This is a genomic window from Evansella halocellulosilytica, assembly GCF_002335745.1.
Lineage (GTDB): Bacteria > Bacillota > Bacilli > Bacillales > Salisediminibacteriaceae > Bacillus_CA > Bacillus_CA halocellulosilytica.
On the sequence record NZ_NIST01000001.1, the window covers coordinates 1,633,053 to 1,690,723 of the forward strand.

The following is a 57,671-nucleotide window of genomic DNA, read 5'->3' on the forward strand; positions in this document are numbered from 1 at the left end:
GAGAAATAGAAAGTGGAGAAGAAATGACGGGTGAATTGATCTTTGAAGCGCACGATTATGAAGAGTTATATATAAGAGTAAATTCAGGTTTAGTAGCCTCAGGAGCAGTTCACAACAATGCCGTATGGAAGTTTGATGTTAGCGAAGCGGAATAAAGCATAAAAACTGGGAATTACGGTTTCAAGTAAAAGGTTTAAGCTTGAAACCGAATTCCCACTTGATTCAAGCAAATTTCATTGTTTGTTTGAATGAGGTGGAGTTATGAGGAAGACAGATTATAGCAGCAAGGAGTGACGTAAAATGAAAAAGACGATGAAGATCACACTAGCAACATTATTAGCTGCAGGGCTATTAGCAGCATGTGGTGATAACTCAGATGATGAAGTGACAGACATTGATACACCAGAAGACAACGAGGAAGACTTTCAAGTTGAAGAGGATGAAACTGATGGTGTACAGGAAGAAAGTGAAGATGAAGAAGAAAAAGAAACAGAAACAGGTTCCAACGATAGTGACTCCGTTGTGAGTAGCTCGTTTGAAGATCAGGAAGATTTAAGAATTGGAGATACAGCGCAAATTTCAAGTAATTTAGGAGAATATGAAATAACGATAAACTCATTAGAGAAAAAAGATGAAGTAGATGGAGAAGCTTCAATGTTTGATTATTTTATATTAGCCGAAGTAACGATTAAGAATATAAGTGCAGAAGAAATAAAAGTGGAAAACCCTGTTGGTATCTTGGAATTGAATCATGATATAGAAGGGTCTGGTTCGGGAGACTACTCTGAACATTTTGATAGTGTTGAGGAAATGCAGGGGAGTTTAGCTCCTGATGAAGAGATTACAGGTGAAGTGCTGTTTGAAGCTAGAGATTCTGAAGAAATGTATATAATGGTAAATTCAGGACTAATTGCATCTGGCGGAGTTCATAACAATGCAATATGGACATTTGATGTAAGCGAAGCGGAATAAAGCATAGAAAACTGGGAATTACGGTTTCAAGTAAAAGCTTTAAGCTTGAAACCGAATTCCCACTTGATTCAAGCAAATTTCATAGTTTGTTTGAATGAGGTGGAGTTATGAGGGAGACAGATTTTAGCAGCAAGGAGTGACGTAAAATGAAAAAGGTGATGAAGATCACAATAGCAACATTTTTAGCAGCAGGACTATTAGTAGCATGTGGCGATACCTCAGATGATGAAGTGACAGACATTGATACACCAGAAGATAACGAAGAAGAACTACAAGATGAGGATAATGATACTGATGGTGTAGAGGAAGAAGATGATGCTGAAGAAGAAGCAACGGGTTCTAACGAAAGTGATGCAGTAGGTAGCGGATCGTTTGAAGATCAAGAGGACCTAAGAATAAGAGATACAGGTCAAGTTTCTAGTAATATTGGAGAGTATTCCTTAACTGTAAACGAAGTAGCAATTGAAGAAGAAATTGATGGGCAATCTCCACAATTAGAAAAGTTTTTTTTGGTAGATGTAACTCTAGAAAATATAGGGGATAGTAGCCTTGATGTTGAGGAGATTATTGGAAACTTTGAAATATCTAGTAATTTAGATGGTTCCGGAGCTACAAATGTTTCTAATCATTTTGATAATTTTGCACTTCAAGGTGATCAATTGGAACCGGGAGAGAGTATATCCAATGAATTAGTTTTTGATTGGAGAGGTACTGAAGAGTACTATATAAGAATTATTGAGGGCCTTATTTCTTCTGGTGGTGTCCATAACCAAGTGATTTGGACATTCGATGAAAGTGAAGCAGAATAACGATTAAATAAGAGGAATTACGGTTTCAAGTAAAAGCTTTTAGCTTGAAACCGAATTCCCGCTTGATTCAAGCAAATGAATAGGTTTGTTTGAATGAGGTGGAGTTATGAGGAAGACAGATTTATTTTAGCAGCAAGGAGTGACGTAAAATGAAAAAGACAATGAAGATCACACTAGCAACATTATTGGCTGCAGGGCTATTAGTAGCATGTGGTGATAACTCAGATAATGAAGTGACAGACATTGATACACCAGAAGATAACGAAGAAGAACTTGAAGATGAAGAAAATGATACTGATGATCTAGAGGAAGATAGTGAACCTGAAGAAGAAACGGATTCCAACGATGGTGACTCAGGAGGTAGTGGATCATACGAGGATCAGGAGAATTTAGGGATTGGTGATACTGGTCAGGTCGCCACTACAATTGGTGAATATGAAGTTACTTTAAATTCAATTGAAATTCATGAAGAAATTGATGGGGAAGTATCTATGTTCGATTCATTAATTGTTGCAGAGTTAACACTTAAAAACATAGGTACCAACACCATCGATGCAGAAGAATCAGTGGAAGCACTGGATCTAACAAATAACTTGGATGCATCAGGTTCAGGTGATTATGCTTCCCACTATGAAAGTATTGAAGGCTTTGAAGGGGAAGTAGAACCAGGTGAAGAGGTAACAGCTTATGCAGTTTACCATGCTTATGAAGGTGATAAACAGTATTTGAGAATAAGAAGTGGACTTCTTTCTTCTGGTGCAGTTGATAACAATGTTATATGGACATTCGATGAAAGTGAAGCAGAATAACGATTAAATGAGAGGAATTACGGTTTCAAGTAAAAGGTTTAAACTTGAAACCGAATTCCTACTTGATTCAAGCAAATTTCATAGTTTGTTTGAATGAGGTGGGAGTTATAGGGAAGACAGACTTTAACAGCAAGGAGTGACGTAAAAATGAAAAAGGCGATGAAGATCACACTAGCAACATTTTTAGCTGCAGGGCTATTAGCGGCATGTGGCGATAACTCAGATGATGAAGTGACAGACATTGATACACCAGAAGACAACGAAGAAGAACTACAAGATGAAGATAATGATACTGATGATCTAGAGGAAGATAGTGAGGAAGAAAATGAAACTGAAGAAGAAACAGATTCCAACGATGGTGCCTCAGAAGGTAGCGGATCTTATGAAGATCAGGAAGATTTAAGTATTGGAGATACGGCTTTTTTAGGGAGTACTACTGGAGATTTTGAAATGACTTTAAACAATGTTGAAATCATGGATGAGCTAGATGGAGAACCTTCAGCTTTAGATGTACTAGTGCTCATAGACATGACTATTACCAATACAGGAAGTCAATCTTTCAATTCATATGATACTGCTAACATTTTGAGATTATCGAATACAGAAGATGGGGGAGGATCCTCTCAATTCGAACATGATAAAGTAGATCTGTTTAATGGGGATATTGAACCGGGGGAGACAATGGAAGGACAACTGATTTTTGATGCTAGTGATTCTGATTCATACTATTTGAAAGTAAATTCAGGATTAATAGCTGCAGGAGCAGTTTATAATGAAGCGACTTGGACATTTGACGAAAGTGAAGCAGAGTAACAATTAATATTGTAGGAATTACGGTTTCAAGTAAAAGATTTATGCTTGAAACCGAATTCCCACTTGATTCAAGCAAGTGTATAAGTTTGTTTGAATGAGGTGGAGTTATGAGGAAGGCAGTTTTTAGCAGCAAGGAGTGACGTAAAATGAAAAAGACGATGAAGATCACACTAGCAACATTATTAGCTGCAGGGCTATTAGCAGCATGTGGTGATAACTCAGATGATGAAGTGACAGACGTTGATACACCAGAAGACAACGAAGAAGAACTTCAAGTTGATGACAATGAAACTGATGGTGTAGAGGAAGATAGTGAGGAAAAGAGTGAAACTGACGAAGAAACGGATTCCAACGATGGTGACTCAGTAGGAAGTGGCTCGTTTGAAGATCAGGAAGATTTAAGTATTGGCGATACAGCAGAGATCTCCACTAATACTGGAGAATATGAAATTACAATAAATTCTGTAACAAAAGAAGAAGAGGTGGATGGTCAGACTGCTCAATTAAGCTTTTTTATTCTAGCGGATGTGACAGTAAACAATTTGAGTAACGATACATTAAATGCAGAAGATGCAATAGATATTTTAGAGCTCACATATGATCTCGATGCATCTGGTACTGGTGGAGATTTTTCACACTTATTTGATAGTATAGAAGGTCTATCAGGCGAATTAAATAATGGAGAAGAATTATCAGGAGAGATAATCTTTGAATCAGATGATGATGATGAAATGTATATTCGAGTAAATTCAGGTTTAGTAGCTTCAGGAGCAGTTCACAACAATGCCGTATGGAAGTTTGATATTAGCGAAGCGGAATAGACATATAGGTGAACTTGCACATTTTATTTTTCGCATCGGTGGAAATAAATCAAACAATGAAAAATCCAGCTAGCAAATTTACATGCTTGAATTATATTGAAAAGGAATAATAGAGGATCCTATGTTCTTCTAATGGAAGGGGCGGTGCGATGTGATAAGGAAGTGGATGAAAAAAGAGGACGGAAGTCTAACATTGGAAGCAGCGCTTGTCATGCCAGTCTTTCTTTTATTTACAGTCTTTCTTGCGACGATGATTCGCATTTCAGTTGCTGATATGGCTCTTAAACAAGCTGTCAGTGAAACGACGGAGGTAGTTGCGACACATGCTTATCCAGCAGCATTAATTGAAGCAGAAGCGTCAGGAGCGATTGATAGACTAATAAAAAACTACACAGATGAACAATTTTCGATAACGGAAGCACAACAGTTACTAGGCTTTGTCTTTGACACGTTTAACATCGATATTCATTCGTATATTGATGGGCTATTGGCAGGTCCTGCTGAGCAGATGGTCAAAACGAAATTTGAAGAGGCGAATCCAGATACGTTCTTTAGTATCGATCGGATAAATGTCGAAATTGTTGAACGGCCGATGAGCCTGACGGGTTCTGATCCTATTGTTGGACTTGCTGCCACATATGAGTTAGGGATTCAAGCTCCTTTTGTTAACAGAACAATTACTCTTGAACAAAGAGCTTATGAGCGATTGTGGACAGGATCAAATTAGAGAGGGTGATGGAATGAGTTTACAATTAAATGATTATCTTTTATTTATTTTTCTTGCGGCAGCATGCTTTACTGACATTAAGCATCGGAAGCTGCCAAATTGGTTGACCTTAACAGGAATGGCTGTCGGTCTTAGCTACCATTTGATAACGAGTGGTATAGAAGGTATTTTCTTTTCTGGGCTCGGTCTAATCGTCGGCGGTGGGATCTTTTTTGTTCTATATTTATTCAAAGCTCTTGGAGCGGGTGATGTTAAATTATTCGCTGGAATCGGTGCACTTGTAGGAGTTGAACTTGTTCTTTATTTCATGATGTATTCCATTGTTTTTGCAGGGATTATTGCCATTATCATTTTACTTTTTACGAGAACGTTCCTGCGTAAAATAACGACTGCCTTTTTTTCGATTATCGGCAGTATCATGTCAAAAGATTTAAGTGAAATTGAAAATTTTAAAGCGAATAAAAGTACTCAATTCCCATTTATGTACGCAGTTATTCCGGCTGTCATTATCTCATATTCATTTTTTACGACATTGTAACAATCATTGAAGGAGGAAGGTCGAATGAGCCAAACGATTTATAATATGACTTATGAAAAGGTACAAAAGAGCGGCCATTTTTTGTCGTTTACGCACATTGAAGATAAACGGTTGAATGAGTCAGAGGTCGCACATCTTGAGATGAGAATGATGGAATCAAATCAGATTCCACATTTGCTGTCTCTTAGTTCAGAAGAGATGGATTTTAATATACGCCTTCAATATGATATTACCTCAAAGAAGACATTAAAGGATCTACTATTAAACCAATCTATTTCATCTTTTGAGTTTTATCAGTTGTTCATTAAAATAATAACGGTGCTTGAGCAAAGTAAATTGTACATGTTAAATGAAGACAAGTATATGATCAACCAAGACTTTCTTTATCTCGGTAAAGACTTAAACGAACTGTATCTTATTTATTTACCAGTTAACTCGTTGGATAAAAAAGTTACGACTGTTGAAGAAATAAAAATCTTGATTGAACAAGCAGCAAAGAAAACTCAAGGTTTACAAGGTAGTGAATTAAAAAATATTAAGCAATATCTTCAAAATCCATCTTTTAGTTTAATAGGATTAAAAGAATTATTGATGGAGTTACAAAACTTGCGTCATCGACCAGAGGCAAGTTATTCGCCATATGCTTATAGTGATGAAGGTGATCTAAATGAACAAGTCGCCGGACATTCGCCACAGGGAATGAATCACATGCCTGGACAACAACCAGCTCCAAAAGAAGAGAAACCGAATGAGAATAAAGAGAATACAAAAAAATCGCAAGATAAGAAAAAGAAGAAGAGCCGTATTGCACAAATACCACCATTAACACAACGGCAAAAAGTCTATGTGTTTGCAGGTGGATTACTTACATTAACGGCTGTTTGGAAAATGTATGAGTGGATTCCAATTGGCTGGATGTTTTTGACAGGTCTAGCGTTAACAGGAATTATACTCGTTTCTATGGTTTATTTTATGTTCCTCCATTCCAAAGTAGTTGAGAATGTTCGAGCAAATCAAGAGGTTGCTGCGACGTCTGAATCAACGATAGATCGTAATAAACATCGTAATCAGGACAATCATCAGGCATTAGCTGCTAAGCCACCTGTTAGAGAACCTCATTCACATGCGATGAACGGATGGCAGCAAGAAGAATATGCACAGCCACAACAACGAGTAACGTATCAAAATGAAGAAAGTTTCGAAAAAAGCAGGGTTATGTCGGTTAATATAGAAGAAAGTAAGGAAGACGTAGATGATACAACCTTTCTCGCGGAAGAAGAGGATACGGTTTTCCTTGGAGATGATGAAGATGAAGCTGTCGAAAGCAAAGCGATACCATTGCCTCGCTTTGAGTTCGAGAAAGATGGTGAGCGTAAACAAGTAACGATTAATAAAAGTCACTTTCTCGTCGGACGCAATCCATCAAGCGTTGATTATGTGGAGGAAAGTGTCGGCGTATCAAGAGCTCACCTCGAATTTATTAAGATCGATGATCAATATGGCATAAAAGACCTCGGATCAAAAAATGGTACAAAGTTAAATGAGCAGCCATTAGTCCCATATAAGATCTACTCCCTTGATCCTGGCGATACAATCACATTAGGGAAAATCGAATATACGTTTCATTGGGAGTAATTTAATATGAGGGAAAATCGAAAATGGCAAATAGGATTATCTACAGATGAGGGTCCTGTCAAAAAGAGGAATGAAGATGATTATGTAATTCAATTGTCTCACTCGAGCCGTGATGAGGATGTAGGTTTGTTTGCGATTGCAGATGGAATGGGTGGCTATGAGAAAGGAGATGAAGCAAGCCGAAAAGCTGTCACAATCTTAAGTGACTGGTGGGAAAAGCGAATTAAAAAGATGGTTTTAAAAGGAGCTTCGTATCCGGAGCTTGCTCAACAATTAGAAAGAATATTCCAAGAGATTAATGTAGAATTAAAGGGAATTGGTGATAAAGCAGGAACGACACTTTCTGTATTGTTGTTGAGTAGAGGGAAATACATGGTAATTCATGTAGGTGACAGCCGTATTTATAAATTAAAAGGGGCAAGCTTTGGCTTTGAAGATTTCCTTCGAAATAGAGGGTACACCGGAAAAAACACCTATTTAGAGGAACAGCAGACAGAAGATTTATATACGGAGATGGAAATGCTGCAGTTAACGCCTGACCACTCTTGGGTGGAAACACAAGTCAGAAAAGGTTTAATGACAAAAGAAGAGGCGAGAACACATCGTAAAAGAAATGTTCTCACGCAATGTCTCGGCGTTGTTGAAAAGATTACTCCTTTTATCGATATCGGTGAATATGAAGCGAGTGATATATTCTTACTGTGCAGCGATGGGTTTCATAGCATGTTTTCGAATCAGGAAATAAGTGAGTCGATTCAAGGAATTGGCCAAGAATCTCAAGATTTTCAAGAGATGACAGACTACCTTGTCAATTTGAGCAATTTTTCGGGAACGAGAGATAACATTACAGTCATGCTTGTTAGGGATCTATTTCATTTAAAAGAAGTAGATCATCAAAAGGATCATCCGTTATTATCATTCCTCAAGCGGTGGAGTAAAGTATATGAGTAAGCAAGTCCGTATATTTGAAGCAGGAGACCATTTATTTGATAAATATGAAGTCATTCAGGTCATTGGCTCCGGCGGCATGTCGACTGTCTATTTAGTCAAAGAGCTTGCAAACCCAGAACAAAAATGGGCTGTTAAAGTAGCGAAGATGGAAAGAAAAATCTCCCAGAGGCTGGTTTCCGAAGCAAAACTGTTAAGTGAACTTGATCATCCGATGCTTCCAAAAATTGCAGATTTCTTCTCATCAGATCATGATGAATACTTCTTTCTTGTTCAAGAATTTGTTAATGGGCAAACAGTCTATGATAAATTTGAAAAACAAGATGGGTTGATGAACGAAGCTGATGTGATTGAACTTGGTCTTCAATTATGTGAAGTTTTTCGATATTTACATACGCAAAGTCCGCCCGTCATATACAGGGACTTAAAGCCGTCGAACGTCATGATTTCGGACCGTAACGAAGTTAAACTAATTGACTTCGGAATAGCGAGAAGACACCATTCTGGTAAAGAAAAAGACACGTTAAGAATTGGTACAGTTGGCTTTGCAGCTCCAGAACAATTTGAAAAAAAGCAATCAGATGAACGGACAGATATCTTTTCATTAGGCGCTTTTATGTATTACTTACTTACAGGCGGTAAATATGTATACATTTCGCAAAAGCCGGTGCAAAGGTTCAGAAAGGGACTGTCTCGATCATTAAAGAAAAGTCTGAAACATATGGTGAGGTTAGCTCCTGACAAAAGGTTTCAGTCGATTATAGAAGTAGAACAATTATTACAAAAGGCTAAACGGGAATCTGAACGTCGACAGCAACGTTTTTTTCATAGTACGAAGTGGCTTATAACAAAGTATATTCTTTCAATAATGATGCTGATTAGTGTTTTAATATATATCATTCTTGACTACTTATAGATAGGGGAGATTTGATGAATTGTAAGAAGTGCGGAAATGAATTGCAAGAAGGAGATAAGTTCTGCCAGCATTGTGGAGAACCTGTTCAAGAAAGCGATGTACCCGGACAACCGGATGAAGAAACAGCTGCTTCTTTGACGTATGGTGATGAGATTGAGGTGTCTGAGCAAGCTGCAGAAGAGACAGAGAAGTCTCAAACGAAACAAAAAGCAAATGAATATGTAGATAAAACAAAGGAAATTTCTTTAAACTATTGGACGTTTATTGTAGAAAATGTGAAAGCCCCAGCTAAACGCGGACTGGAGAATAGAGCGAATGACTATGTTTTTGGATACATTAATATCGCAGTATTTGCATTATTTTTTGCTCTTGGAACGTATTTTCAATCACGGGCAGCGATGTCAGGGTTATCGGCATTTCTAGGCGGAGGAGAAGTAAGCTTCTTTGAAACATTTTTCACGATTTTCCTTTATTCTGCCGCTTCATCTTTGATTGGAGTCGTCTTTATTTTTGCCGTCCTAAAGTTTATTATGAAGTCGGAAAATACATCGTTCCATGACGTGTTAGCTCGGTTTGGTGCTTTGTATACGTTACCGGTTGCGCTGTCCTTATTATTTTTCCTCATATCAATACCAGGCTTGTCAATGGTATTGTCACTCGTTATTTTACTCATGGTAGCTGGATTGCAAATTGCCTTAATCGTTACGTTATATTCATTCAGCCAGCAATTAGAAACGACCTTTGATCCACTGTATGGGCTGTTTCTCGTTTATATCGGGTATGCTGTTTTTGTAGCATTCACAGCAGACATTGTCGTTCAATACTTCCTAAGTGGATTACTTCCTTTTTAATATGAAAGTTTAAAGCAGGCCGCGAAAACGGTCTGCTTTTTAAGTAAGACGGTACTCATCTATATGAATTCCCCAAAAAGACATATGGCAATGGTAAAATGATCAATAACAAGATACTTTGGGGGGATACGAGTGATGAGACTTGAGCAATCATTAGATAAAATATGGTACCTTTCTAAAATCGGGTTCTTTGATTTTCTTCCTACAGGAGAAATTGAAAAATTCGATGCACTGATCGATCATAAAGTGATTAAAAAGAATACGATTATTCAAACTCCGGAAATGTCGGAGCAAAAGCTATATTTTATAAAAAAAGGTGCAGTGAGAATTTATGATATTCAGGAAGATGGGAGAATGTTTACTCTAAGTTTGCTCGGTCCGTATAGTACGTATGGTTACTTAAGTTCTTTTTCATTAGGAACAGAAAATGTGTATATCGAAACGCTATCTGATATTTATCTCTGCTCGTTAACAGAGGAGAATTTTAAGCTATTAACGAAATCTTATCCAAAAATTGTGTTTAACGCGATGGAGATTTTAACGAAAAGGTTAAAAGATAGAGAAAAAATGCTCCAAATGATCGCAACAGGAAGTGTGAAGCAACAGATTATTCATTTACTCATTTCAATGGCTGATACATACGGAAAAAAAGACCAAGCCTTTGTTGATATTCCAATCCCATTGTCACATCAAGAAATTGCAAATATGCTAGGCGTCACGAGGGAATCAGTCTCAACAAATATGCGTCGACTTAAATCTGAAGGATTGGTTCGAAACACAGGTAGAAAAACAATTGAAGTGAACCAGCAAGTGATCAATTGTTATGACAGGGAAATTTGAGGTGCGTGAAGTAGATTACAGAACATGAACGTGTGCCGTTGTATAATCGTCTCACATTATATATTCAATAATATGGTAAGAGGAGGGGCAACGTGTCTTATAAGCTAAAGGATACGAACGTTCAGGAGCTTGATACCGAATGGGTTCATTTAATGAAAGAAGCGATGGACAGCGGCCTTAGTGTAGAAAAAGTACGTGAATTTTTAAGTCATTCGAGTAAAAACAAAAGCAAAATCATCCAAATCATTAGTAAATAAGACAACGTTTATAAAAAGATAACAAATCTGTAATTACTTTATTGATGGTGTTTCACCATTTTATTTTTTGTTATAAAGTGGTGAAAAATGGGTTATTCCTGTTGGTGCAGTGTGTAAAGCGGACACTGAATTCGTTAAAGTGTTCAAAAAGCATGATGACGGCAGTGGAGCGGCCATCAGATCCATTAATAGTCAAATCATCCAGCCAATTTGCCCGTTTTAGGAGTCACAACGGATCGATGTCCTCCCAAGTCGGAAAAGTGTACCATTTCAAAGAAATAACGAATTCGATGTCCGCTCAAAGCTCCGATTGCCAGCACGATGCTATTTCCGAAATTGATTCCTGTCGTCCTTTACACTTCTTCCATGATAAAACTGAATGTCTTCGTTCGATTCATTTTCTTTTGCTGTCAACTGACTCACTGAAATTTTATAAATAGCCATTTTACTTCCCATTGATGAAGTGTATTTTTCAACATGGCTTTTCGATAAAGCGGAATCATAATAATCGGGTACATATTTATCTAACATCACTTGCATCGATTTAGTAGCTTCGTCAATGTCTTGGACAAGTTCGACCTTGCCAAAGGCGACCACACTCATATAGGCTGTGTCGGTATGAGCTGGAATCGGCGAAACTAACGTACCGAACTCTTCACTAATCGTAAAACAGACATGATTATTTTCATCGATCATCTCAATTTTCCTTCCCTCTGAAGCACCGTGAAAATAAAAGCTATTGTTCATCCATACGTAATTTAATGGGATGACATAAGGCTGCTTTTTCGCAGATAAGCCTAAAAAACCTGTTTTTGCTTGAGCTAAAAACTGATTAATTTTCGCTTCATCCTTGCATTCTCTTTTCGCGTATCGAATCATAATAATCATCACTCCTCCATTTTTTAGAAAATTGTTATAATGATTGTACGACGACATTGACCTCATCTAAAGGTACAGTTTTAAAGTAATTATTGAGGTCAGAAGGAGGAAGGATGAAGGATGATTGAGTTAACACCGTTATTACATCGCGAAAGTAAAACACCTCTTTATGCTCAACTATATTATTACATTAAAAAGGAAATTGAAACGGGAAACGTACCTTCGGGTGAGCTTTTACCTTCCATAAGACGGCTGTCGCTCCATCTGCAAATTAGTAAAAACACAGTGGAAGGGGCTTATCAACAGTTATTAGCTGAAGGGTATATTGAAAGTATACCGCGAGTCGGACTAAAAGTTTTAAAATTAGAAGAGCCGTTTGCATCAAATACAGACAAGCGCATTTCGTCGTATGATAAGGTAACCGAACGGGAAAAACGGAAACCAGATCCTAAGTTGTCGGGAACAAAAATATATGACTTTGTCTATGGTGATGTCGATGTTGAGCACTTCCCTAAACAGTGGTGGAAAAAATATATGCAAGAAGCGTTTGAAGACGAGACAGGTGACGTTTTCATGTATGGAGATCCGTTAGGGGATTTCGGGTTACGGGAAGAACTTTCTTCTTATTTGCTCCAATCTAGAGGGGTTCATTGTCACCCTGAACAAATTGTGATAACTCCTGGAACTCAGCATGCGATTAGCCTTCTCTGTCAATTACTTTCCTTGTACGGTCTGCCAGTTGCAATTGAAGAACCAGGGTATGATGGAGTTAGATCGGTTTTTATCAATCAAGGCTGTTCAATTGAACCGATCCCGTTAGAAAAAGACGGAATTGATTTGTCAATCTTGCATTCTAGTAAAGCAAATCTTGTATATGTCACCCCTTCTCATCAACTTCCACAAGGGATGATCTTACCGATTCAGAAAAGACTGGAGCTGCTTCAATGGGCAGAAAAAAATCGCGGGTATATTTTAGAAGATGATTATGACAGTGAATTCCGATATCAAGGGCAACCGATCTCTGCTTTAAAAGCGTTGGATAAAAAAGAGAATGTCATTTATTTAGGAACGTTTTCAAAGTGCTTTTTACCAGCGGCACGTGTAAGCTATTTAGTTTTGCCTCCAAAACTTGCTGAAACATATAAAAAGAAGTTTCACAATTATAATCAAGCTTCCTCTCCGATTATCCAAAAAGCTCTTTATTTGTTTATGAAAAGCGGTGATTTCGAAAGGCATATTCGGAGAATGAAGAAGGTGTATCAAGCGAAGCATCAGACGTTAATGAAATCTTTAAAGGAATCTTTTAACGACGAAATTGAAGTGATCGGTGAACGCTCAGGATTACATGTGTTAATGAAAGTAAAAGGAAAAAGTGAGCAACAGTTAATTGCCAAAGCGATGCATCATCAAGTGAAAGTCTACTCATTATCAAAGTTCTGCTATAGTTCTGTAACGGATTGTGCGATGATTATGCTCGGTTTTGGAAAGCTTTCTGAAGAGGAAATTGCTGAAGGTGTTCGTCGGCTTCATAAAGCATGGATGAACGAATCAATTAGCGAAAAAGGAAGCAGAGAATGATGAATAAACATTTCGTTGATAACTGGTATAAGGTTGAACAAATCAACTCGACGACATTTGTCATCCATGAACCGCGATATTGGCAAAAAAACAACCAGTACTTAATAATCGGCTCAGAGGCTGCCTTATTGTTTGATTCAGGATCTGGAAGAAGAAAAATGGCTCCGTTAATAGAGAAACTGACTAATAAGCCCGTTATTTTATTTAATTCTCATGCCCATTATGACCATATAGGGAATAACAATGAATTTTCAAACATAGCGATGACCAATCTTGCAATTAACAAACAGCAAACTAAAGGTAATTTTTTTTCTCCGCAATGGAGCATTCGGCTATCACCGAAACGTTATTCCTTTCGAATTTCACACTGGTATGAGATACATGAATCGATCGACTTAGGTGACAGAAAGCTCACGATTCTGCCGTTGCCAGGTCACTCAAAAGATCATGTTGGATTGATGGACGAGAAGAATGGCTATATGTTTGTAGCTGATACACTTTATCACGCTCCGCTCATTGCAAACTTACCGACGGCGAATATCGTTGACTATTACACGAGTGCCAAACTATTAGATGATATTTATGAGAATCACCAAATATTTGGAAATCATTACGCACATTCTCCATCAATTGGCCGGCAAGAGATACATGATTTGATCACGGTATGTGAACAAGCGACGGGCTATTCTCGTAGGTGGAAAGATTACGTAACTCCGTTTATCACATTTTCATATGGAACAATCAAAATGTATGTAAGTCACTCATCCTTAAATAAAGTTGATCAGGCTAGGAAAAAACAGTCTCATTAAAGCAAAAGAAGAATCCGCTTATCGTGATTGATAATCGGATTCTTTTTTATATTATAGTCTTTATAAACCGCTCGTTTTACGGACCGATAGTTATTATATTCTTTGTAAACCACAGGCTCTGCCAGTGTGAAAATAAACCTTTAAAGGTTGTATTCGTGAGATTTCTTTAAAAGTAACGAAATAGTTGGAAGGTATACTGCTTGCTTTCACCCCAGGGCACAAGTGCGACATCCGCTCTTACTTCACTTTGTTCGTATTCACGGTGTCTTCTTTGCCACGGACGAACGGTTGAGCTACTTCGATCAAGCTCGAAGGGATCTCAACTCGTCCGTTTTTCCGTAGGAAAGAGCTTTACTTCTTCGAAAATACACCGATTTGTCTCGACGGATAATTGGCAGAGCCATACTAGTAGAGGAAGAGACAGTCCCAGTACCTTCCACCTTTTGATGACAACTTTATTTGCGTCATGTCATTTATTATCTTAAATGATGGATACGAAATGAACATAAATATCTTTGATAACAAAAGCCCATTCCCATTTAAATGAGATAAAAATGAGCTGAGATACAACTTCCCACAACGTTTTTTCTGCTATTAGTATGTCATTTAACTATCATCATGTACTCGAAAGAGCGCTAGGCGGTGACTCAGGCGGGAAAAGCAATCGTCGAAAATCCCCTAGGTGCATACAGTGTGGCACCTAGGAAGTTGAGGCATTGCCCGCCGCAAAGAAGACACTACGAATGCAAACGAAGTGCAGCACGAGTAGATGTCGCACTTGTGCTTTGGAGTGAAAGCGTCCGCCTTATAGCGATTTCGAATTCTATATGATTATGAAAAGGGATGTCCTCAAAATTCTTTTGGCACGGACCAAATGAATAAGGTCCCTTAAGGGACTCTGGTGGTAAAGTGCCCTTATAGGGCGAAATTAAAACCGCTCGTTTTACGGACCGATAGTTATTTGTACCCTTCATTTTGTCGTCATCACATTTTATTGTTCATAATACAAAGATAATTAAAAGGATTAGTACCAATGAATAATAGTCCTATTGTATCATTTGAACACCTATTGTATGATTCTTTATGACTATGAAGGATATGACTAATAAAATACATTGCACAATTGACAGATGATTAACAGCATAGAACAAGAAATATAAACTAATGATTTTTAATGTCATTCTTTAAAAGTAAATGAGAGAAATGAGGGAACATGATGAAAGGGTTTTTGAAACGTATAAAGCTTGGTACAAAGTTAAATTTGTTAGTGATATCGATTATACTCGGTCTTTCGTTTGTAATGGGAGTTCTATTACATAACCAAATTACATCGGGGATAAAAGGAGCGGCCATTGAAAAGGCCGAATCTGACCTTGAGCTAGGATACAATTATGTCGATGCTCGTTATCCAGGAGCTTGGCATGTTCAAGATGGAATGTTGTTTAAAGGTGATGTTCAAATAAATGAAAACTTTGATCTCGTTGATGAAATTGGCGAGATGACCGGAGGAACAGTCACGATTTTCTTAGGCGATACTAGAGTAACAACAAATGTCATGGAAGGTGGGGAGAGAGCTGTTGGAACGACTGCTTCAGAATATGTTGTTCAAACGGTTTTAGAGAACCAAGACATTTATGTTGGTGAAGCTGAAGTCGCTGGAAGTATGTATCAAACAGCGTATCAGCCGGTCGAAGACGAACATGGAGAAGTAATTGGCATGTGGTATGTTGGTGCATCTCAACACTTTGTTGACTCTACTATTAGCCAGGCACTTATTAGTTTCATCGTTACTCTGATCGTTATGATTCTACTTGCTATCGTTATTTTACTTCTTTATACAAAGAGAATGACTCGACGCTTAGCTGCTGTTAAAGATTCACTCGAATTAGCAGGTCAAGGAGATTTTACATCCACGATTGATGATGATGCTGATGATGAAATTGGTCAATTGAGTGTAAGCTTCAATAATATGAAAGTGAATTTAAAATCATTAATTCAAAACGTCGTAGACACTTCCGAACAAGTTGCTGCATCTGCGGAGCAATTAACAGCAAGTGCAGAGGAGACGAGTAAAGCAACAGACAGCATTGCCGGATCCATTCAAGAAGTGGCGGTAGGATCAGATAAACAAGTTGAAAATGTCCGTTATGTTACGGGTACTGTTAATGAAATTTCGACTGGTATGGAACAGATTGCAAACAGCATCGATTTAGTGAATGAATCATCCATGACGACAAGTGAAAAATCAGAAGAAGGTGCTAATGTAATTGATAAAGTCGTGACGCAAATGCAGTTAATTAATGAAAAGACAACTTCAACTTCAAAAAGTGTTGAACAGTTAGGTTCAAAGTCTGATGAGATCGGTAAAATTATCGGCCTGATTACAGATGTTGCTGAACAAACAAACTTATTAGCTTTAAATGCAGCAATCGAAGCAGCTAGAGCAGGGGAGCATGGTAAAGGGTTCGCAGTTGTAGCCGATGAAGTTAGAAAGTTGGCAGAACAATCGAGTGATTCAGCTGGACAAATTCGTTCCTTGATTGATGATATTCAAAATGGTATTAAAACGTCCGTGTCTTCGATGAGTGAAGGAAGAAAATCAGTAGAAGAAGGAATTGTTTTCGTTGATAATGCTGGGGAAACATTTGCAGATATTTCAAATGCGATTAATGGTGTTTCAACTCAAGTTCAAGAAGTTTCAGCAGCCGTTCAACAAATTACGTCGAGCACAGAAGAGATGCTAAGCTCAGTAAAAGAGTCTGGTAAAGTCGCAGAGAGTTCAGCTAGTAGTACACAAAGTGTTGCAGCATCAGCTGAAGAACAAAATGCGGCGATGCAGGAAATTTCAGCATCTGCAGAAACTCTAAGCCAATTGGCAGAAGACTTACAGAGGTCAGTAAGAAACTTTACATTATAAAAAGGATGTTCGCTGTCCAATATCTCATTGAAATATTGGGCAGTTCCTTTTACCCTTCATGAACAAGGAGTGATGGACGTTGGAAACTTCTCAATATCTAGATATGTTTATTGAAGAAAGTCAGGAGCACTTGCAGGCAATTAATGAGCATCTATTAAGCTTTGAAAAAGATCATGAAAATTTAACACTTGTGGATGAAATTTTTCGCTCCGCTCATACATTAAAAGGAATGTCAGCGACAATGGGATTCGAAGATTTAGCTAGCTTGACACACCAAATGGAAAATGTATTAGATGCTGTCCGAAATAAAAAAATCTCAGTAACAGAAGACATTATTGATATCGTTTTTGATGCTGTCGATCACCTCGAAAAAATGGTGACATCCATTACCGAAGGTGGCGACGGAAAACTAGATGTTTCACATGTTGTGGCTCAGCTTGAAAAGGTGGAAAAGGGAACGACAATCGATCAGAATAACTCCGAGCAAACAATGGATAAAATGAGTACGGTGGTTCCTGCTCATACCTTTGATGAATATCAAAAAACCGTTATCTCACAAGCAGTTGATCAAGGGTATGGAGTATATGAAATTGCTATTCAATTAGATGATCAATGCATGCTTAAAGGTGCAAGGGCTTATATGGTGTTTGAAGTATTAGAAAATAAAGGTGAGATTATTCAAAGTGTTCCATCTGTAGAAGAAATTGAACAAGAACAGTTTGAAAATACATTTTCAATCACATTTATAACCGAACAAAATGAAAAATCGGTGAAGGATAGCATTTACCGCGTATCTGAAATTAAAGATGTCATGATTCAAAGAGTTTCATTAGAAGAATCAGCTTCTTCGCATTCAGAAAATGACACTAAGCCTGATAAAGCAGATTTGAAAAAAGAAACGAACAACAAAAAAACGGAAAAAAGAATCCAAACAAAATCGATTCGCGTCAATTTAGAACGCATTGATAAGCTGATGAATTCTTTTGAAGAATTATTAGTCGATAAAGCTCGGTTGGAACAAAGAGCAAGAGAAAAGAACGACCAGCCAATGGTAGAAATTATAGAACAGATGAATAGAGCGTCAACTGACCTTCAAAATACAATTCTTGATATGCGAATGGTCCCGATTGATGAAGTGTTTAACCGTTTTCCAAAAATGGTCCGTAGTTTAACGAAAGAATTAGGAAAGAAAATCGAACTTGAAGTAACGGGAGCAGAAACCGAGTTAGATCGCACGATGGTTGACCAAATTGGTGATCCTTTAGTGCACCTCATTCGAAACTCTGTAGATCACGGGATAGAAGATCCTGTTGTACGAAAACAAGCAGGAAAAAAAGAAACAGGACATATTCATTTGAAATCATTCCATAGTGGAAATGATGTCATCATCGAAATTGTCGATGATGGTGCTGGGATAGACAAAGAGAAAATTATAAAAAAAGCGGTTAACAAAGGGATTATTACATCAGAAAACCGTAAAGCGCTCACTGATCCTCAAGTGTTTGATTTATTGTTTGCTCCAGGGTTTAGTACCGCAGAACAAATCTCAGACATATCTGGAAGGGGTGTTGGATTAGATGTCGTAAAAAATACGATTGAATCATTGGGCGGCTCAATCGTGATTGAATCAAAGTTAGGAGAAGGGACTTCATTTTCAATCCAATTGCCTTTAACACTATCGATTATTACGGCTCTATTAGTCGATGTTCAAAATGAAACATATGCTTTGCCTTTAACTTCCATTAAGGAAACCGCTGTTATTACGAAGGATCAAATTAATCATGTACATAGTCAAACCGTTCTTCAATACAGAGATAAAGTGATTCCTCTTGTATTTCTTAGTGAAACGTTTGGTTTGAACAAAATAGATGCAGATGAATACTCAACGGTCATTGTTCATAAAGGCGAGAAACAAGTCGCTTTAGTCGTTGACGGTTTTATCGGGCAAAGGGAAATCGTCATTAAAGGATTAGGAAATTACTTAAATCAAGTATTTGCGATATCAGGATCAACAATCTTAGGTGATGGGGAAGTAGCATTAATCGTAGATTGCAATGCATTAATTTCATAAAAGGACAGGAGGGGAGAAGATGGAAAAGATTATAGAAGATATGAAAGTTATCGTTTTTCAATTGGATAATGAAGAATATGGAATCGATGTTCAACAAGTAAAGTCAATTGAAAAACCTCAATCGATTACAAGGGTGCCACAAGCTCCTGAATATGTTGAAGGGGTCATTAATTTACGAGGGATTATTACGCCAATTATAGATTTACGTAAAAGGTTTCAATTAGACAAGGTTGAACATACAAACCATACACGGATGATTATTATTACGATCAATGATATGGACCTTGGATTTATTGTTGATGGTGCTCATGACGTCATCGATATAGTAGCAGAATCAATCGCGCCTGCTCCAGAAGTTGTAACGGGTGAACGTGCACAACATTTTAATGGTGTTGCAAAACTGGAAAATCGTCTTTTACTGCTCCTTAACATCGAGAAAGTGATGACGGAAGAAGAAATCATTGAGATGAAAACAATGGAAGGCGTAGAGTCGGAGGATGATGACAGTGAGTGAAACTGCGGTTGTAAACAAACATAATATTGCAGTAAAAGAATGTACGAATAGCATGGTACAAAGTGTGAATGATGTTTTGCCTATGAATAGTGAAATCGGCAAACCTGCTCTCATTAAAAAGCCTTATTATAAACGAGATTTAGGTGTCCTTATCGGACTTACTGGTGATTTAAGTGGACAAGTTTTAATTGAAGGAGAACATCCTTCTTTTAGCTTCATTGCTCAGCAGATGTTCGGTGCAGCAATTGAAGGTGAAATGCTGGAATCGTTTGTCGGTGAGCTGGGAAATATGATTTCAGGTAACATGGTGACCAATATTTCAGCAAGAGAGATTAATCTCGATATTTCCCCTCCAGCTGTCATCGTAGGAGAATCAAAGTTTACAGCATTTGATAATGCGATCAACATTCCAGTAACAATAACAGCGTCAGAAACGATTAATATTATCATGATGATTAAACAGGAGGTTTTCTAATGAGAATTTTAGTAACTGATGATGCCGCGTTTATGCGGATGCAATTAAAAGATATTTTAACGAAATTAGGCCATGAAGTCGTTGGAGAAGCTGAAAATGGCAAAGTTGCAATCGACTTATATAAAGAGTTAAAGCCTGATTTAGTTACGATGGATATTACAATGCCGGAACTGGATGGGGTTAGTGCTTTAAAAGAAATTAAACAAGTTGACCCGAATGCAACGGTCATTATGTGTTCAGCAATGGGGCAGCAAAATATGGTCGTAGAAGCGATCCAAAGCGGAGCAAAGGACTTTATTGTTAAGCCATTTAACCAAGAACGGATTAGTGAAGCGATTCAAAAAGTGGCTTAATTTACTCCCGCTTATTTCTCCTTGATTGAAAGCTTCTCATAAGCTATAAACTTGTGAGAAGCTTTTGTATTACTAGGTTTTGGCACTGAAATTTAATGTGAAAAGTTGATTATTCTCCCTCACCACAAGCTCGACATTTTCCCCTTCTATGCAAATAATAAAAATAGGTTGCAAAACATAATGATATAACCGTAACACCTTCCTGGTGAATAAGAATTTGAACAAAAACAATTCCTATTCTTATTAAAACAAGGTTTGAAGTAGAATCTTCTGTTCACTCGAAGAAGTGAATGGTGGCGACTCCCGCGGGAATAGCGCGAGCTGAAGACCCCACAGGCGCTGGTCTTTGCGTTGAGGAGGCTGAGGCCGTGCCCGCGGCAAAGAAGACACTACGAATGCAAACGAAGTGCTGCATGAGTAGATGTCGCACTTGTGCTTTGGAGTGAAAGCGTCCGCCAGTAACGGATTCGAGTATTTACTCCACCAAGTTAAATCGAAAGATTTTTAGGGTTCATACAAAGAATAAATTAATTCATCACGGATTAAGGAAATAGTATATATTTTTATTTACGAAAATGGTTAAGTAAAAGTTAAAAAATGGCAGGGCATTCTTTCTTTATGGTCGAAATGAGTAAAGAGAAGATTCTAGCATGGAGGGGGTCATAAAAATGAAATTGGCTGAAGCATTAATTTTGAGGGCTGACTATCAAAAGAGAGTCGAGCAATTAAACGAACGATTGATGAGAAATTCGAAAATACAAGAAGGCGATACTGCAGCTGAAGAGCCGCAGGAGCTATTAAAAGAGCTGGACGACTTATTCGGTAAGCTTGAGACGTTGATTAAACAAATTAGCAAAACGAATGCTAAGACTTCTTTTGATCATGAAAAATCATTAGCCGAAGCATTAATAGAAAGAGACATGGTCGGAAAAAAGCGAAAAGTGTTAAGTGAGTTACTTGATTCGGGAACGTTCAGGCATGACAGGTTTTCCCGGTCAGAGGTGAAATACATTTCAACATTTGACATTAAACGAACGCAAATACGAGTGGATGATTTATCAAAACAATATAGAAAAATAGATACGAAGATTCAAGAAATCAACTGGCAAACAGAACTGTTAAAATAACGATAGATGGTAGCTCTAAATGAAAAGGCGAGTACAACCCGCCAACTGGGAAAGTTGGACGATTGGTAGGGGCGAGGGGCCATCCCTTGGGGTTCGAGTCCCCATTTCACAAATTATGCCCAGAATTGTTACATGTGTACAAATTATAGATGATGACATATAACAACCATGTGCTGATTTTCATTTGAGTGAGGGCGGGTTCGAGGGGATTTTAATTAGATTGCGCCGTGAATATGTGAAAAAAGGTCGTCACTTTAACGTGACAACCTTTTTTATTTTGGGGTAAGTTATTTACTTAGTTGTATCGCTTGATCTAGTACTTTCTCTCCGTCCATCATACCGTATGCGATCGAATCGATCACAGCGACATTGATTCCGTGTGGTGACGCTTTTTCTTTAATCTTCTTTTCAAGAAATCGAACTTGCGGACCAATTAAAATGACGTCGGTTTTTTCTAGCTCATTTGAAAGACCAGCCTCTGCGGTAGCTTCAATCGTTGCATTCAGCCCTCTCGTATCAGCAGCTTGGCGCATTTTGTTAACGAGCATACTTGTCGACATCCCAGCAGAACAAACTAATAAAATTTTCATCGAGATTCCCCTTTCTCTTGTAATTTTTCGTGTAAGAAAATGATTTCTTGTGCAAGATCCTTCGTTGTCATTGATGTCATTAAGTGATCTTGTGCATGGATTAGTAATATCGACGTTTCAACCCGCTCACCGCTCGATTCTTTTTGTAATAAATCCGTTTGAGAATGATGAGCAAGGTGAAATTCTTGATCAGCTTCTTCAATTTTTCGTTTTGCTTCTTCAAACTGCCCTTCCTGAGCGAGCTGCATCGCTTCCATTGCAGAAGAGCGGGCATTACCAGCATGAAGAATGATTTGAAATGAAATTTCCTCAAGAGATTTGTGGTTTGTTATGTTCATCGTTGTCTTCCCCTTTACTATTCAACATTTTTTGTTTTTTCTCCTCTGCTCGTTCTGATGCACGAATAAATGGGACGTACAGTAACGTAGCAAGTGTTAAATTAAACAATTGCAAGAGAATCCCTGTGACCGAACCACCAGTAACGAGATAGCCGCTAATAATTGGTGGAGTTGTCCATGGAACCATGGCGACTGTTTTCGGGACAAACCCGATAGCGATCGCAAAATAAGAAGTGATCGTTAAGATAACAGGAATTGTGACAAATGGGATTAACATTACTGGGTTTAACACGATTGGAAGCCCGAATAAGACAGGCTCATTAATGTTAAATGCACCGGCTGGAGCAGATAGTTTACCAATTGTACGATAATGCTTTGATGCGGCGACTAAGAAAATCCCTGCAATTAAAGCAAGTGTTGTACCAGATCCCCCCATAAATACGAACGAATCAAGGAACGGTTTTGTCACAATATAAGGGACTTCATGCGCACTGACACCGTCAGCAAATTGCTGAATATTTACTTCTAATAACGGCAAGTAAATCGATTCAATAACAGGTCCTAAAATATTCGTACCATGCAGTCCGAAAAACCATAACAGATGGTTCAAGAAAGAAATAATGATAGCTGCCGGCAACGTATTTCCAAGTGCTTGTAACGGCTCTTGAATGGCTGTAAAGACGAGTTCATGCAGACTCCCGTCTGTAACAGAAGCAATGAATAGCTGTAATCCTGATATGATAATTAATATGATGGCTGCAGGAATTAAAGCTCGGAAGGATTTGACGACTCCCTCAGGAACTCCTTCTGGCATTTTAATTGTAAACTTCGATTGATAGAGAATTCGAAATAGTTCAGTGACAACAAGTGCACTAATGACCCCGACAAATAATCCTTGTGCCCCCGTCCAAGCATAGGAAAGCCCCCAATCGTCAGTCGTCGGCGTTAAAATAATGTATGATGCTACAGCTATTAAACTAGCTGATAAGCCGTCAACATCATAGGATTTAGCAAGATGAAAACTAATCGATGCAACGACGAGAATCGTTAAAATCGCAAACGATCCATCCAAAATGTTCCCTCCTAATGCTGTCCATCCTTCTCCAAACAGATTAGCCATAAAGTTTTGGAAAGCATCGACTGGGAAGTTATTTATTAAAACAGCGAAGGAACCGATAATAATTAACGGCATAATAGCGACAAATCCATCACGCACAGCCACCAAGTGACGTTGAGCACCGATCCTGCTAGCGATCGGAATAAAATAACGTTCCATCCAATTCATAATTGCATTCATAGAATTCTTTCCTCCTTAAGGTTAAATTGAGGCAGGTATTTTTGATGTGCCTCTAATAACTCGTCTAACAATGGTTTCACTTTCTTCTCATTTGCTACTAACGGGTTCATGAGGAGCGCCAAATAAGCATGATTGTAATTACCTGTTACCGCAGCTTGGATGACGAGCTGTTCCATACTTTTCATTTCAGTAATGAGGCCTTTTATTGATTTCGGAAGTGAACCAATTGTCAGTGGTCGTGGACCTTCGGATGTAATTACCGCATTCACTTCGATTACATCATCATCGTTCAGTTCAGAAATGGCTCCATTGTTTTCGGTGTTGACTGTTTGAATATCCTGTTTATTCGTATAAATACTTTCAATTAAGTTACAAGCTGCATCACTGTAGTATGCACCTCCTCGTTGCTCAAGTTCTTTCGGCTTTTCTGTTAACTCTGGACGTTGATACGTTTTAAATAATTCTTCTTCCACTTGTTGAACGACCTCTGCTCTAGTTCCTGTTTCATTAAGGGCTTGAAGATCTTTTTCTAACACCTCTTTCGTTTGGAAGTAATATTGATGATAAGGATTAGGTACCATTTGTAACGACTCGATAAATGATTTAGACCAACCAAGCGAAACAATATTGGCCGGTGAGTAACTTTGTTTATCGTCGACCATCCGTTTAAGGACTTCTTCAGTGACATTCTCGCCGTGAATCCAAACGTTTTTTCCAAAAACAAAATGATTCATTCCGACAAATTCAATTTCGACATCACTGACTTCACAATGAAACATTTCAGCTACACCCGTTTTCATATTGAATGGAATGTTACAGACGCCGATCACTTTTTTATGCGGACTATGTTTGATGACAGCTTCAGTCACAATTCCTGCTGGATTTGTAAAGTTGATTAACCATGCATTTGGGCAAAGTTCATGCATATCTTTTGCAATATCAATAAGGACAGGGATCGTACGAAAGGCTTTAAATATCCCTCCGGCTCCATTTGTTTCTTGACCAATAAATCCATGTTTTAATGGAATTCTTTCATCCTTAGCACGAGCTTCTAAACCGCCAACACGAATTTGTGTTGTGACAAAATCAGCGCCAATTAAGGCTTCTCTGCGATTCAATGTTGATGAAATTCGAATCGGCAATTGGCTGTTTTTAATCATCCGTTTTGCTAGAGAGGCTACTGTTTCCAGTTTTGCTTTCCCTGATGGAATGTCGACAAGAACAATATCTGTAACGGGAAGGTTATGGTAGCGGTCAATAAACCCTTCGATGATTTCAGGTGTGTAACTAGAACCGCCTCCTATAATGACTGCTTTGATCGTCATGATGATTCCTCCTAAAATAATGTATACGCTTTCTATTTCAAAAGTACCAGAAATGTTACTACAAATCAATATAAAAGTTATTACAAATTTCGATTTTATTATATTTGTTATAATGAATTTTGTTTGTTATCATCAAATTGAGAGAGGATGATTTGCATGAAGATCATTGTAAATGCGGATGATTTTGGACTAAGTAAAGGGGTAAATGAAGGTATTTTCGTTGGATTGCGGAATGGGGCAATTGATTCAACAACGATGATGATGAATATGCCGGGAACAGAGGACGCTCTTAAGCGTTGTAAAGAATATCCAGAATTGAATGTCGGGATTCACCTCGTCTTAACTGGTGGGAGTCCGTTATTAAAAGATGTACCAACGTTAACGGATGATAAAGGACAATTTTTAAGGTCAAGTCGTTATGAAACAGAAGATCCTAACGCGAATACACTCGATTTGCTAGAAGTAGAAGCAGAATGGGAAGCACAAATTAACCGGTTTTTGAAAGAAGGCATGAAGCCTAGCCATTTAGACGGTCATCACCATATTCATTCTTGGTCGCCGCTTCTTCCTGTCATTAATCGACTTGCCAACAAGTATGAACTCCCTGTTCGGAATAGTTTTGACGATACTGTCACTTCATTGAAATTGTATTCAGACGTTTTTGATGCAGGTTTTTATGGTGATGGGGTAGGTGTAGACTACTTTCGACAATTACTTGAAAAGTACAAAGGGACAAATAAAGTTGTTGAAGTAATGAGTCATCCTGGATATGTAGATGAAGAGTTGCGTAGACAGTCTACGTATGTTGAAAAGAGGGAAGAGGAGCTAAACATTTTAATGTCTAGTGAAGTAAGAGAGCTGAAAGCTCAAGGAAGTTAATCCTTGAGCTTTTCATGGTTATAATGACGCTCAATAGTGAAACTTGCTTTATCTCCGTGGAAATATGCAATCGAATATTCGATTTTTGTTCCATTTTCAAGGAATGCATGCGTTTCGATCTGCAAACACGGGAAATGAAGTGGGACTTCTAATTGGGCAGCAACGTCTTCCTTTGCGTGAATAATGTGTAAGTGTTCTTCAGTCTTTGCAATAGGCAAGTCCATAGAATGACGGAGCATTTTATATAAAGAATCCTCACATTCATCTTTTTTTAAGGAAGTCGTCAAACGCCAAGGTAAATATGCGATTTCATATTGAAGCGGAGCATCATCGGCATAACGAATTCGCTCTAAGCGGTGAACAGGTTCTTGTTCATCAATATTAAGGACGTGGGAAAGGAATGCGTCTGATGGAACGACGGACAAATCCAATACTTTAATAGTCGGTTTTTTTCCTTGTAAACGAAGCTGTTCTGTATAGCTTCCTTCTGTGGAAGACAGTGTTTGCTTTACGCGCTGGTTTGAAACAAAGGTACCTTTTCCTTGTGTACGTTCAATGTAACCTTCATTCACCAATTGCTGTAAAGCATTACGAATCGTTGTCCTGCTCACATCGAAACGTCGGCATAAGTCAGCTTCAGTAGGAAGTTGTGATTGTACAGGATATGTCCCATTCTGTATATCATCAATCAGTGATTCTTTCACAATCGTATGAAGGGATTTATCGATTTCTTTTTTTGTCATGGTGAAACACCTCTCAAGCAAAGGATCTAACATACATTATTACATTTTATCATATTGAAAATACGAATTGTACTAAATTGTTATAACAAATTTCATATTGACGGTCCAAACTTCTCCGTTATTACATGAAAAAAGAAGGATCTCGAGCTGGAAGGGACAACCTTATCTGGATAGGAGATTCCTTCTGAAACGACGGCTAACCTCGTATGCGTTTTACCGCAATTTGTAAATAGATATATATTTAATTGAATTCATCCCTTTTAGTTACATAGGTGCATCGCTATTGGGTCAGGTAGCCCTTCTTTAGTACAGGTTCTTTTCCCTATTTACGGCGACACACGATACTCCTCATATGTAAAATGGTGGTTTAGACTTATTGATGTAAAATTCGGAAAATTATAACATTATGTGTGATTAATGTTTCGTTTTACGAAAAAAATGGGGAGAGGTGTGGTATTTAGATGATTGAGCGCCGTTTTTCTAAAATTATGATTGTCGCTCTAGCTTTATGTATTGTGTTTCCGTTAATATTGCCAGCAGAGACGTTAGCTCAGGAAAGTCATGTTGCTGATGCAGAACAAAGTATTTCTCATCTTATCGAGGATGGGGTTACACAACCTTTTTCGTCGTATGAAGATGCGGTAAGAGAAACGGTCTACGTAGAAACCAATTTGGATACAAATGGAGATGGAAACAATGACCGAATTGCAGCAGACATTATTCGACCTGCAGAGACGGAAGAAGGATTGGATGTTCCTGTCATTATGATTGCCAGTCCTTACTACGAAAGTCTCGGTCGTGGAAATGAATCGCAATTGAAGGAATATGAAAACGGTATACCGGTCAAGTTCCCTCTATACTATGACAATTACTTTGTTCCACGCGGGTACGCTGTTGTACAAGTAGATATGGTCGGAACCAATTTATCCGACGGCTGTCCAACTACTGGTGGATATGAGGAAACAGAGAGTATTAAGACTGTTATTGACTGGCTCAATGGACGAGCAGATGCGGTGACTGCTGACGGTGATGAAGTTTTAGCAGACTGGAGCACTGGAAAAGTTGGAATGTACGGAAAATCCTACGATGGTACTTTGGCTAACGCAGTGGCTGCTACTGGTGTAGAAGGGCTTGAAACCATCGTCCCTGTTGTTGCTATTAGCAGTTGGTATGATTATTACCGCTCCAATGGTGTGACATTGCGGAACAACGGCCCCAACAGTCTGGCCAATACTGTCGTTGCTTCTGAACGCCGTGAAGAATGTCAACCAGTACGTGATCAAATGGTAGAAGTAATGGATGACGCGAGTGGAAATTTTAATGATTTTTGGGACGAGCGTAACTACCTTAATGACGTAGAAAATGTTTCTGCGAGTGTATTCATGATCCATGGCTTAAACGATCTCAATGTGAAAACGAGTCACTTCGGGCAATGGTGGGAACAGCTTGAAGAAAACGATGTCCCTCGAAAAATATGGCTCACTCAAACAGGACATACCGAACCGTTTGACTTCCGTCGTGATGAATGGGTAGATTCGATCCATCGCTGGTTTGATCATTGGCTGCTAGATATCGACAATGGCATTATGGATGAGCCTATGGCTGACATCGAACGCGCAGCAAATGAGTGGGAAACGCATTCTACTTGGCCTGATGAAAACTCAAACACTATCAAATTCCGTTTAGGACCTGAGGATGGAGATCGCCCTGGAATTTTGACAAATGGTCCTGTTCAAGGAAACGGAACGAAGTCCTTTACAAACAATCCGTGGCAAACTGAAAATCAAATGGTCTCTAATCCGTTCGAAAAGAATGACAATCGTTTAATGTTCCTTTCTCCTGAGCTTGAGGAAGAAGTTCGCTTCAGTGGCACTCCACAGCTTGATATTCGTGCTAAAGTAGACGGTGAAGCAACCAATTTAACAGCTCTCGTTGTTGACTTCGGAACAGATGAACGTGTGGATCATCAGAGAGGATCTGGCGGTTTAAGAATGCTAGATACCGAGGATTGCTGGGGAGAAAGTACAGACAGAGACAGCGCTTGCTATATGCAGCATGAAATCCTGACACATGAGCAAGACTACGAAATTGTGACACGAGGGTGGATGGATGCTCAGAATCATAAAACCCTTTGGGAAAGCGACCCACTAAGAGCCGAACAAAATTATCGTTTCCAGTGGGACGCTCTCACTCACGACTATGTCTTTAAACCAGGTCATCGCATCGGAATTGTCATCGCTGGGAGCAGCAGAAACTACACAGTTCCGAACCAAGATGAAGTAGATATTGAAGTCTACCTAGGGCAAAGTCGCATCGAACTGCCAATAGTAGGCGGAAAAGAAGTAATAGACTTTTAGATTGGTGCCTGACCCAGTAGTAATGAATAACAGTATAAGATTTAATATTATGTATTATTACAGTTCAGTTTATGGTGTAAAGGAAAAAAAGACGAACGGGGTTCGAAGTGACCTCGTTTTTTTCCTTTACATATGTAAATTACGTCAGTTATTCATCTTATGGTTATGTTCTATCTTTTCTTTTGTGGCTTGTACATTCCAACGTTAACAGGGAAAATGGTTTCCTTTTTCTTCGGGATTGGTTCATTTTGACGTCCCCTTAACGCTTTTTTTCTTTTTGAGCATACTGCTTTCTTAAACTGTATCTATGTTTTACACATATATGTCTTCATGGACTGTAACTCTTCCAATTGCGCATCCGCAAAAGTTTCCATTAATACATCGATCGACAGTTTATCATTTCCATAATTCAAAAGTTGAGCTGAATAAATTTCACTCATCAGGTAGAGTATTTGGGAACAAGTAAGGTCTCAGATCTACAATATTGAGCTTTTTATTTTTTGAAAATAGATACATTTAATTGAATTTACCCCTTTTAATTACATAGGTGCATCGCTTTTAAGAGATTGAGAGGCCATACGGTTCGTTAAATTAGCAAAAAGCTCTAGTTTTTGAATGTTGGAGGACACTGAGTTCGTTAATGACAAGAAACCAGGTGTGTTGAGGGGCAATTTCTAAGAATAAAGGAACGAGTGTCCGCTTACACATGAAAATGGCGCGATTCAAGACGAATAGCGGATCTCATGTCCTCGAAAGCAGAGGTAGAGAATGAGTGGCCATACGGTTCGTTAAATTAGCAAAAAGCTCTAGTTTTTGAATGTTGGAGGACACTGAGTTCGTTAATGACAAGAAACCAGGTGTGCAGAGGTGTTATTTCTAAGAATAAAGGAACGAGTGTCCGCTTACACATGAAAATGGTACGATTCAAGGCGAATAGCGGATCTCATGTCCTCGAAAACAGAGGTCGAGGTTGAGAGGATACGTATCCGTGAAAGCAGTACTGCGCTCAAGATTTATCGAATAGAAAACTAAAAACAGGTGTGACAGAAATGAAACGAAACAAACTCGTAGGCAGAAGAATTATTAAAACAGCAATTTCCGTTTTTATAACAGCAATCATATGTTTATATTTAGGGCTGCCAGCAGAATTTGCGATTATTGCAGCGATTGTTACGGTCGAACCGACAGCTTCCGATTCCTTAAAGAGGGGGCTGATCCGACTTCCAGCTTCAGCGATAGGTGCAGCTTTTGCAGTCATGTTTGTCGCATTTTTTGGAGAGAGCGCAATAGCGTATACGTTAGCGGCTATATTTACGATCTTCGTCTGTCAAAGACTAAAGCTTCATGCCGGCATCTTAGTAGCTACATTAACTGCTGTAGCGATGATACCGGATATAAACGGTCATTATTTACTCTCCTTCATTTCACGGCTAGGGACGACAGCAACTGGTTTAATTGTATCTTCTATCGTTAATTTTACGATGCTCCACCCAAAATACAACCCGTTAATCGAGGAGAAATTAAATCCGAACATTGAGTTAACACGTAACGTTCTCCAACAGACAATGGATCGGATCGTCGAGTTAAAACATGCTACAGCGCCTAGTGCTCAATCGAACTATATAAAGCTGAGGCGTTCAATAGAAAAAATAAGCGAGCTTATCATGTTTCAAGAAAAAGAATGGAAATATCGTAGAGTAAAGCTTAGTGAATATCGTTCTTTTAAAAAATTAAAGCGTGTCAATACAATTGTACAAAAGCTCGTCCTTCATTTAGGGAACTTACAATATGTGAATGAACCAGGTTATTTTAATGAACGAGAAAAGGATCTCGTTTTAAAAGTGACAAAGTCAATTACGAACATTCTTAAACAACCACGGTATACGATTTCGGATCATCATTATGCACTTATCCATGACTTAGATCAAACATTGAAATATGAAAGTAATCATATGAAAAAGTCAGACGAGTACTTCCACCATTTTACGACGAAAAGGATTGTTTATTTTCAGTTATTATCGATTCATGATTCGTTAGAAGAACTGGAACGGTTATACCAAAAGAATGAAGGAAGCGATCATACCGAATAGTCTTTTACCAACCGTGCAACCTAAAGGTGAAGGTGGGTTTAAAGGAGGGTATGACATGGATCTTCAATGGGTTTGGAAAGCAGTCCTAATTGTCATCATAGGATCAATCATATTGCGATTGGCAGGGAGAAAATCAATTTCACAAATGACGGTTGCTCAAACCGTGATTATGATTTCGATTGGAACATTACTCATCCAGCCTGTAAGTGAACGAAGCATATGGGTGACATTTCTCATAGCAGGTATGTTAGTAGTTACACTGTATGTTATTGAGCTTGTACAAATGAAGTCAGACGGTATGGAGAGGTTTTTTAGCGGACATGCGATCGTCGTCATAGAAAATGGTGAGCTCAATGTTGAAAATTTAAAGAGAATCCGTTTGCCAGTTGATAAATTAGAAATGAGGTTAAGGCAAAAAAACATTCAAAAGCTTGAAGATGTACAGTGGGCGACGATTGAACCAAACGGCGAGATTGGCTACATATTAAAGCCTCATTTGCAATATGCAACAAAGGAAGACCTTCAGAAAGTAGTAGAACTTATTCAAACAAAGATTCCGGATCCTCCTGCGGGAATGCCGATGGTTAAGCCTGAAGATCCGAACAATATATTTAACGAAGTGAACGAAGGAAAAAATTCTTCAAATGTGCCAAAAAACATGGAGTAAATTGTTAAATGTGTGCATAGGATAGTGAATGTGGATGTTTCAAAAAAGAACAAGATTTTGTGATTTTATTCGACGAGCACTCCGTTTCATGATAATTTATTAAAGAGCACTATTTCACAGTGCTCTTTGATTTTGAACGATTGATTTTTTTGATCTCGTCTTCTACATAGGAGACAAATTTCTCATTTTTCTTAATCTGAAAAATAAATTTTGCTTTTTTCATATCATCTAGAACAACGTCAGTTCTTTGTCTATCAAGCAGCCATTGACTCTTCCCTCTTTGGTAGTAGAGTTCACCTAACATGTACAATGAGTTTATGTTTAAACAAGAAGAGATTCCTTTATTTGCAAGGCACTTAGATTCTTTAAATTTTTGTTGGGAGTATTTATTTTTACTTGCGTTAAAGAGAATTCTTAATAAGATTCTTTCGTCGTTGAATGAGGGGAGTCTTGAGCATTGCTCGAGCAAATCTTCGTAGATCGATTCGGCAATTTTATGATCACCATCGATACTGTGAATAATAGCGATACTTGAGAGAATATCTAGTTCTCTCTCAGAGCGGTTGCGACTCGTTGTAGAGGCTAAAGATAACGATTCATTTAATAACGATAGTGCTTTTTCTTTGTCGTGATGAAGATGAAAGACACAGATCCCTTCTCTCCATAAAATGTACTGTCTTAAATCATTTGTTCGGAATGCTGGATTATTCTTTTCAAGTGTAATAATGTCAAGAACCTCTGAGTAATTTGTAAGATCCATATTTTTAGAGATTTCATTCATAACATCTTGGACGTAATTGACTTTCGTCGTGTTCGTCAAATGATCAAAGAAATAATTCATACTAACTCCTAAACGGATTGCCAGATGGAACAAGACATAGGCTGACGGATGAATTTCGTTTTTCTCAAGTTTGCTAATATAACTTTGGTGACATATGCCTTTACAAAGTTCAGATTGAGATATTCCGTAAAATTCTCTCAAGTCTTTTATCTTCTTCCCAAGCTGATTCCCCATTATTTACCTCCCTCTTGAATTATTCCTATATTCATAATTTTATACAAAAAAAGAAGATGGAGTAAGGAAATATATTCCTATTATTGTCTGTTCAATCCTAGTCCCAAATACACAAATTTGTCATTTGTGTGAAAATAATGATTATAACAGAAGAAAGGAGGATATATGATGAAAAAACTATTATTTTCTTTAATTATTCTCTCAATGTTCTCTGTTCCAGTTGTAGCGGCTGACTATCAACCAAATGAAGACATTCCTTTTAAACATGGTTAATTAAAAGGGGGATGATTCAGTGGTGTGACGGTCCCGGTTTCTTTTTGAAACGAAAGGCGTTTTATATCGATATTCTCAACATTTAGGGGGTCGATTAAAATGTACGACCGTTATCTGAAATTAGTGTTAGCTGGGCATTTTATGTTAACAGCAACTATCGGGCCTTATGGGGAGACTGCGAACGCCACTGAAGTACAGGAAAGTCACTCTGCACAAAGTTTTTATGAAGTCGAAGTGTATGATATTGAATTGAATGAAAATAGCGAAGAAAACGTCAATTCAATCTTACACCTAGAAACAGACAGCTTAGACTTCAATGGTGTTGTATTAAAACGTGTTGATGAAAACCTTTATCTCGTTTATTCGCAAGAAGAAAGTCTTCGTTCATCTGAGTGTGGATTAAGTCAAATATCAATGGTTCGTTTGGAGAAGGATTCGTCGTTTAGTGTGACAGAACCTTTTTCGTCCATGGAGAATGATGATTTGTACGAACAGCAGATGTTGGAAGAGCAAGGAGCACAGACAATTTTTAGCTGGCCAGTTTTTCGAGATTGTGCCGTGAACGACCTTGGAATGAGCTGGGCTGTGTTAGGTACTTTAAGCATGTTTTGTGGTGCAGCTTGTGCAAGTTCAGGTGGTTTGTTATGCGCCCCTTGTATATATGCAACAGCTGCGATCACTGGAGCAAATTGGGGCTGGTGTATCGGTAAAGCAGCAAACTTTTAACGTATAGAATGGTGCTGCCTCATAAATGCCTTGCTATCTAGAAATGGTACAAATTTTTGTACAAAGCAGATGGTGCAATTGTGGGGCAGCCCATCTTGGAGGCTTTTACGATATATAGCAAGTGAGAGGAGCAATATAGAGGTAAGGTTGTGATTATTCTACATAAAGAGGTTTAAGTGGGCGGGATTACACAACAATAAAGAGGGTGAAGTTTTTTAAAATATCATGATCTTAAACTTGTTAACGAAGAAACGACTTAATGCAGATATATGAAAGCTATTTTTCAGACTTTTTGAACATCGTCTTATAGTCTTATAGACTTTCCCTGTAGATGTGCTAGAATATAAGAGTAAGCATTATCAACATTAAAGGGGATAATTCTATGAAGCTTTGGTTAAGAAAAGTATCTGTTGTCCTTATTACACTAATGACTGTCGGCATGTATATTCCTCCGACTTATTTAGATGCGAATGCTGATAATGATAAGCTTGTTTCAGAAAATGATCGTGACGAAAACATGTTATCTGCTGTACCTGAAGCTGAAATTGAAACTGATGCTGAAGTAGATGATGATCTTGGATCATCTTTTGATGAAGAGCTTATTGATATTGAGATAGATTCGAGTACATATGTTATTGAAGAGATGGCAGAACAGGCGAAAGATTTTACACTCGCAAAATTAGGTCCGAAAATTGTAAATAAAATTGAAGATGATATCGAGTCTGCTGTCTTGCCAAATATGGAAGAAGTCCTAAAAATGATTTTAGATGATGCTGATAAAGAGAGATTGAACTATTTATCAATTACAGAAGACACGGAATCTGCTTATGGTGAGAAGATTTTTCACTTGTATGACCTTCAAGCAGAAGAAGATGTAGCGATGTTTCATGTTCGCCGTGATAAACGTCCGCGAGATGGTTATTGGTTTAACTTTCATTACCATTTAAGCGATGATGATTTTGAAGAGCATTACAACCTTGCTGATATATATTGGGATAAAAATACACCACCGAAGTGGATGTCATAATGAAGTGGGAGAGACAGCAATGGCTAACGTTGCTGTTTTTTTTCTTGTCTTCGAATTCAAAATCGATTGAAACTCTATCAAATCCCTATCAAATCCCATTAATTCCCATGTACCTGGCACCTGGAAGAACCTGGGGTAGCATGGATTATAATGTAGAGATTTTACTATTTTCACTTAGTTGGGAGGGAGAAAAATTGGATCTTAGCGTGAGGGATAAAAAAGCGATATTAAGAGCTGCAGATGAAATTATTGCTACTGGTGGACGAACCTTGCTAGCAAAAGTATTAAAAGGATCAAGAGATAAGAAAGTTTTGCAATATGGGTTGGAAGTGTGTCCGGCTTATGGTTACTTTCGTTCGAACACAATCAATGAGATATTAGAAAAAATTGATTGGATGATTGACAATGACTTTCTAGATGTTGAATACGATGGCAAACTTCCATTTATCGTTTTTACAGAGCGTGGATGGAAAATACAAAAAGATGCGAGAGTAAATGAGTTCCTAAAAGAGTGGGATGAGTGGATTGCAATAGGAATAGATATTCCGGATATGTCTTATTTAAAAGATCGGAATCGTGGAATGATCCTGTTACTCATAGAAAAAGTAAAAGAAACAAGGAATCGAAAGTATATCCCGTATTTAAAATCATGGCAAAAACTAGATTACAGAAAAGTAAGGGAGGCTCTTCAAGAAGCAATCGATGTGATTGAAGAGAACCCGCCAGTTGAAGAAGAGGAAATTCAAAAAAGGGAAGAACAGTTGAATAAAGCATTAGTTGGGAGGCCTCCTCAAGACTTGCAGTTAAAATGTTATGAGTGTGGAGAACGTTTTACGTTTTCAATTAATGAACAGAAGTTTTTTAAACAGAAAGGATTTCAACATCCGAAAAGATGTGACCGATGCAGAAAGAATCGTAAATATAGTTATGAAATAAATTTTTAAGGAGTTATTTTGATTAAAAAGAAAGGGAAATATTTTTGGGCTGATGCAAAAAAGAAATGCAGGCTCAACCAAGCAGATATACAAATGGCAAAAGAACTTGGAATGACACCGAAAAGTTTGATTAAAAATATTCCAAATCCTTCTCAGAAGTGGAAAGCGCCTGTAAAGGTATGGGTGAAGAATTTATATGAAGATAAATTTGGCCAAGTGTTAGAGGTTAACATGCCGAAACCACCTAAGCGGTCTAACCGTGATAAACAGAATCATCAAAAAGAGAAGAATATCCCTCAGTTTAAAGTCGAGGATGATGATCTTCCGTTCTGACTTCCTTTTCGGTTGGTTATGGTCTAAGTTATTTTCAGCCATAGCACTTAAAGACCAGAATACATTTTACATTTTTTTCTATGTGCCAGGCACCTGGAAAATCGCACCAGGTGCCTGGCACCGTTTTTGATTTATACATTTTATCAGGAGGAATGGTTCAATAAACTACAACGAAGCAAAATTTTTGAGTTCGTGTTCTCTGTCTTGTTATAATTCGACATGGTGACAAATACTAGTTATACAACTTAGGAAAAGGAGAGTTCCAACTATGAGCATGACCTCTTATTCTCAAGATTTAGGGTTATTTCAGACGATAAATGAACGACACTCAGTTCGTAAGTACGAAACTGGTGTAGAGATTACTGAAAAAGAGTTACATGAGATTCTTGAAGCGGCAACACTTGCACCTTCATCATGGAATTTGCAGCATTGGAAGTTTCTCGTCATTGACGACCAGTCAAAAAAAGAGGCGTTATTGCCGATTACTTACAACCAACAGCAAATTGTTGACTCCTCTGTAACAATTGCCGTGTTAGGTGACCTTGAAGCGAACTTAAACGCAGAGGATGTTTATCAAGAAGCTGTTGATAACGGCTTTATGACCGAACAAGTGAAGGAAACGCTTGTCGGTCAAATCAATAAAGCATACGAAGGAGATACGCCATTCCCACGAGATGAGGCAGTTCTGAACCCTTCACTTGCAGCGATGAATCTTATGTTAGCTGCGAAAGCGAAAGGGTATGATACATGCCCAATGGGCGGATTCGATCGTCAGGCATTCATGAAAGAGTTTAACGTTCCTGACCGTTATGTACCAGTTATGCTATTAACGGTTGGAAAAGCAGCGAAGCCAGCGCATAAGTCTGCCCGAAAGCCTGTTCATGAAGTGATTGTAAAAAATACTTTTTAATAGAACGAACCCCTTTTTCTGTATATCGGAAAAAGGGGTTTTTAGGACATTGGCACGTTTTCCCCGATTAGTTATAGCCGCGGTAAGCGAGTGTTTTTTGAATTAAGAGATGGATCTTACATAACGGAGAAGTGGGCTTTTTAACTCGTTTTTGTCCAAGCATAGCACAACTTTGTTTAATATTTTCTTTTAAAGGGTAAAGGAGCTTTGACCGAATCCTCATGGAGGTGTCAAAGATGGTGCGCAAGGTTGTTGCCGTTATGGACACAATGCAGCAGAAGAAAGCCATTTTCGATGAAATAAAAAGTCGAGGATACAAAGAGGAAGACATCACGATCATTGGTCAAGACGCAGATGACGCCCATTTATACGCCCGTTTCTTCGAACAAGGACAATATGTAGTCACAGTTGATATGAAGCGGGATGCAGGAAACGGAAAGGCGAAATATGAGAGAACATTACTAGAGCCAAAAACACCAAGAGACCATCACCATTTTCCCCATCATCAAATGAGAAGAGGATTGTAATCGATTTTTTCCACTTAAGTCGGCGTAAAAGTAAACGTCGACTTTCTTTGTTCCGCAACTGACCACGGTTCAGCTAATACTAGTAATTTTCAAAGACCTGTAATAGGTCTTTCATTTTCTTGGTAGGTTTATTTGAGTTAAGTGATTTTAAGAGGATGTTCAAAAACTCTGGGAAAAATAGCTTTCGTATCTCTGCGTTGACTCGTTTTTCCGTTACTCACGTATGAACACGATACGCTCCGCGACTCAAAACTTCGTCGCTTTGATCTACTACGGTCTTTTTGTCCTCCTATATGAACACGTACTTTCAAGTTCTTTCTTTCAGGTTCAATTGGTAATATTATCATATTTTTCTAAAAAAACGTGTACAAAAATGTACGAATGACATCGCTGATCATGATATGATAGTCTTATGTGAGAAAAGGTAAGTGCATCGAATTATTAGAATGTTCTAACTTGATCTGGGGAGGTAACGATTTTGCGCAGTTTTTCAAAAAAATCGGTGGTTAAAGAACCACGTGTAAATAAAATGATTGACAATGTTGAACGAGTTGTTGTTGGAAAAAGAAACGAAATAGAGCTTAGTTTTATCGCATTACTTAGTGGTGGACATGTATTGCTAGAAGACGTACCTGGAGTCGGGAAAACGATGATGGTACGCGCATTAGCGAAGTCTCTTGGAGCGGAATTTAAGAGAATTCAGTTTACCCCGGATCTACTTCCGTCAGATGTTACTGGAGTATCAATCTTTGACCAGAAGACGCTGGAGTTTCAATTTAGACCTGGTCCGATTATGGCAAATGTCGTCTTAGCCGATGAAATAAACCGTACGTCACCAAAAACACAAGCGGCCTTGTTGGAAGCTTTAGAAGAAGGAAGTGTCACAACGGACGGACAAACACGTGAGCTGCAAAACCCGTTCTTTGTGATGGCTACACAAAACCCAATTGAATATGGCGGGACGTATCCACTTCCAGAGGCGCAATTAGATCGGTTTTTATTTAAGTTTAAAATTGGTTATCCGACAAAGTCAGAAGAACTTGAAGTATTAACACGAGTAGAGAAGCGCCACCCTATTGAAGATTTAGAGGCTGTCATTACCCTGGATGAATTAATAGAAATGCAAAAGCAAGTATTAGATATTTATGTCGATGAAACTATTAAAGAATATATTATTAATCTCGTAAATGCGACACGCCAGCATCATGCAGTATATTTAGGCGCGAGCCCGCGTGCATCGATTGCCCTAATGAAAGCGGCTCAAGCCTATGCGTATATGCAAAGCCGTGATTATGTTGTCCCTGATGATATAAAATACTTAGCGCCATTTGCTATGCAGCATCGGGTATTATTAAATTCAGATGCGAAGTTGTCAAACTTAACGAATGAGCGGATTGTTCGAGATATTGTTGAGCAAGTAAATGTCCCAGTAGGGAAAGAATCAGCAAGATGATACAACGAAAAAAACTATGGGGGACGCTGAAATTAATATTGAAAGTCCTCTTTGTAGCTGGCCTTTTTGCAGGGATTTTCAGTTATGCGATGTTTCAAGGAGGCTTTGTCAGCTGGTTTTTGTTTTACAGTATATCAATGCTAGGCATGCTCATGTTATTATATGCCGCGATTCCGTTAGGGACTTTTCATGTTACGCGTATCATGGATAATGAGGCGAAAATTGCAGGGTCAGATTTGAAAGTAACAGTACATGTAAAAAGGAAATGGCCGTTCCCATTTCTCTATTTATCTGTTACAGATATTATCGGCGATCGATTGAAAAATCAAATCCCACTTAATCAATCAAAAATGATCTTTTATCCATCCGTAAAAAAAGCTCTCGAATTTACGTATACGATTGCTAACGTGAAACGTGGAGAATATGCGTTATATGGCGTTAATTTGGAAACGAGCGACATGTTCGGCCTTTTTAAAAAACGTAAGTTCGTTCCTATTGAAGAGACACTTCTCGTCTATCCGAATTACCACGAAATTGAAAGGTGGTCTGCATTCGAGCGCCATGATATGGAGACCCGTTTATCTTCGATGGACTTCATTGAGGACATTACATCGGTAGCAGGTTCAAGGGAATATGTTCCAGGAGATAAAATGACGAGTATTGATTGGAAAGTAACCGCACGTGTAAGTAAATTAATGACGAAGGAGTTTGAAGAATATATCGGACAAAACTTCTTGGTGATTATGAATAATAGTATCCCAACTCGGAATAAACAAGCAGAGGATGCTTACGAAAAAGGAATTGAACTCGTTACGTCGATCGTGATGTATTCGAGCAAAAAAAACTTACAGGTCGGATTATGGACACTAGGATCAAAAAATAAATCCTATCCATTAGATGCTGGTTCTGATCATCAGAAGCGACTCGTTTCTCATTTATCGAAAATCGAAGCTGATTATGGAGAGAAATTCTCTGCTAGATTAAATGAGTACGAGAGTCAGGTTCCAGGTGGAACGACGATGATTATCGTATCTACAGAGCTGACCGATGAATTATTAGAACGAGTAAAAGTATTTTTATCTAGAAGGGTACAAGTCTATTTTTGTCTCATGGATAGAAGGGATCCGAATGATAGATGGGAAGAAAAGAGATTTGAAGAATTAAAACGATTAGGTGCGGAGGCTTATTTGCTTTCTGGAGGAAATCTTGATCAAGCCATACCGGCTCATGCAGGTGATTAGATGAAACGGACAAAAATACAACCGAAAGCAACAATTACGCATTTTTTTATTTACGCATTATCGTTCCTTATTTTATGGGAGTGGCTGCGACCGATCCCTACTGTTACGAATACGGGCCATATTGATGTGTTTGTTTGGTATGCCTTGTTCAGTGCAGTATTAATTTATTTTCGCACTCCGCTAAAACTTTCAGTACCGTTACTATTAACAGGAAGTATATACGGATTACATTATATTTTTCATGAAGGGCCATTTCTTAGCCGTGAAGGCGGTGGAGAAACAGTTACAATGTTTTTACGTGAAGTAAGCTATAACGTACAACTCATTTTTTCGTGGGAATTAGCTTCTTTAACGGATCACTTTCGAACGTTTTTACTTTTTCTGTTATTAGCATTAATTTGCTATTTAATTTATTTTTGGGTTTTTTACACGAAAAAAATATTTGTTTTTTTACTTGCAACCGTGATTTACATTACGATCTTAGATACGTTTACACCAGTTGATGCATCGATGGCGATTATCCGTATTGTTGTGATCGGATTCTTTATAATGACCCTCCTCCACATGCTTAAAGTACAAGAGGAGGAAAAAGAAATTGGTCGGCGATCAACCGCGTTTATTTCTTCCGCGTGGATGTATACACTTATTTTCATGATCTTAATCGCGACGTCAGTAGGATATGCGGCCCCAAAGTTTGAACCACAATGGGGTGATCCGGTACCAACTTTTAAGCGATATGTTCTAGGTGAAAGTTCCGGCTCTGGAGAAGGAGTCAGAAGAGTTGGCTATGGTGAAAATGATGAACGCTTAGGCGGCGGATTTATTCAAGATCATGGCACTGTATTTTATGCTGATATGGAAGAGCCTGCATATTGGCGGGGGGAATCAAAGCATGAGTATACAGGACATGGCTGGCAATCTGACCAAGATTATTACGATTCACGGACGGTTTTTGAAAATAATATTGATTACCTTATGTTTGAGGAAGCGACAGCACTTGAAGAAAGTATCGCGACTGTCACGATGGAAGATGGCATCGGTTTTAATCACTTTTTCTATCCAGGTCAGCTTACTGGGGTAAATATTGGCTCTCTTGCGTATTCTGTGGATGGTGACAGTGAAAATTTACCGCCGCTTGAATTTTCTACAGATATTATTGGTGGAAAAATATTAGCCGAGGTAAGCAGCGGTGACGATGTACAATTAACTGAGTATACACTTCAGTTCGATAACCCGCAGTTTCCGATTCACAAATTGGAAGACAGCAGCTTAGAAGATCCTGAAGAAATACAAGATTTGTATTTGCAGCTGCCGGATGATCTGCCTGATCGTGTTGTTGAACTAGCTGAAGAAATTACAGCAGACTATGATAATCGCTACGACATGGCTGTTGCGGTTGAACAATATTTTTCAGAAAATGACTTTGAATACCGCACGACGAATATTCCGGTTCCTGATGACGATGAAGATTATGTTGATCAGTTTTTATTTGAAACACAGTTCGGTTATTGTGATAACTACTCGACAGCAATGGCTGTTTTGTTAAGAGCGGTTGATGTACCAACCCGTTGGGTAAAAGGCTTTACGGAAGGGGAAGAAATTGAAACGCTTGATAATGGTCAAAATCGTTATGAGGTGACGAATTCGAACGCCCATTCCTGGGTAGAGGTTTATTTTCCGGAAGTAGGCTGGGTACCATTTGAACCAACACAAGGGTTTGCAAATAATATTGACATTTTTGAAGAAGAGGAAGAAGGAAGCGAAATCGAAATTGATGGCAATGAGGAACAGGACAATGAATCAGAACGGCCTGACATGGATGACATGATTCCTCCTATGGAAGAGGATTATGACAACCCAGAAGCTGCTGCAAGTTCTGGTTCTGGTGGATCCTCACCGTTAACGGCCTTGCTCACACCGAAAAATGTCCTCATCTCAGTTGGAGTTCTCGTTCTCGTGATGGTCATTTATCAAAAGCAAAGCCGCCTTCAAAATCGTTATTTCATGTTCCGATATCGATTAAGTCAGCGTGATGAACATTTTAAACCAGCATACAGAAGGTTGCTTTGGATATTAGAAAACGAAGGGATTCCTATGAATGATGGGGAGACGTTAAGAGAGTATGCTGTTCGGGTCGATAGAATTTTAAATTCGATGTCAATGTCAAAGCTGACAGACACGTATGAACGTCTTTATTATGGAAAGCGTGATGGGAACGTAGATTGGAAGAAGCAGCATAAACAATGGGAAGAATTGGTGAAGTCGATAAACTCTTGACCAGCAAAAAGCGGACTGTTAAAATAAGATCCATGTTTGCAAGGACGTCGTGAACGAATTTTCTTTTTAAAAGAAAAGAATTTATATAATTTCAATCTCTCGATTGCTGTCTAGGCTCTAGGCGCCATCAGCTCGAGGTCGCTTCGCCACTTGAAGTCTAAGTTCGGACTTCTTCTTGTCGAACCTCCAGCGCTTTTCGCCGATAGGAGGGCGCCTTGTGCTTTTCATAAAAATAAATCAATTGCCTCATATATCCTTAGGAATAAGGCCTAAGAGTCTCTACCGGGCTGCCGTTAACAGCCTGACTATGAAGGCAGAGCTTTCTTTTCTTTTAATGAACTAGAAATTCTGCCTTCGTGTCTTATTTTTTTCACGAAACAGGTTTCTAGTTTTTTTTGTACGGTCTTGTAAGACCTACGTCTGCATCATTCGGAATTTCGCTAAAGCATAAGCTTTTCTAGACAATTATCCTTCCTTTTCTGAGGGCATCACCAACTATCTGAAAAGTTTTGTTTATGATATCTCTCAAAGAGATGGACGAGCCCAACCTATCTTGATTTCTCATGAAAATGAGTGAGTCATTTTAATAATGGTCAATACTATGACTGAACCTTTGCCGAAACAAGGTAGATGATGAAAACTGAGTGAAGCACTTTACGTAAGAAACAGGGCGCCTTGCGCTTTTATTGAAAGATAGAAAGTATAAAATTACACTTTCTTGATTGCTGTCTAGACTTCATGCACGAGCGTTTACAACACGAGTAGGCTACGAGTTGTCTCGACGTATCTAGCTTCAAAGTGATACTAGAAGAGGAAGAGACAGCAGTTTTCGGCTCGAGGTCGCTTCGTCCCGCCATTTGAAGTCTAAGTTCGGACTTCTTTATGTCGGGACTCCAGCGCTTTTCGCCGATAGGCAGGCGCCTTGCGCTTTTCTTATAAAAAACACATAAATTTGTAAAGGTGGATGTAAAATGCAAGAAATCAAAGAAAAGATCATCGTTCTCGATTTTGGTGGACAGTATAATCAGTTAATTGCTCGCCGAATTCGTGACTTGGGAGTATTCAGTGAGCTGCACTCTCATAAGATTACGCTAGAAGAAATCAAAGAGATCAACCCAACCGGTATTATTTTCTCGGGAGGTCCGGGAAGTGTGTATGCGGATGGAGCTCCTCGCTGCGATGAAAGAATCTTTGATTTAGGTATTCCTGTACTCGGGATATGTTACGGTATGCAGCTAATGACGCATCATTTCAACGGAAAAGTAGAAGCAGCTAATCATCGTGAATACGGGAAAGCAATCTTAGAAGTTCAAAACGAGAGTAAACTATATGTGGACTTACCTAAAGAGCAATCCGTATGGATGAGTCATGGTGATTTAGTCGTAGTTCCTCCAGAAGGATTTACGGTTGATGCGATTAATGTTTCTTGTCCAGTAGCGGCAATGAGTGACGAGAGCCGCAAGCTTTACGGAGTTCAATTTCATCCGGAAGTGCGCAATTCAGAGCATGGAAATGAAATGCTGAAAAACTTCGTATATAACATTTGTGAATGTGAAGGAAACTGGTCAATGGAAAACTTTATCGAAATGGAAATGGATAAAGTTCGTAAGGCAGTCGGCGATCGTAAAGTTTTATGTGCATTAAGCGGAGGGGTTGATTCTTCGGTTGTAGCAGCCCTCATTCATAAAGCGATCGGTGACCAATTAGTTTGTATGTTTATCGATCACGGTCTTCTCCGTAAAGGTGAAGCAGAAAGTGTGATGAAAACTTTCTCTGAAGGTTTTGATATGAATGTTATTAAAATTGATGCTCAAGATCGATTCCTGTCAAAACTGAATGGCGTTAAGGATCCTGAGGAAAAACGAAAAATTATTGGTAACGAATTTATTTACGTTTTTGAAGAAGAAGCGGGGAAACTTGAAGGGATTGACTTCTTAGCGCAAGGAACGTTATACACGGATATCATTGAAAGTGGAACAGACACAGCTGAAACGATTAAATCACACCATAATGTTGGCGGTCTTCCGGAAGACATGAAGTTTGACCTTATTGAGCCGTTGAACACGTTGTTTAAGGATGAAGTACGAGCTGTAGGATCAGAGTTAGGTATGCCTGATGAAGTCGTTTGGCGTCAGCCATTCCCAGGACCAGGACTTGGAATTCGTGTTTTAGGCGAAATTACGGAAGAAAAACTTGAGATTGTTCGTGAATCAGATGCAATTTTACGAGAAGAAATTAAAAAAGCCGGGTTAGATCGTGAGATTTGGCAGTATTTCACTGCATTGCCTGATATGCGCAGTGTTGGTGTGATGGGTGACTCCCGGACGTACGACTATACGGTCGGTGTTCGAGCCGTGACATCTGTTGACGGCATGACGTCAGACTGGGCAAGAATTCCGTTCGACGTATTGGAAGTGATCTCAACGAGAATTGTAAATGAAGTAAAGCACGTCAATCGAGTCGTGTATGATATCACATCTAAGCCACCTTCAACAATTGAGTGGGAATAGTAACAGGTGCCCTGAAAGCCTTGGTAAAACAGGGTTTTTAGGGCTTTTATATTCTTCATGGCACACTTTGATATGTGGTCTTCATATATTGGTTGCTGTTTTAATGGTAAATCTGTACTTAATGTAAGTAGTTTGATCACACAAAAACGAACATTTAGATATAAAATATATCTAATGTTCGTTTTTGGTTGACATGTTGATTCGCCTATTGGTAAACTAAACGTATAATAAGAATCTGTCGAAAGTTCGTATAATTTCGGGAATGGGCCCGTAAGTTTCTACCAAGCTACCGTAAATAGCTTGACTACGAACGATGATCATAAATTGGAACGATCCTTTGGATAACAAGTATCCTTCGTTTCAACTTTCGTCGTTTCGTATGTATAGAAGGAACTGACCCATAAACAAGTGTATGCGCACTTAAGGGGCGGTTCCTTTTTTCTTTTGACAATTATAAGCAATACACCAAGGAAAGCGTTCGTGATGGTTGACGGATTTGCACATCCTCCTCTTAGCAGAAGAAGGACAGAATACATCGTCAAAATGAGAGACGTTTTTCCAAATAAATAAAAGGTACGAAAAGGGAGAGAGTGAAATGGATCGTTTTTTCAAGTTTAACGAGTTAAACACGAATTACCGTCAAGAGTTTTTAGGGGGATTAACGACCTTCTTAGCGATGGCATATATACTTTTTGTTAATCCGAATGTCCTTGAACCGACTGGAATGGACACAGGTGCGATTTACGTAGCAACAGCTTTAGCAGCTGCAATTGGAACGATTATGATGGGTCTAATTGCAAGATACCCAATTGCATTAGCACCAGGTATGGGCTTAAATGCATTCTTTACGTATTCTGTTGTTTTAGGAATGGGAATTCCTTGGGAAACAGCATTATTAGGAGTATTCTTATCTGGTATTATTTTTATCATTATTACAGTCGTCGGGTTACGAGAAAAAATTATCAATGCGATACCGCAAGAGTTAAAGTATGCTGCAGCAGCGGGTATCGGATTATTCATTGCTTTCATTGGTCTGCAAAGTGCTGAAATCGTAGTTTTGTCAGAAGCTACGTTAGTACAAGTTGGTGATTTGAGTAATGGACCGACTCTATTAGCTATTTTTGGTGTTGTCATTACGGTTATTTTAATGGCTGTTGGCCTTCGCGGCGGAATATTTTACGGAATGATGATTACAGCACTTGTTGGTGTCATTTTCAAAGTCATCCCTACACCAGACTCGATTGTTGGTTCAATTCCGAGCTTAGCTCCGACATTCGGCGCGGCATTCACACCATTTGGAGAAATGGCTTTATCGGAAATATTTACTTATCAATTAATTATAGTTATTTTAACGTTCTTATTTGTTGATTTCTTTGATACAGCTGGAACACTTTACGCCGTTGCAAATCAAGCAGGCTTCGTAAAAAATAATAAACTGCCTCGTGCCCAACGTGCCCTTCTTGCCGATTCATCAGCAACATCGATTGGTGCTATTTTAGGGACATCGACAACGACTGCATATATCGAATCTTCATCAGGTATTGCAGCAGGAGCGAGAACCGGATTTGCTTCAATTGTAACCGGTCTGTTATTTTTACTTGCATTATTTTTCTCGCCGTTACTCGTCGTCGTTACGGAGCAAGTTACAGCACCTGCCTTAATTATTGTCGGTATTTTAATGGCCGCCTCACTGTCAAATATAGACTTTAAGAAGTTTGAAATTGCAGTACCAGCATTCTTAACGATTATTGCGATGCCTTTGACGTATAGTATCGCAACAGGTATCGCACTCGGATTTATCATGTATCCAATTACAATGATTTGTAAAGGGAGAGCGAAAGAGGTTCATCCAATCATGTACGTACTCTTCTTCGTCTTTATATTCTACTTCGCCTTTTTAGGAGAGTAATAGATGCCAAAAATACCCAGGTGCCTGGCACCTGGGTATTTTTGGATTTATTAGATTATGGATTTATTAGATTTCAGGTTTTTAGATTTTTCAGGTTTTGAATTCTTGGATTTTGGATATTGGTACTTTATAAGCGGATCACCGCAATTATGGACAATAGTAATGGATAAATTTGGTTGTTTGGGGAATAATATTGTCAATTCATACACTCAGGAGGCCATGTATGCCAGCGATATTATCAGTCAGTACAACGATTCCTCCATATACGTTTGAACAAAAAGAAACCGAAGAGGTTGTCCGTGAGCTATTCAACGATTCCTTTACAGACTTCAATCGACTCATGACGATATTTGATAACGGACAAATTAAGAGACGTCACTTCGTTGTCTCCAAAGAATGGTTTGCTGAGGAACATTCATTCGAAGACAAAAACAACTTATATATTGAAATGTCTGTTCAAATGGGTAGCGATGCAATTATAAAATGTTTAAGTAACACCGACTTTTTAAATCAAAAAATAAGCTGTGATGAAATTGATGCAATTTTTTTCATTTCTAGTTCAGGTATTTCTACACCAACAATTGATGCAAAAATTATGAACAACCTCCCATTTTCGCCACACACGAAACGAATTCCAATATGGGGGCTAGGATGTGCTGGTGGAGCTGCAGGTATTAGCAGGGCTTATGAATATTGTTTAGCATATCCGAATGCAAAAGTGCTCGTCCTTTGTATCGAATTGTGCAGCATTACGTTTCAAAAAAACGATACACGAAAAAGTAATCTTGTCGGTACTTCTCTTTTTGCCGATGGTGTTGCATGTGCATTAGTTGCAGGTGACAATGCAGTTAAAACAGCGAAAGATAAGCTGGCAAACGAACGCTCGCCCTTTATTAAAGGGACTCAGTCAACGTTAATGAAAGATTCAGAAGACGTGATGGGATGGGATGTAAGGAATGATGGTTTGCACGTCGTTTTTTCAAGGGACATTCCTTCGGTAATAAAAACATGGCTGAAACCGAATGTTGAAACATTTTTAGAGCAGCAGCGATTATCGTTTTCGGAGGTTACCCACTTTGTTGCACATCCGGGTGGCAAAAAAGTATTAGAAGCGTACGAAGAGGCACTCGGTTATTCTTCAAGTATGACTGAAATATCGCGGCAAGTATTAAAAGAAAACGGCAATATGTCTTCGCCAACAGTACTGTACGTGTTAAAAGAAACGATGGCGACAAATCCAAAACGAGGAAGTACAGGCATTATGACAGCGTTAGGTCCAGGGTTTAGCTCTGAATTCGTTCATTTGCATTGGGAGGAAGTTGAATGATCGTATTTTGGTTCCTACTCATCGTGATCCTTTTTCAAAGAGGCTTAGAATTAGTTTTTGCGAAAAAAAATGAACAATGGATGAAACAACGTGGAGGGAAAGAATTTGGAGCTAACCATTACAAGTGGATCGTCCTCCTTCATCTGAGCTTCTTCTTATGTTTAACGATTGAAGTTTTCTATAAAGGTGGAGAGTTGATTCCGTTATGGCCGATCTTTCTCAGCCTGTTTATAACAGCACAAATAGTCAGGGCATGGGTATTAACGTCGTTAGGGAAGTATTGGAATACGAAAATTATCGTTCTTCCAGGTGAAAAGAGAGTGAAGAAAGGACCGTATCAATGGGTGAGCCACCCGAATTATTGGGTCGTGGCCATTGAGTTATTCACGCTTCCTCTCATTTTCCAAGCATATGTCACAGCGCTTTTATTTACTATCGCAAATGCAGGCTTTCTACTCTTTGTTCGGATTCCAAAAGAGGAAGAAGCTCTTAAGTGGCTCGTTGATGCTGAACAATGAATCGAAATTAATATATCCGAATGAAAGCCATCGTCCATCTTTGAGGGACGATGGTTTTTAGTTGTAGAAACGAAGAAGAAGCGATCAACTAATGACGTAATTGAATTCATAATCAACCCCCCCACGAATCTTTTAACTCTTCACGCATTTTTCATGTATGTCCAACTTATACGAATCCTTTTCGTAAAAATTTGTCAAAAATTAATTTTAAAAAAATGAAAGGAAACTATATCTTTTTCCCTTCGTAACGTCTAAAATATGTGAGGTAAAGAAAGTATATCGAAGGAAAATAGGTGATATGCGGTTGTGATCCTCTCTTAGTCATTTATTTCCGCATTATTTCGTTCATATGACCTATAATAATTATTTTTATTCGTTAGGAGGGGTTGGAATGCTAGATATGATTCTAGAAAATTTAGTAGGAATGCTTGTCATTATTTTAGTCATTAATATTGTTTATGTAACGCTATTTACAATTAGGATGATTTTTACGCTAAAAGGTCAGCGCTATTTTGCCGCATTAGTTAGTATCATTGAGGTCGTCGTATATATTATAGGACTTGGTCTTGTACTTGATAATTTAGACCGCATTGAGAACTTAATTGCGTATGCGTTAGGGTACGCGATCGGGGTTATAGTCGGTATGAAGATTGAAGAGAAGCTTGCATTAGGGTATATTACAGTTAATGTGATTACGAAAGAATATGAACCAGATATACCGAATGCGCTTAGAGATAAAGGGTATGGGGTGACAAACTGGGTCGCTTACGGTCGTGAAGGGGAACGTCTCATGATGGAGATATTAACATCAAGAAAATCTGAGCATGATTTGTACACGACAGTCAAAGGAATGGACCCTCATGCATTTATTATTTCGCATGAAACGAAAGCATTTTTTGGCGGATTCTGGGTGAAAGGAGTTCGAAGATAAGCTTTTATGGCAAAAAAACAAAAGAATCAAGACAAACCACGGAAACGAAAATTTATAGTAGAAGATGGAGAAACGATTGAAGTCTGTTTACAAAGGATGGCAAAAGAAGGGTACATGCCAGTCCGGCGTATGGAAGAGCCAATTCTTCAAGAAGTGAAAAGAAACGGAAAAATGGAAGTGGAAGTAGCAAAGCAGCAAATCGTTTTCGAAGGAAAATTACAGGATTAATCGCACAGTAGACTGCACGAAAATGCAATCTGCTGTGTTTTTTGTTTCCCGAGGTGCATTCAAGTTTGTCCTCCACAAGAGGACAAATGTGAACGGGTGCTAAAGCAAGAGATTAGAAATTCCATTAAACACGAACGTTGTTAAAATATTTATTATTATTGTTCGAAATTTGGTTGACTGATGTCTTTTTTATTTGTTATGATATAGGCATCAAAACAACCGAATATAACCTCATATAATCATGGGAATATGGCCCAAAAGTTTCTACCCGATAACCGTAAATTATTGGACTATGAGGGAGACGACATGACGACTGATCTTGTGTACAGGTACTATGTGATCTTTGCAGGAAGAATCGTCCATGATAGATTTGCATGCAGCGTGTTCGTTTGTCCCCTCATTGTGGTCAAATGGACACGTTTTTTTATTTGCTCATTAAAAGAACCTAATTGAAAAAACAGGTCATTATTTACCGAACGAAAGCCAATGAAGCTTTGAATTGTTATACAACGATACTCGCAAATAAAGGAGGGCTCAACATGACCGCAAAAGTAGGAGTCATCATGGGTTCAACATCAGATTGGGAAACAATGAAGCATACAGCTGAAACATTAGAAGATATAGGTGTTCAATACGAGAAAAAGGTCGTTTCTGCTCATCGGACACCAGATTATATGTTTGAATATGCCGAAGCTGCGCAAAGCCGAGGTTTACACGTCATTATTGCCGGTGCAGGTGGAGCCGCACACTTACCTGGAATGGTTGCAGCGAAAACAACCCTCCCAATTATCGGTGTACCTGTCCAATCGAAAGCGCTAGACGGTATGGATTCACTTCTATCAATCGTGCAAATGCCCGCCGGTGTACCAGTCGCAACCGTTGCAATAGGAAAAGCTGGAGCGATTAACGCGGCGCTTCTGGCAGCCCAACAGCTTGCTGTTCATGATGAAACGATCAGAGCGGCATTGGAAAATCGTCGTGAAAATAAACGTCAGGAAGTATTAGAAAGAAGTGAGCTCCTATGAGACAACAATGGATTGAACCAGGAAAAACAATTGGCATCCTAGGTGGAGGACAATTAGGAAGAATGATGGCATTATCTGCAAGGGAAATGGGCTATGGGGTCGCAGTTCTCGACCCAACACCGAACTGTCCAACCGGACAAGTTGCAGATACTCAAGTGGAAGCAGCGTATAACGATTTAACAGGTGCTGAAAAGCTTGCCCAATTATGTGACGTGCTCACATATGAGTTTGAAAACATCGATTCAAACACAGCCACTTGGTTAGAGCAGCAAATGTATTTGCCGCAAGGAAGCGATCTTTTGTCAATTACACAAGACCGTGAACAAGAAAAACGGGCAATCACATCATTCGGCGTTCCAGTCGTTCCTTACAAAAAAGTGAATACATATGACGAGTTAGCTGAAGCAGTAGCTGCTTTAGGCATCCCGGCAGTCTTGAAGACGACAAAAGGCGGATATGACGGGAAAGGTCAATATGTGATTCGTGAGGAAAATGAAATTGCCGATGCATGGGAACAACTAAAAAATAAAGGTCCTTTCGTGTTAGAAGCTTGGATTCCTTTTGAAAAAGAGCTTTCTGTCATCGTGACACGGAGCGTTAATGAAGAAATGACGACCTTTCCAGTTGCAGAAAACATTCATATAAATAACATTTTACACCAATCAATCGTACCAGCACGTATAGCTGATGATGTGCAAGAAAAGGCACGATCGATCGCAAAACAACTTGCAAACTCTTTTCATTTAATCGGAACATTAGCAGTTGAAATGTTCTTAACGAAGAATGGAGACATTTATGTCAATGAATTAGCGCCAAGACCCCACAATTCAGGACACTATACAATAAATGCATGTGAAACGTCACAGTTCGACCAGCACATTCGTGCCGTTTGCGGATGGCCATTAGGGAGGACGGATTTACTTAAACCAGCTGTCATGGTAAATATATTAGGGGAGCATGTACCAAACGTATTATCACATGTTCGTGATCTCGAAGGAGCTCACCTTCATTTTTACGGGAAAGCAGAAGCGAAAAATGGCCGGAAAATGGGTCACGTGACGGTTTTAGCCGATACAGTAGAAGAAGCTCTCGAGCGTATTGAAGCATCACCAATTTGGAATGAGAACAGGTAATTTTAGGAGGAAACAAGATGATTGAACGTTACACACGCCCGGAGATGGGGAAAATTTGGACAGATGAAAACCGCTTTCAAGCTTGGCTGGAAGTTGAAATTCAAGCATGTGAAGCTTGGGCAGAATTAGGAGAAATCCCGAAAGAAGACGTTCAGAAAATCCGTGAGAATGCATCATTTGATGTCAATCGGATTTTAGAAATTGAAGCAGAGACTCGACACGATGTCGTTGCATTTACTAGAGCCGTTTCAGAAACATTAGGCGAAGAAAGAAAGTGGGTTCATTACGGCCTAACGTCGACCGATGTTGTCGATACAGCCCTGTCTTACTTATTAAAACAGGCAAACGACATTATTGAAAAAGATCTTCTCAACTTTATCGATATCTTAAAAGAAAAAGCAAAAGAACATAAAATGACGGTCATGATGGGACGTACACACGGTGTTCATGCTGAACCGACAACATTTGGATTAAAGCTCGCTCTCTGGTACGAAGAAATGAAAAGAAATTTACAACGTTTCCGTGATGCAGCAGAAGGTGTCAAATTCGGAAAAATTTCCGGTGCTGTTGGGACATATGCAAATATCGACCCGTTCGTTGAGAAATATGTTTGTGAAGGGTTAGGTCTTGAAGCAGCACCAATCTCAACCCAAACGTTACAACGTGACCGCCATGCGCATTATATTGCAACGATTTCATTGATTGCTTCATCGATTGAAAAAATGGCAGTAGAAATTCGCGGCCTGCAAAAAAGTGAAACACGTGAAGTCGAAGAATTTTTTGCAAAAGGGCAAAAAGGGTCCTCTGCGATGCCACATAAGCGTAACCCAATTGGTTCAGAAAATATGACTGGGTTAGCACGCGTCCTACGAGGCCACGTTATGACAGCGTACGAAAATGTTGCACTTTGGCACGAAAGAGATATTTCCCATTCATCTGCTGAACGTGTCATCTTGCCAGATGCGACGATCGCGATCAATTATATGCTGAACCGTTTTGGAAACATCGTGAAAAACTTAACGGTATTCCCTGAGAATATGAAACGAAACATGGGACGTACATTCGGTCTTATTTATTCTCAGCGCGTTCTTCTTTCCTTAATTGATAAAGGAATGGTACGAGAAGACGCTTATGACCTCGTTCAACCGAAAGCGATGGAAGCGTGGGAAAAAGGAATTCAGTTTCGTGAGTTAGTAGAAGCAGACCCACGAATTACTGATAAATTGTCTGCTGGAGAAATCGAAGACTGCTTTGATTATCACCATCATTTAAAGCATGTTGATACAATTTTTGACCGACTAGGGTTAAATAATGACTAAAAATGTGCAGAGGGATTCCCTCCCTTTGCACAAGGAAAATTGCTAATATTAGTAATTTTTCTAAAAATATTCGTCCTACAAGTTAACAGATATTTTAAATTCGGAGGGATTTCCTCATGGAAAAAGGAACATTGCTTTACGAAGGGAAAGCGAAGCGAATCTATGAAACAGCTGAAAAAGACGTATTGCTCGTCGAGTATAAAAATGATGCAACAGCGTTTAACGGAGAAAAGAAAGAGGTTCTCCAAGGTAAAGGAATCTTAAACAATGAAATCAGTAGTTTACTATTTTCAAAGCTTGCAAGTGAAGGGCTTGAAAGTCATTTTGTCAAGCGGGTGTCACAACACGAACAGCTTGTTAAAAAGGTCGACATCATTCCGTTAGAAGTCGTTGTCAGAAATGTCGCGGCAGGCAGCTTAGTGAAGCGTCTCGGGTTACAACGTGGAAGATTGTTCAATACGCCAATCGTTGAATTTTATTATAAAGATGACGACCTTGGCGATCCGCTTATCAATGTCGATCATATTCATGCTTTAAACCTTGCTACATCAGATGAACTGGAAAAAATGAGAACGGTCGCTCTTCAAGTAAATGACAGGCTTATGACGATTTTTAATCAAATTGACGTACAGCTAGTTGATTTCAAACTTGAATTTGGTCGTGATCCGAAAGGGAATGTCTTGTTGGCAGACGAAATTTCCCCGGACACATGCCGATTATGGGATGTAAAAACCGGTGAATCATTTGATAAAGATTTGTTTCGCTTTCAACTCGGAAGCTTACAAAACGGATACGAAACGATTTTACAACGTTTAGGAGGAGACAGCACATGTTCGAAGTAAAAGTTTACGTGACATTAAAAGAAGGGGTCCTTGATCCTCAAGGTTCAGCCGTGAAAAATTCATTAAGCCATTTAGGTTTTGACGGGGTTGAAGATGTCAGAATCGGTAAAGTGATGACACTTAACATGAACGGTACGAAAGAAACGATCAATGAACAAGTGGAAGCGATGTGTGAAAAACTTTTAGCCAATCCGGTTATCGAGGATTATCGTTACGAAATAAAGGAGGGCATTGAGTCATGAGATTTGCGGTCATCGTATTTCCTGGCTCAAACTGTGACCTCGACATGTACTACGCGGTCAAAGACGAACTAGGAGCGGAAGTAGAATATGTTTCATATCAAGATACAAGTTTAGACCGCTTTGATGCGATCTTGCTTCCAGGGGGATTCTCGTACGGAGATTATTTGCGCTCAGGAGCGATTGCCCGTTTTTCACCAGTTATGAAGGCAGTTGTTGCTGCAGCAAACGAAGGCAAACCCGTTTTCGGTGTTTGTAATGGGTTCCAAGTGTTGCTTGAAGCAGGGCTTCTCCCAGGAGCGATGAAAAGAAATGAGCAGTTAAAGTTCATTTGCCGCCCTGTTACACTCGTCGTTGAAAACAATGAGACGATGTTTACATCTTCATATCGTGAGCGACAAGAAATTACAATTCCAGTCGCCCATGGTGACGGGAATTATTACTGTGATGATGAAACGCTCGTACAGCTAAAACAAAATAACCAAATCGTCTTTACGTATAAAGAAAATATTAACGGATCAAGAGAACATATCGCAGGAATTACGAACAAAGAAGGAAACGTACTCGGTATGATGCCGCACCCAGAAAGAGCAGTAGATGAACATTTAGGGTCTAGTGACGGATTACCCCTTTTTAAATCAATGTTAAAAGAGTGGAGGGAACGCAATGCAATTACTTCATGAACCATCTCCTCAAAAAATTAAAAGTGATCGTATTTACAGTGAAATGGGCTTAACAGATGATGAGTTTCAACTGGTTGAAAACATTTTAGGTCGTCTGCCAAATTACACGGAACTAGGCTTGTTTTCTGTTATGTGGTCAGAGCATTGCAGCTATAAAAATTCAAAAGTACTCCTAAAGAAATTCCCGACTTCTGGTGAAAACGTTCTGCAAGGACCTGGTGAAGGTGCCGGAATCATCGATATCGGTGACGACCAAGCAGTCGTTTTTAAAATTGAAAGCCACAATCACCCGTCAGCCATTGAGCCTTATCAAGGAGCAGCAACTGGTGTCGGCGGGATTATTCGTGACGTTTTTTCAATGGGCGCGCGTCCAGTCGCACTATTAAACTCGCTGCGCTTTGGAGAATTGACAAAGCCTCGTGTGAAGTATTTGTTTGAAGAAGTTGTCGCAGGGATTGCCGGATACGGTAACTGTATTGGAATCCCAACTGTCGGCGGCGAAGTTCAATTCGATCCTTGTTATGAAGGGAACCCACTCGTCAATGCGATGTGTGTCGGTCTGATTGATCATAAAGATATTCAAAAAGGGCAGGCAAAAGGTGTCGGAAACCCTGTCATTTATGTAGGAGCAAGTACCGGAAGAGATGGAATTCACGGAGCGACGTTCGCTTCTGAAGAAATTAGTGAAGAGTCAGAATCAAAACGACCAGCTGTTCAAGTCGGCGATCCATTTATGGAAAAACTTCTTTTAGAAGCATGCTTAGAAGCGACGAAAAGTGATGCTTTAGTCGGTATTCAAGATATGGGGGCAGCTGGGTTAACGTCTTCATCTGCCGAAATGGCAAGCAAGGCGGGCTCTGGTATTGAAATGAACTTGGATTTCGTGCCGCAGCGTGAACAAAATATGAGTGCTTATGAAATGATGCTGTCTGAATCTCAAGAACGGATGCTCTTAGTCGTTGAAGCAGGTCGTGAAGATGAAATGATCGAACTGTTTCAACGTTATGAGCTAAAAGCAGTTGTTGTCGGAAAAGTAACAGATGATCAACGACTACGTCTGCTTCATAACGGAGATGTCGTTGCTGATGTACCAGTCGATGCATTAGCAGAAGAAGCTCCTGTCTATCATAAGCCATCCTCTATTCCAAAGTATTATGAACAGTTCCAACAACAAACACCTTATAAACCTGCTGTGACGGATGTGAAGAACACATGGCATGACTTACTACGTCAGCCGACGATTGCAAGTAAAGAATGGGTGTATGATCAATACGATTACATGGTAAGAACGAACACAGTCGTCCAGCCAGGGTCAGATGCTTCGGTATTAAGAATTCGTGGTACAGAAAAAGCACTAGCGATGACAACCGATTGTAACTCTCGCTATATTTACCTTGATCCTTATGAAGGCGGAAAGCTAGCAATTGCCGAAGCTGCTAGAAATTTAATCTGTTCAGGAGCACAACCGCTAGGTGTAACCGACTGTTTAAACTACGGAAGCCCAGATAAACCGGAAATTTTCTGGCAGCTAGAAAAATCGACGGACGGTTTAAGTGAAGCTTGTGAAGTTCTTCGTACACCTGTTATCGGCGGAAATGTGTCGTTATATAATGAGACGGCAAAAGGTGCTGTTTATCCAACACCTGTCATTGGGATGGTTGGACTCATTGAAAATACTGATCATATTACACGTCAGCAGTTTCAAAATGAAGGAGATCTCGTCTATGTACTTGGAGCAGCGGACGATGATTTTGGTGGAAGTGAACTGCAAAAGCTTCAGCAAGGAGACATTTCAGGAAAGGCTCCGAAAATCGATCTTGAACTTGAAAAACAAAGACAAGAGCAAGTGCTGCAAGCAATTCAAGCGGGAACGGTTCAATCCGCTCATGATTTAGCGGAAGGCGGCTTCCTAGTCGGGCTAGCTGAATGTACGTTTGGAACGGACCTCAGTGCATCTGTTCAGCTGAATAGTGATGATATCGTGAAGGAGTGTTTTGCTGAAACGCCATCTCGTTACATCTTATCTGTCTCAAAAGAAAACAAAGATCAATTTGAACAACTTGTTCCTGAAGCACGATGCATTGGAGAAGTAACGAAAAAGGACGTTATGTCTGTTTATAATTCAAAAGGACAGCTCATCGTTGAAGAAAAGGTTCGACAACTTGAAGACACATGGAGAGGTGCCATTTCATGCTTACTGAAATCAAAGGCTTAAACGAAGAGTGCGGTGTGTTTGGAATTTGGGGGCATAAAGACGCTGCTCATATTACGTATTATGGATTGCACAGTTTACAGCATCGTGGTCAAGAAGGTGCTGGTATCGTTGTTACTGATGGGGAAAAACT

At 39.0% G+C, this 57,671-nt stretch carries 56 protein-coding genes and 3 riboswitches (2 of these 59 cut by a window edge); of the genes, 49 read left to right on the forward strand and 7 right to left on the reverse strand.

Going from position 1 to position 57,671, the window contains the following annotated elements:
- From CD001_RS07805 to CD001_RS07870, 14 genes are all read left to right on the forward strand, one after another.
- Window positions 1-155: the 3' portion of a DUF4352 domain-containing protein gene (locus CD001_RS07805; RefSeq protein ID WP_096186959.1), read on the forward strand. The gene continues 520 nt to the left of window position 1, outside the view; the window shows 155 of its 675 coding nt (coding positions 521-675); its start codon lies off the left edge, out of view; its stop codon occupies window positions 153-155.
- A 145-nt stretch (window positions 156-300) separates the two neighbouring features.
- The gene (locus CD001_RS07810) at window positions 301-972 is read left to right on the forward strand and encodes a DUF4352 domain-containing protein (RefSeq protein ID WP_096186960.1); all 672 of its coding nucleotides are present in this window, start codon (window positions 301-303) and stop codon (window positions 970-972) included.
- A 146-nt stretch (window positions 973-1,118) separates the two neighbouring features.
- Complete coding sequence (locus CD001_RS07815) at window positions 1,119-1,781, forward strand: DUF4352 domain-containing protein (protein ID WP_096186961.1); 663 nt, start codon at window positions 1,119-1,121, stop codon at window positions 1,779-1,781.
- A gap of 149 nt (window positions 1,782-1,930) precedes the next feature.
- Complete coding sequence (locus CD001_RS07820; RefSeq protein ID WP_096186962.1) at window positions 1,931-2,590, forward strand: DUF4352 domain-containing protein; 660 nt, start codon at window positions 1,931-1,933, stop codon at window positions 2,588-2,590.
- A 147-nt stretch (window positions 2,591-2,737) separates the two neighbouring features.
- Complete coding sequence (locus CD001_RS07825; RefSeq protein ID WP_096186963.1) at window positions 2,738-3,403, forward strand: DUF4352 domain-containing protein; 666 nt, start codon at window positions 2,738-2,740, stop codon at window positions 3,401-3,403.
- Between the two features lie 146 nt (window positions 3,404-3,549).
- Window positions 3,550-4,224 (forward strand): DUF4352 domain-containing protein, encoded by a 675-nt coding sequence (locus tag CD001_RS07830; RefSeq protein WP_096186964.1) that lies wholly within the window; start codon window positions 3,550-3,552, stop codon window positions 4,222-4,224.
- 151 nt (window positions 4,225-4,375) lie between these two features.
- Window positions 4,376-4,951 carry a TadE/TadG family type IV pilus assembly protein gene (locus CD001_RS07835; RefSeq protein ID WP_096186965.1) on the forward strand — a complete coding sequence of 192 codons (576 nt, stop codon included), beginning with the start codon at window positions 4,376-4,378 and terminating at the stop codon, window positions 4,949-4,951.
- Window positions 4,952-4,964: 13 nt separating this feature from the next.
- The gene (locus tag CD001_RS07840; protein WP_096186966.1) at window positions 4,965-5,489 is read left to right on the forward strand and encodes an A24 family peptidase; all 525 of its coding nucleotides are present in this window, start codon (window positions 4,965-4,967) and stop codon (window positions 5,487-5,489) included.
- A 24-nt stretch (window positions 5,490-5,513) separates the two neighbouring features.
- Window positions 5,514-7,124: a DUF6382 domain-containing protein gene (locus CD001_RS07845; protein WP_096186967.1), complete on the forward strand. Its 1,611-nt coding sequence runs from the start codon at window positions 5,514-5,516 to the stop codon at window positions 7,122-7,124.
- A gap of 6 nt (window positions 7,125-7,130) precedes the next feature.
- On the forward strand, window positions 7,131-8,075 hold the full coding sequence (locus tag CD001_RS07850; protein WP_096186968.1) for a PP2C family protein-serine/threonine phosphatase: 945 nt from the start codon (window positions 7,131-7,133) through the stop codon (window positions 8,073-8,075).
- On the forward strand, window positions 8,068-8,988 hold the full coding sequence (locus tag CD001_RS07855) for a serine/threonine protein kinase (RefSeq protein WP_096186969.1): 921 nt from the start codon (window positions 8,068-8,070) through the stop codon (window positions 8,986-8,988). The genes CD001_RS07850 and CD001_RS07855 overlap by 8 nt, the downstream gene beginning before the upstream one ends.
- A gap of 14 nt (window positions 8,989-9,002) precedes the next feature.
- A complete protein-coding gene (locus CD001_RS07860) occupies window positions 9,003-9,839 on the forward strand; it encodes a zinc ribbon domain-containing protein (RefSeq protein WP_096186970.1) in 837 nt (278 codons plus the stop codon).
- 135 nt (window positions 9,840-9,974) lie between these two features.
- Window positions 9,975-10,679 carry a Crp/Fnr family transcriptional regulator gene (locus tag CD001_RS07865; RefSeq protein ID WP_096186971.1) on the forward strand — a complete coding sequence of 235 codons (705 nt, stop codon included), beginning with the start codon at window positions 9,975-9,977 and terminating at the stop codon, window positions 10,677-10,679.
- A 92-nt stretch (window positions 10,680-10,771) separates the two neighbouring features.
- Entirely contained in the window at window positions 10,772-10,936 is a 165-nt protein-coding gene (locus CD001_RS07870) for an anti-repressor SinI family protein (RefSeq protein ID WP_096186972.1), read from the forward strand.
- 324 nt (window positions 10,937-11,260) lie between these two features.
- On the opposite strand, the gene CD001_RS07875 is transcribed toward CD001_RS07870, so the two are convergent.
- Window positions 11,261-11,824 carry a pyridoxamine 5'-phosphate oxidase family protein gene (locus CD001_RS07875; protein ID WP_096186973.1) on the reverse strand — a complete coding sequence of 188 codons (564 nt, stop codon included), beginning with the start codon at window positions 11,822-11,824 and terminating at the stop codon, window positions 11,261-11,263.
- 111 nt (window positions 11,825-11,935) lie between these two features.
- Between CD001_RS07875 and pdxR the strand changes: the two genes are divergently transcribed.
- The 8 genes from pdxR (at window position 11,936) to CD001_RS07915 (ending at window position 21,659) form a co-directional block, all read left to right on the forward strand.
- Window positions 11,936-13,393 (forward strand): MocR-like pyridoxine biosynthesis transcription factor PdxR, encoded by a 1,458-nt coding sequence (gene pdxR / locus CD001_RS07880; protein ID WP_179298653.1) that lies wholly within the window; start codon window positions 11,936-11,938, stop codon window positions 13,391-13,393.
- Window positions 13,390-14,202 carry an MBL fold metallo-hydrolase gene (locus tag CD001_RS07885; protein WP_096186974.1) on the forward strand — a complete coding sequence of 271 codons (813 nt, stop codon included), beginning with the start codon at window positions 13,390-13,392 and terminating at the stop codon, window positions 14,200-14,202. Before pdxR ends, CD001_RS07885 begins: the two co-directional genes overlap by 4 nt.
- Before the next feature lie 1,213 nt (window positions 14,203-15,415).
- Window positions 15,416-17,119 (forward strand): methyl-accepting chemotaxis protein, encoded by a 1,704-nt coding sequence (locus CD001_RS07890; RefSeq protein WP_257009746.1) that lies wholly within the window; start codon window positions 15,416-15,418, stop codon window positions 17,117-17,119.
- Window positions 17,120-17,198: 79 nt separating this feature from the next.
- On the forward strand, window positions 17,199-19,190 hold the full coding sequence (locus tag CD001_RS07895) for a chemotaxis protein CheA (protein ID WP_096186976.1): 1,992 nt from the start codon (window positions 17,199-17,201) through the stop codon (window positions 19,188-19,190).
- Between the two features lie 19 nt (window positions 19,191-19,209).
- Window positions 19,210-19,704 carry a chemotaxis protein CheW gene (locus CD001_RS07900; RefSeq protein ID WP_096186977.1) on the forward strand — a complete coding sequence of 165 codons (495 nt, stop codon included), beginning with the start codon at window positions 19,210-19,212 and terminating at the stop codon, window positions 19,702-19,704.
- Window positions 19,697-20,179: a chemotaxis protein CheX gene (locus CD001_RS07905; RefSeq protein ID WP_179298654.1), complete on the forward strand. Its 483-nt coding sequence runs from the start codon at window positions 19,697-19,699 to the stop codon at window positions 20,177-20,179. Before CD001_RS07900 ends, CD001_RS07905 begins: the two co-directional genes overlap by 8 nt.
- Window positions 20,179-20,532 carry a response regulator gene (locus tag CD001_RS07910; protein WP_096186979.1) on the forward strand — a complete coding sequence of 118 codons (354 nt, stop codon included), beginning with the start codon at window positions 20,179-20,181 and terminating at the stop codon, window positions 20,530-20,532. Before CD001_RS07905 ends, CD001_RS07910 begins: the two co-directional genes overlap by 1 nt.
- A gap of 668 nt (window positions 20,533-21,200) precedes the next feature.
- Window positions 21,201-21,659, forward strand: a complete 459-nt coding sequence (locus CD001_RS07915; RefSeq protein WP_096186980.1) for a DIP1984 family protein — start codon at window positions 21,201-21,203, stop codon at window positions 21,657-21,659.
- Window positions 21,660-21,946: 287 nt separating this feature from the next.
- Here CD001_RS07915 and CD001_RS07920 read toward each other — a convergent pair whose 3' ends face one another.
- Genes CD001_RS07920 through CD001_RS07935 form a run of 4 tightly spaced genes read right to left on the reverse strand, consistent with a single transcriptional unit; the run spans window position 21,947 to window position 25,209 of the window.
- The gene (locus tag CD001_RS07920) at window positions 21,947-22,249 is read right to left on the reverse strand and encodes a PTS sugar transporter subunit IIB (RefSeq protein WP_096186981.1); all 303 of its coding nucleotides are present in this window, start codon (window positions 22,247-22,249) and stop codon (window positions 21,947-21,949) included.
- Window positions 22,246-22,587, reverse strand: a complete 342-nt coding sequence (locus CD001_RS07925; protein WP_096186982.1) for a PTS lactose/cellobiose transporter subunit IIA — start codon at window positions 22,585-22,587, stop codon at window positions 22,246-22,248. The genes CD001_RS07920 and CD001_RS07925 overlap by 4 nt, the downstream gene beginning before the upstream one ends.
- Window positions 22,559-23,884: a PTS sugar transporter subunit IIC gene (locus CD001_RS07930; RefSeq protein ID WP_096186983.1), complete on the reverse strand. Its 1,326-nt coding sequence runs from the start codon at window positions 23,882-23,884 to the stop codon at window positions 22,559-22,561. Before CD001_RS07930 ends, CD001_RS07925 begins: the two co-directional genes overlap by 29 nt.
- Complete coding sequence (locus tag CD001_RS07935; protein ID WP_096186984.1) at window positions 23,881-25,209, reverse strand: 6-phospho-beta-glucosidase; 1,329 nt, start codon at window positions 25,207-25,209, stop codon at window positions 23,881-23,883. Before CD001_RS07935 ends, CD001_RS07930 begins: the two co-directional genes overlap by 4 nt.
- Before the next feature lie 156 nt (window positions 25,210-25,365).
- On the opposite strand from CD001_RS07935, the gene chbG reads away from it, so the two are divergent.
- Window positions 25,366-26,088 (forward strand): chitin disaccharide deacetylase, encoded by a 723-nt coding sequence (gene chbG, locus CD001_RS07940; RefSeq protein ID WP_096186985.1) that lies wholly within the window; start codon window positions 25,366-25,368, stop codon window positions 26,086-26,088.
- On the opposite strand, the gene CD001_RS07945 is transcribed toward chbG, so the two are convergent.
- Window positions 26,085-26,831: a GntR family transcriptional regulator gene (locus CD001_RS07945; RefSeq protein WP_096186986.1), complete on the reverse strand. Its 747-nt coding sequence runs from the start codon at window positions 26,829-26,831 to the stop codon at window positions 26,085-26,087. The genes chbG and CD001_RS07945 overlap by 4 nt on opposite strands.
- A gap of 461 nt (window positions 26,832-27,292) precedes the next feature.
- Between CD001_RS07945 and CD001_RS07950 the strand changes: the two genes are divergently transcribed.
- The 3 genes from CD001_RS07950 (at window position 27,293) to CD001_RS07960 (ending at window position 31,945) form a co-directional block, all read left to right on the forward strand.
- On the forward strand, window positions 27,293-29,188 hold the full coding sequence (locus CD001_RS07950) for a Xaa-Pro dipeptidyl-peptidase (RefSeq protein WP_257009747.1): 1,896 nt from the start codon (window positions 27,293-27,295) through the stop codon (window positions 29,186-29,188).
- Window positions 29,189-30,237: 1,049 nt separating this feature from the next.
- The gene (locus tag CD001_RS07955) at window positions 30,238-31,278 is read left to right on the forward strand and encodes an aromatic acid exporter family protein (protein WP_096186987.1); all 1,041 of its coding nucleotides are present in this window, start codon (window positions 30,238-30,240) and stop codon (window positions 31,276-31,278) included.
- A gap of 55 nt (window positions 31,279-31,333) precedes the next feature.
- Window positions 31,334-31,945: a DUF421 domain-containing protein gene (locus CD001_RS07960; protein ID WP_096186988.1), complete on the forward strand. Its 612-nt coding sequence runs from the start codon at window positions 31,334-31,336 to the stop codon at window positions 31,943-31,945.
- Between the two features lie 109 nt (window positions 31,946-32,054).
- Here CD001_RS07960 and CD001_RS07965 read toward each other — a convergent pair whose 3' ends face one another.
- On the reverse strand, window positions 32,055-32,960 hold the full coding sequence (locus CD001_RS07965) for a helix-turn-helix domain-containing protein (RefSeq protein WP_096186989.1): 906 nt from the start codon (window positions 32,958-32,960) through the stop codon (window positions 32,055-32,057).
- 372 nt (window positions 32,961-33,332) lie between these two features.
- Here CD001_RS07965 and CD001_RS07970 point away from each other — a divergent pair, with 372 nt between their 5' ends.
- From CD001_RS07970 to purF, 23 genes are all read left to right on the forward strand, one after another.
- Window positions 33,333-33,959, forward strand: coding sequence for a hypothetical protein (locus CD001_RS07970; RefSeq protein ID WP_096186990.1), 627 nt, complete (start codon window positions 33,333-33,335; stop codon window positions 33,957-33,959).
- Window positions 33,960-34,341: 382 nt separating this feature from the next.
- A complete protein-coding gene (locus tag CD001_RS07975; protein ID WP_096186991.1) occupies window positions 34,342-34,986 on the forward strand; it encodes a YpjP family protein in 645 nt (214 codons plus the stop codon).
- Window positions 34,987-35,180: 194 nt separating this feature from the next.
- Complete coding sequence (locus CD001_RS07980; RefSeq protein WP_257009748.1) at window positions 35,181-35,930, forward strand: RQC-minor-1 family DNA-binding protein; 750 nt, start codon at window positions 35,181-35,183, stop codon at window positions 35,928-35,930.
- 9 nt (window positions 35,931-35,939) lie between these two features.
- Window positions 35,940-36,254: a hypothetical protein gene (locus CD001_RS26875; RefSeq protein WP_257009749.1), complete on the forward strand. Its 315-nt coding sequence runs from the start codon at window positions 35,940-35,942 to the stop codon at window positions 36,252-36,254.
- 268 nt (window positions 36,255-36,522) lie between these two features.
- The gene (locus CD001_RS07990) at window positions 36,523-37,164 is read left to right on the forward strand and encodes a nitroreductase family protein (RefSeq protein ID WP_096186992.1); all 642 of its coding nucleotides are present in this window, start codon (window positions 36,523-36,525) and stop codon (window positions 37,162-37,164) included.
- A gap of 236 nt (window positions 37,165-37,400) precedes the next feature.
- A complete protein-coding gene (locus CD001_RS07995; RefSeq protein WP_096186993.1) occupies window positions 37,401-37,691 on the forward strand; it encodes a hypothetical protein in 291 nt (96 codons plus the stop codon).
- A 529-nt stretch (window positions 37,692-38,220) separates the two neighbouring features.
- On the forward strand, window positions 38,221-39,144 hold the full coding sequence (locus CD001_RS08000; RefSeq protein WP_096190528.1) for an AAA family ATPase: 924 nt from the start codon (window positions 38,221-38,223) through the stop codon (window positions 39,142-39,144).
- Window positions 39,141-40,385: a DUF58 domain-containing protein gene (locus CD001_RS08005; RefSeq protein ID WP_096186994.1), complete on the forward strand. Its 1,245-nt coding sequence runs from the start codon at window positions 39,141-39,143 to the stop codon at window positions 40,383-40,385. The genes CD001_RS08000 and CD001_RS08005 overlap by 4 nt, the downstream gene beginning before the upstream one ends.
- Window positions 40,386-42,662, forward strand: coding sequence for a DUF4129 domain-containing transglutaminase family protein (locus CD001_RS08010; protein ID WP_096186995.1), 2,277 nt, complete (start codon window positions 40,386-40,388; stop codon window positions 42,660-42,662).
- 226 nt (window positions 42,663-42,888) lie between these two features.
- Window positions 42,889-42,990, forward strand: a riboswitch (purine riboswitch).
- 643 nt (window positions 42,991-43,633) lie between these two features.
- Window positions 43,634-45,172, forward strand: coding sequence for a glutamine-hydrolyzing GMP synthase (guaA, locus tag CD001_RS08015; protein ID WP_096186996.1), 1,539 nt, complete (start codon window positions 43,634-43,636; stop codon window positions 45,170-45,172).
- A gap of 226 nt (window positions 45,173-45,398) precedes the next feature.
- Window positions 45,399-45,499: riboswitch (purine riboswitch) on the forward strand.
- Window positions 45,500-45,767: 268 nt separating this feature from the next.
- The gene (locus CD001_RS08020; RefSeq protein WP_096186997.1) at window positions 45,768-47,081 is read left to right on the forward strand and encodes an NCS2 family permease; all 1,314 of its coding nucleotides are present in this window, start codon (window positions 45,768-45,770) and stop codon (window positions 47,079-47,081) included.
- 223 nt (window positions 47,082-47,304) lie between these two features.
- A complete protein-coding gene (locus CD001_RS08025; protein ID WP_096186998.1) occupies window positions 47,305-48,408 on the forward strand; it encodes a type III polyketide synthase in 1,104 nt (367 codons plus the stop codon).
- Window positions 48,405-48,926 (forward strand): isoprenylcysteine carboxyl methyltransferase family protein, encoded by a 522-nt coding sequence (locus CD001_RS08030; protein ID WP_096186999.1) that lies wholly within the window; start codon window positions 48,405-48,407, stop codon window positions 48,924-48,926. Before CD001_RS08025 ends, CD001_RS08030 begins: the two co-directional genes overlap by 4 nt.
- Before the next feature lie 391 nt (window positions 48,927-49,317).
- Window positions 49,318-49,857 carry a DUF2179 domain-containing protein gene (locus CD001_RS08035; protein ID WP_179298655.1) on the forward strand — a complete coding sequence of 180 codons (540 nt, stop codon included), beginning with the start codon at window positions 49,318-49,320 and terminating at the stop codon, window positions 49,855-49,857.
- Between the two features lie 6 nt (window positions 49,858-49,863).
- Window positions 49,864-50,085, forward strand: coding sequence for an NETI motif-containing protein (locus CD001_RS08040; RefSeq protein ID WP_096187000.1), 222 nt, complete (start codon window positions 49,864-49,866; stop codon window positions 50,083-50,085).
- Between the two features lie 211 nt (window positions 50,086-50,296).
- Window positions 50,297-50,398, forward strand: a riboswitch (purine riboswitch).
- A gap of 226 nt (window positions 50,399-50,624) precedes the next feature.
- Complete coding sequence (gene purE, locus CD001_RS08045) at window positions 50,625-51,110, forward strand: 5-(carboxyamino)imidazole ribonucleotide mutase (protein ID WP_096187001.1); 486 nt, start codon at window positions 50,625-50,627, stop codon at window positions 51,108-51,110.
- Window positions 51,107-52,243 (forward strand): 5-(carboxyamino)imidazole ribonucleotide synthase, encoded by a 1,137-nt coding sequence (gene purK / locus CD001_RS08050; protein WP_096187002.1) that lies wholly within the window; start codon window positions 51,107-51,109, stop codon window positions 52,241-52,243. Before purE ends, purK begins: the two co-directional genes overlap by 4 nt.
- A gap of 17 nt (window positions 52,244-52,260) precedes the next feature.
- Window positions 52,261-53,562, forward strand: coding sequence for an adenylosuccinate lyase (gene purB, locus CD001_RS08055; protein ID WP_096187003.1), 1,302 nt, complete (start codon window positions 52,261-52,263; stop codon window positions 53,560-53,562).
- A 116-nt stretch (window positions 53,563-53,678) separates the two neighbouring features.
- The gene (gene purC / locus CD001_RS08060; protein WP_096187004.1) at window positions 53,679-54,404 is read left to right on the forward strand and encodes a phosphoribosylaminoimidazolesuccinocarboxamide synthase; all 726 of its coding nucleotides are present in this window, start codon (window positions 53,679-53,681) and stop codon (window positions 54,402-54,404) included.
- Entirely contained in the window at window positions 54,392-54,646 is a 255-nt protein-coding gene (purS, locus tag CD001_RS08065; RefSeq protein WP_096187005.1) for a phosphoribosylformylglycinamidine synthase subunit PurS, read from the forward strand. The genes purC and purS overlap by 13 nt, the downstream gene beginning before the upstream one ends.
- Window positions 54,643-55,326, forward strand: coding sequence for a phosphoribosylformylglycinamidine synthase subunit PurQ (gene purQ / locus CD001_RS08070; protein ID WP_096187006.1), 684 nt, complete (start codon window positions 54,643-54,645; stop codon window positions 55,324-55,326). Before purS ends, purQ begins: the two co-directional genes overlap by 4 nt.
- Window positions 55,310-57,541 (forward strand): phosphoribosylformylglycinamidine synthase subunit PurL, encoded by a 2,232-nt coding sequence (gene purL, locus CD001_RS08075; RefSeq protein WP_096187007.1) that lies wholly within the window; start codon window positions 55,310-55,312, stop codon window positions 57,539-57,541. Before purQ ends, purL begins: the two co-directional genes overlap by 17 nt.
- Window positions 57,517-57,671, forward strand: the 5' end (the start) of a protein-coding gene (gene purF / locus CD001_RS08080) for an amidophosphoribosyltransferase (RefSeq protein WP_096187008.1). 1,264 nt of this gene lie beyond the right edge of the window; the window shows 155 of its 1,419 coding nt (coding positions 1-155); it begins with the start codon at window positions 57,517-57,519; the stop codon falls past the right edge of the window. The genes purL and purF overlap by 25 nt, the downstream gene beginning before the upstream one ends.

Coding starts and splice junctions, on each gene's coding strand:
- CD001_RS07995 (WP_096186993.1), top strand. CDS start 37,401: ATGGTGCGCAAGGTTGTTGCCGTTATGGACACAATGCAGCAGAAGAAA.
- CD001_RS07815 (WP_096186961.1), top strand. CDS start 1,119: ATGAAAAAGGTGATGAAGATCACAATAGCAACATTTTTAGCAGCAGGA.
- purE (WP_096187001.1), top strand. CDS start 50,625: ATGACCGCAAAAGTAGGAGTCATCATGGGTTCAACATCAGATTGGGAA.
- CD001_RS08020 (WP_096186997.1), top strand. CDS start 45,768: ATGGATCGTTTTTTCAAGTTTAACGAGTTAAACACGAATTACCGTCAA.
- CD001_RS07960 (WP_096186988.1), top strand. CDS start 31,334: ATGGATCTTCAATGGGTTTGGAAAGCAGTCCTAATTGTCATCATAGGA.
- CD001_RS07945 (WP_096186986.1), bottom strand. CDS start 26,831: ATGACAAAAAAAGAAATCGATAAATCCCTTCATACGATTGTGAAAGAA.
- CD001_RS07860 (WP_096186970.1), top strand. CDS start 9,003: ATGAATTGTAAGAAGTGCGGAAATGAATTGCAAGAAGGAGATAAGTTC.
- CD001_RS08000 (WP_096190528.1), top strand. CDS start 38,221: ATGATTGACAATGTTGAACGAGTTGTTGTTGGAAAAAGAAACGAAATA.
- CD001_RS07925 (WP_096186982.1), bottom strand. CDS start 22,587: ATGAACATAACAAACCACAAATCTCTTGAGGAAATTTCATTTCAAATC.
- pdxR (WP_179298653.1), top strand. CDS start 11,936: ATGATTGAGTTAACACCGTTATTACATCGCGAAAGTAAAACACCTCTT.
- chbG (WP_096186985.1), top strand. CDS start 25,366: ATGAAGATCATTGTAAATGCGGATGATTTTGGACTAAGTAAAGGGGTA.
- CD001_RS08025 (WP_096186998.1), top strand. CDS start 47,305: ATGCCAGCGATATTATCAGTCAGTACAACGATTCCTCCATATACGTTT.
- purQ (WP_096187006.1), top strand. CDS start 54,643: ATGAGATTTGCGGTCATCGTATTTCCTGGCTCAAACTGTGACCTCGAC.
- CD001_RS07840 (WP_096186966.1), top strand. CDS start 4,965: ATGAGTTTACAATTAAATGATTATCTTTTATTTATTTTTCTTGCGGCA.
- CD001_RS07915 (WP_096186980.1), top strand. CDS start 21,201: ATGAAATTGGCTGAAGCATTAATTTTGAGGGCTGACTATCAAAAGAGA.
- purC (WP_096187004.1), top strand. CDS start 53,679: ATGGAAAAAGGAACATTGCTTTACGAAGGGAAAGCGAAGCGAATCTAT.
- CD001_RS07955 (WP_096186987.1), top strand. CDS start 30,238: ATGAAACGAAACAAACTCGTAGGCAGAAGAATTATTAAAACAGCAATT.
- CD001_RS07935 (WP_096186984.1), bottom strand. CDS start 25,209: ATGACGATCAAAGCAGTCATTATAGGAGGCGGTTCTAGTTACACACCT.
- CD001_RS08035 (WP_179298655.1), top strand. CDS start 49,318: ATGCTAGATATGATTCTAGAAAATTTAGTAGGAATGCTTGTCATTATT.
- CD001_RS07850 (WP_096186968.1), top strand. CDS start 7,131: ATGAGGGAAAATCGAAAATGGCAAATAGGATTATCTACAGATGAGGGT.
- CD001_RS07875 (WP_096186973.1), bottom strand. CDS start 11,824: ATGATTATTATGATTCGATACGCGAAAAGAGAATGCAAGGATGAAGCG.
- CD001_RS08040 (WP_096187000.1), top strand. CDS start 49,864: ATGGCAAAAAAACAAAAGAATCAAGACAAACCACGGAAACGAAAATTT.
- CD001_RS07885 (WP_096186974.1), top strand. CDS start 13,390: ATGATGAATAAACATTTCGTTGATAACTGGTATAAGGTTGAACAAATC.
- CD001_RS07845 (WP_096186967.1), top strand. CDS start 5,514: ATGAGCCAAACGATTTATAATATGACTTATGAAAAGGTACAAAAGAGC.
- CD001_RS07970 (WP_096186990.1), top strand. CDS start 33,333: ATGTACGACCGTTATCTGAAATTAGTGTTAGCTGGGCATTTTATGTTA.
- CD001_RS07950 (WP_257009747.1), top strand. CDS start 27,293: ATGATTGAGCGCCGTTTTTCTAAAATTATGATTGTCGCTCTAGCTTTA.
- CD001_RS07855 (WP_096186969.1), top strand. CDS start 8,068: ATGAGTAAGCAAGTCCGTATATTTGAAGCAGGAGACCATTTATTTGAT.
- CD001_RS07865 (WP_096186971.1), top strand. CDS start 9,975: ATGAGACTTGAGCAATCATTAGATAAAATATGGTACCTTTCTAAAATC.
- CD001_RS07975 (WP_096186991.1), top strand. CDS start 34,342: ATGAAGCTTTGGTTAAGAAAAGTATCTGTTGTCCTTATTACACTAATG.
- purB (WP_096187003.1), top strand. CDS start 52,261: ATGATTGAACGTTACACACGCCCGGAGATGGGGAAAATTTGGACAGAT.
- CD001_RS08030 (WP_096186999.1), top strand. CDS start 48,405: ATGATCGTATTTTGGTTCCTACTCATCGTGATCCTTTTTCAAAGAGGC.
- guaA (WP_096186996.1), top strand. CDS start 43,634: ATGCAAGAAATCAAAGAAAAGATCATCGTTCTCGATTTTGGTGGACAG.
- CD001_RS07930 (WP_096186983.1), bottom strand. CDS start 23,884: ATGAATGCAATTATGAATTGGATGGAACGTTATTTTATTCCGATCGCT.
- CD001_RS07910 (WP_096186979.1), top strand. CDS start 20,179: ATGAGAATTTTAGTAACTGATGATGCCGCGTTTATGCGGATGCAATTA.
- CD001_RS07920 (WP_096186981.1), bottom strand. CDS start 22,249: ATGAAAATTTTATTAGTTTGTTCTGCTGGGATGTCGACAAGTATGCTC.
- purS (WP_096187005.1), top strand. CDS start 54,392: ATGTTCGAAGTAAAAGTTTACGTGACATTAAAAGAAGGGGTCCTTGAT.
- purL (WP_096187007.1), top strand. CDS start 55,310: ATGCAATTACTTCATGAACCATCTCCTCAAAAAATTAAAAGTGATCGT.
- CD001_RS08005 (WP_096186994.1), top strand. CDS start 39,141: ATGATACAACGAAAAAAACTATGGGGGACGCTGAAATTAATATTGAAA.
- CD001_RS07825 (WP_096186963.1), top strand. CDS start 2,738: ATGAAAAAGGCGATGAAGATCACACTAGCAACATTTTTAGCTGCAGGG.
- CD001_RS07900 (WP_096186977.1), top strand. CDS start 19,210: ATGGAAAAGATTATAGAAGATATGAAAGTTATCGTTTTTCAATTGGAT.
- CD001_RS07965 (WP_096186989.1), bottom strand. CDS start 32,960: ATGGGGAATCAGCTTGGGAAGAAGATAAAAGACTTGAGAGAATTTTAC.
- CD001_RS07830 (WP_096186964.1), top strand. CDS start 3,550: ATGAAAAAGACGATGAAGATCACACTAGCAACATTATTAGCTGCAGGG.
- CD001_RS08010 (WP_096186995.1), top strand. CDS start 40,386: ATGAAACGGACAAAAATACAACCGAAAGCAACAATTACGCATTTTTTT.
- CD001_RS07890 (WP_257009746.1), top strand. CDS start 15,416: ATGATGAAAGGGTTTTTGAAACGTATAAAGCTTGGTACAAAGTTAAAT.
- CD001_RS07820 (WP_096186962.1), top strand. CDS start 1,931: ATGAAAAAGACAATGAAGATCACACTAGCAACATTATTGGCTGCAGGG.
- CD001_RS07990 (WP_096186992.1), top strand. CDS start 36,523: ATGAGCATGACCTCTTATTCTCAAGATTTAGGGTTATTTCAGACGATA.
- purK (WP_096187002.1), top strand. CDS start 51,107: ATGAGACAACAATGGATTGAACCAGGAAAAACAATTGGCATCCTAGGT.
- CD001_RS07810 (WP_096186960.1), top strand. CDS start 301: ATGAAAAAGACGATGAAGATCACACTAGCAACATTATTAGCTGCAGGG.